The 55,600-nt window shown below is 63.4% G+C and carries 53 protein-coding genes (2 of these 53 only partly in view); 25 read left to right on the top strand and 28 right to left on the bottom strand.

Annotation, left to right across the window (positions count from 1 at the left end; genetic code table 11):
- On the top strand, positions 1-128 hold the end of the coding sequence (gene grxC / locus HS968_RS23920; RefSeq protein ID WP_119694124.1) for a glutaredoxin 3. It extends 133 nt beyond the left edge of the window; the window shows 128 of its 261 coding nt (coding positions 134-261); its start codon lies beyond the left edge, outside the window; the stop codon is at positions 126-128.
- A gap of 28 nt (positions 129-156) precedes the next feature.
- On the top strand, positions 157-648 hold the full coding sequence (gene secB / locus HS968_RS23915; protein WP_106738356.1) for a protein-export chaperone SecB: 492 nt from the start codon (positions 157-159) through the stop codon (positions 646-648).
- Between the two features lie 92 nt (positions 649-740).
- Here secB and trmL read toward each other — a convergent pair whose 3' ends face one another.
- Positions 741-1,208 carry a tRNA (uridine(34)/cytosine(34)/5-carboxymethylaminomethyluridine(34)-2'-O)-methyltransferase TrmL gene (gene trmL / locus HS968_RS23910; protein WP_182368965.1) on the bottom strand — a complete coding sequence of 156 codons (468 nt, stop codon included), beginning with the start codon at positions 1,206-1,208 and terminating at the stop codon, positions 741-743.
- On the opposite strand from trmL, the gene HS968_RS23905 reads away from it, so the two are divergent.
- Complete coding sequence (locus HS968_RS23905; protein WP_182368964.1) at positions 1,207-1,650, top strand: hypothetical protein; 444 nt, start codon at positions 1,207-1,209, stop codon at positions 1,648-1,650. The two genes, trmL and HS968_RS23905, sit on opposite strands and share 2 nt — an antisense overlap.
- Positions 1,651-2,121: 471 nt before the next feature.
- Here the strand turns inward: HS968_RS23905 and HS968_RS23900 are convergent, their stop codons facing one another.
- Positions 2,122-4,500 carry a penicillin acylase family protein gene (locus HS968_RS23900; protein ID WP_182368962.1) on the bottom strand — a complete coding sequence of 793 codons (2,379 nt, stop codon included), beginning with the start codon at positions 4,498-4,500 and terminating at the stop codon, positions 2,122-2,124.
- A 120-nt stretch (positions 4,501-4,620) separates the two neighbouring features.
- On the opposite strand from HS968_RS23900, the gene HS968_RS23895 reads away from it, so the two are divergent.
- Positions 4,621-5,625: an AraC family transcriptional regulator gene (locus tag HS968_RS23895; RefSeq protein WP_182368960.1), complete on the top strand. Its 1,005-nt coding sequence runs from the start codon at positions 4,621-4,623 to the stop codon at positions 5,623-5,625.
- 6 nt (positions 5,626-5,631) lie between these two features.
- On the opposite strand, the gene HS968_RS23890 is transcribed toward HS968_RS23895, so the two are convergent.
- On the bottom strand, positions 5,632-6,213 hold the full coding sequence (locus tag HS968_RS23890) for a DUF6436 domain-containing protein (RefSeq protein WP_182368959.1): 582 nt from the start codon (positions 6,211-6,213) through the stop codon (positions 5,632-5,634).
- A gap of 127 nt (positions 6,214-6,340) precedes the next feature.
- On the opposite strand from HS968_RS23890, the gene HS968_RS23885 reads away from it, so the two are divergent.
- Positions 6,341-7,282, top strand: a complete 942-nt coding sequence (locus tag HS968_RS23885) for a phospholipase BipL (RefSeq protein ID WP_182368958.1) — start codon at positions 6,341-6,343, stop codon at positions 7,280-7,282.
- Positions 7,283-7,574: 292 nt separating this feature from the next.
- Here HS968_RS23885 and HS968_RS23880 read toward each other — a convergent pair whose 3' ends face one another.
- Positions 7,575-8,342 carry a hypothetical protein gene (locus HS968_RS23880; protein WP_106738362.1) on the bottom strand — a complete coding sequence of 256 codons (768 nt, stop codon included), beginning with the start codon at positions 8,340-8,342 and terminating at the stop codon, positions 7,575-7,577.
- Between the two features lie 112 nt (positions 8,343-8,454).
- Between HS968_RS23880 and HS968_RS23875 the strand changes: the two genes are divergently transcribed.
- Positions 8,455-9,078: a 2OG-Fe(II) oxygenase gene (locus HS968_RS23875; protein ID WP_182368957.1), complete on the top strand. Its 624-nt coding sequence runs from the start codon at positions 8,455-8,457 to the stop codon at positions 9,076-9,078.
- A 54-nt stretch (positions 9,079-9,132) separates the two neighbouring features.
- On the opposite strand, the gene HS968_RS23870 is transcribed toward HS968_RS23875, so the two are convergent.
- Entirely contained in the window at positions 9,133-9,669 is a 537-nt protein-coding gene (locus HS968_RS23870; protein ID WP_119694132.1) for a DUF6160 family protein, read from the bottom strand.
- A gap of 201 nt (positions 9,670-9,870) precedes the next feature.
- Between HS968_RS23870 and HS968_RS23865 the strand changes: the two genes are divergently transcribed.
- A complete protein-coding gene (locus HS968_RS23865) occupies positions 9,871-10,362 on the top strand; it encodes a DUF523 domain-containing protein (protein WP_119694133.1) in 492 nt (163 codons plus the stop codon).
- Between the two features lie 198 nt (positions 10,363-10,560).
- On the opposite strand, the gene serA is transcribed toward HS968_RS23865, so the two are convergent.
- Positions 10,561-11,790, bottom strand: a complete 1,230-nt coding sequence (gene serA, locus HS968_RS23860) for a phosphoglycerate dehydrogenase (RefSeq protein WP_119694134.1) — start codon at positions 11,788-11,790, stop codon at positions 10,561-10,563.
- 181 nt (positions 11,791-11,971) lie between these two features.
- Here serA and HS968_RS23855 point away from each other — a divergent pair, with 181 nt between their 5' ends.
- The 5 genes from HS968_RS23855 (at position 11,972) to HS968_RS23835 (ending at position 16,618) form a co-directional block, all read left to right on the top strand.
- Entirely contained in the window at positions 11,972-13,363 is a 1,392-nt protein-coding gene (locus HS968_RS23855; protein ID WP_182368956.1) for an FAD-binding oxidoreductase, read from the top strand.
- A 125-nt stretch (positions 13,364-13,488) separates the two neighbouring features.
- On the top strand, positions 13,489-14,154 hold the full coding sequence (locus HS968_RS23850) for a fumarylacetoacetate hydrolase family protein (protein ID WP_179622895.1): 666 nt from the start codon (positions 13,489-13,491) through the stop codon (positions 14,152-14,154).
- 111 nt (positions 14,155-14,265) lie between these two features.
- A complete protein-coding gene (locus HS968_RS23845) occupies positions 14,266-15,183 on the top strand; it encodes an SdiA-regulated domain-containing protein (protein WP_182368955.1) in 918 nt (305 codons plus the stop codon).
- Positions 15,184-15,285: 102 nt separating this feature from the next.
- Positions 15,286-15,633 carry a NirD/YgiW/YdeI family stress tolerance protein gene (locus HS968_RS23840; RefSeq protein ID WP_021490467.1) on the top strand — a complete coding sequence of 116 codons (348 nt, stop codon included), beginning with the start codon at positions 15,286-15,288 and terminating at the stop codon, positions 15,631-15,633.
- Positions 15,634-15,703: 70 nt separating this feature from the next.
- Complete coding sequence (locus HS968_RS23835) at positions 15,704-16,618, top strand: SdiA-regulated domain-containing protein (RefSeq protein WP_182368954.1); 915 nt, start codon at positions 15,704-15,706, stop codon at positions 16,616-16,618.
- On the opposite strand, the gene HS968_RS23830 is transcribed toward HS968_RS23835, so the two are convergent.
- Both HS968_RS23830 and cadR read right to left on the bottom strand, forming a co-directional pair.
- A complete protein-coding gene (locus HS968_RS23830; RefSeq protein ID WP_182368953.1) occupies positions 16,615-16,950 on the bottom strand; it encodes a YegP family protein in 336 nt (111 codons plus the stop codon). The genes HS968_RS23835 and HS968_RS23830 overlap by 4 nt on opposite strands.
- 60 nt (positions 16,951-17,010) lie before the next feature.
- A complete protein-coding gene (gene cadR / locus HS968_RS23825; protein WP_182368952.1) occupies positions 17,011-17,463 on the bottom strand; it encodes a Cd(II)/Pb(II)-responsive transcriptional regulator in 453 nt (150 codons plus the stop codon).
- 80 nt (positions 17,464-17,543) lie between these two features.
- Here cadR and HS968_RS23820 point away from each other — a divergent pair, with 80 nt between their 5' ends.
- Together HS968_RS23820 and HS968_RS23815 are read left to right on the top strand one after the other, a co-directional pair.
- A complete protein-coding gene (locus HS968_RS23820) occupies positions 17,544-19,763 on the top strand; it encodes a heavy metal translocating P-type ATPase (protein WP_182368951.1) in 2,220 nt (739 codons plus the stop codon).
- Positions 19,764-19,774: 11 nt separating this feature from the next.
- On the top strand, positions 19,775-20,110 hold the full coding sequence (locus tag HS968_RS23815) for a DUF3703 domain-containing protein (RefSeq protein ID WP_182368949.1): 336 nt from the start codon (positions 19,775-19,777) through the stop codon (positions 20,108-20,110).
- A gap of 163 nt (positions 20,111-20,273) precedes the next feature.
- On the opposite strand, the gene rpiA is transcribed toward HS968_RS23815, so the two are convergent.
- Positions 20,274-20,945 (bottom strand): ribose-5-phosphate isomerase RpiA, encoded by a 672-nt coding sequence (gene rpiA, locus HS968_RS23810; RefSeq protein ID WP_179622889.1) that lies wholly within the window; start codon positions 20,943-20,945, stop codon positions 20,274-20,276.
- 170 nt (positions 20,946-21,115) lie between these two features.
- Between rpiA and ilvA the strand changes: the two genes are divergently transcribed.
- A complete protein-coding gene (gene ilvA / locus HS968_RS23805) occupies positions 21,116-22,630 on the top strand; it encodes a threonine ammonia-lyase, biosynthetic (RefSeq protein WP_182368948.1) in 1,515 nt (504 codons plus the stop codon).
- 74 nt (positions 22,631-22,704) lie between these two features.
- Positions 22,705-23,145, top strand: a complete 441-nt coding sequence (locus tag HS968_RS23800; protein ID WP_119694145.1) for a DUF2269 family protein — start codon at positions 22,705-22,707, stop codon at positions 23,143-23,145.
- 262 nt (positions 23,146-23,407) lie between these two features.
- On the opposite strand, the gene HS968_RS23795 is transcribed toward HS968_RS23800, so the two are convergent.
- Positions 23,408-24,061, bottom strand: coding sequence for a histidinol-phosphatase (locus HS968_RS23795; protein WP_119694146.1), 654 nt, complete (start codon positions 24,059-24,061; stop codon positions 23,408-23,410).
- Between the two features lie 145 nt (positions 24,062-24,206).
- Here HS968_RS23795 and HS968_RS23790 point away from each other — a divergent pair, with 145 nt between their 5' ends.
- Together HS968_RS23790 and ptsP are read left to right on the top strand one after the other, a co-directional pair.
- Positions 24,207-24,686: an RNA pyrophosphohydrolase gene (locus HS968_RS23790; RefSeq protein ID WP_106738377.1), complete on the top strand. Its 480-nt coding sequence runs from the start codon at positions 24,207-24,209 to the stop codon at positions 24,684-24,686.
- 19 nt (positions 24,687-24,705) lie between these two features.
- Complete coding sequence (gene ptsP, locus HS968_RS23785) at positions 24,706-26,985, top strand: phosphoenolpyruvate--protein phosphotransferase (RefSeq protein ID WP_182368947.1); 2,280 nt, start codon at positions 24,706-24,708, stop codon at positions 26,983-26,985.
- Between the two features lie 69 nt (positions 26,986-27,054).
- Here ptsP and HS968_RS23780 read toward each other — a convergent pair whose 3' ends face one another.
- The gene (locus HS968_RS23780) at positions 27,055-27,798 is read right to left on the bottom strand and encodes an NRDE family protein (RefSeq protein WP_179622884.1); all 744 of its coding nucleotides are present in this window, start codon (positions 27,796-27,798) and stop codon (positions 27,055-27,057) included.
- A 124-nt stretch (positions 27,799-27,922) separates the two neighbouring features.
- On the opposite strand from HS968_RS23780, the gene HS968_RS23775 reads away from it, so the two are divergent.
- From HS968_RS23775 to HS968_RS23765, 3 genes are read left to right on the top strand one after another with little or no spacing between them, the layout of a single operon-like run.
- Positions 27,923-28,705 (top strand): sulfite exporter TauE/SafE family protein, encoded by a 783-nt coding sequence (locus HS968_RS23775; RefSeq protein WP_179622883.1) that lies wholly within the window; start codon positions 27,923-27,925, stop codon positions 28,703-28,705.
- A gap of 10 nt (positions 28,706-28,715) precedes the next feature.
- Positions 28,716-29,519: a prolipoprotein diacylglyceryl transferase gene (lgt, locus tag HS968_RS23770; protein WP_119694150.1), complete on the top strand. Its 804-nt coding sequence runs from the start codon at positions 28,716-28,718 to the stop codon at positions 29,517-29,519.
- On the top strand, positions 29,516-30,310 hold the full coding sequence (locus HS968_RS23765; protein ID WP_119694151.1) for a thymidylate synthase: 795 nt from the start codon (positions 29,516-29,518) through the stop codon (positions 30,308-30,310). The genes lgt and HS968_RS23765 overlap by 4 nt, the downstream gene beginning before the upstream one ends.
- 49 nt (positions 30,311-30,359) lie before the next feature.
- Here the strand turns inward: HS968_RS23765 and HS968_RS23760 are convergent, their stop codons facing one another.
- Genes HS968_RS23760 through HS968_RS23745 form a run of 4 tightly spaced genes read right to left on the bottom strand, consistent with a single transcriptional unit; the run spans position 30,360 to position 34,698 of the window.
- Positions 30,360-30,692, bottom strand: a complete 333-nt coding sequence (locus tag HS968_RS23760) for a cupin domain-containing protein (protein WP_182368946.1) — start codon at positions 30,690-30,692, stop codon at positions 30,360-30,362.
- Positions 30,693-30,737: 45 nt separating this feature from the next.
- The gene (locus tag HS968_RS23755; RefSeq protein ID WP_179622880.1) at positions 30,738-32,111 is read right to left on the bottom strand and encodes a GTPase/DUF3482 domain-containing protein; all 1,374 of its coding nucleotides are present in this window, start codon (positions 32,109-32,111) and stop codon (positions 30,738-30,740) included.
- Positions 32,104-33,510: a DUF2868 domain-containing protein gene (locus HS968_RS23750; protein ID WP_179622879.1), complete on the bottom strand. Its 1,407-nt coding sequence runs from the start codon at positions 33,508-33,510 to the stop codon at positions 32,104-32,106. Before HS968_RS23750 ends, HS968_RS23755 begins: the two co-directional genes overlap by 8 nt.
- Before the next feature lie 45 nt (positions 33,511-33,555).
- Positions 33,556-34,698 (bottom strand): glycerophosphodiester phosphodiesterase, encoded by a 1,143-nt coding sequence (locus HS968_RS23745; protein WP_407681638.1) that lies wholly within the window; start codon positions 34,696-34,698, stop codon positions 33,556-33,558.
- Between the two features lie 130 nt (positions 34,699-34,828).
- Between HS968_RS23745 and HS968_RS23740 the strand changes: the two genes are divergently transcribed.
- Entirely contained in the window at positions 34,829-35,347 is a 519-nt protein-coding gene (locus HS968_RS23740) for a dihydrofolate reductase (RefSeq protein WP_238338876.1), read from the top strand.
- A gap of 113 nt (positions 35,348-35,460) precedes the next feature.
- Positions 35,461-36,108 carry a YitT family protein gene (locus tag HS968_RS23735; RefSeq protein ID WP_182368943.1) on the top strand — a complete coding sequence of 216 codons (648 nt, stop codon included), beginning with the start codon at positions 35,461-35,463 and terminating at the stop codon, positions 36,106-36,108.
- A gap of 3 nt (positions 36,109-36,111) precedes the next feature.
- Here the strand turns inward: HS968_RS23735 and HS968_RS23730 are convergent, their stop codons facing one another.
- The 7 genes from HS968_RS23730 to HS968_RS23700 form a co-directional block, all read right to left on the bottom strand.
- On the bottom strand, positions 36,112-37,482 hold the full coding sequence (locus HS968_RS23730) for a nucleobase:cation symporter-2 family protein (protein ID WP_182368942.1): 1,371 nt from the start codon (positions 37,480-37,482) through the stop codon (positions 36,112-36,114).
- A gap of 156 nt (positions 37,483-37,638) precedes the next feature.
- On the bottom strand, positions 37,639-38,166 hold the full coding sequence (gene gloA / locus HS968_RS23725) for a lactoylglutathione lyase (protein ID WP_182368941.1): 528 nt from the start codon (positions 38,164-38,166) through the stop codon (positions 37,639-37,641).
- 243 nt (positions 38,167-38,409) lie between these two features.
- The gene (locus tag HS968_RS23720) at positions 38,410-38,868 is read right to left on the bottom strand and encodes a metallophosphoesterase family protein (RefSeq protein WP_182368939.1); all 459 of its coding nucleotides are present in this window, start codon (positions 38,866-38,868) and stop codon (positions 38,410-38,412) included.
- A gap of 120 nt (positions 38,869-38,988) precedes the next feature.
- Positions 38,989-40,827 carry a dihydroxy-acid dehydratase gene (ilvD, locus tag HS968_RS23715; protein WP_182368938.1) on the bottom strand — a complete coding sequence of 613 codons (1,839 nt, stop codon included), beginning with the start codon at positions 40,825-40,827 and terminating at the stop codon, positions 38,989-38,991.
- 204 nt (positions 40,828-41,031) lie between these two features.
- Entirely contained in the window at positions 41,032-42,207 is a 1,176-nt protein-coding gene (locus HS968_RS23710) for a ShlB/FhaC/HecB family hemolysin secretion/activation protein (protein ID WP_182368937.1), read from the bottom strand.
- A 251-nt stretch (positions 42,208-42,458) separates the two neighbouring features.
- A complete protein-coding gene (locus HS968_RS23705) occupies positions 42,459-44,111 on the bottom strand; it encodes a ShlB/FhaC/HecB family hemolysin secretion/activation protein (RefSeq protein WP_182368936.1) in 1,653 nt (550 codons plus the stop codon).
- A 3-nt stretch (positions 44,112-44,114) separates the two neighbouring features.
- A complete protein-coding gene (locus HS968_RS23700; protein ID WP_182368935.1) occupies positions 44,115-47,462 on the bottom strand; it encodes a GLUG motif-containing protein in 3,348 nt (1,115 codons plus the stop codon).
- Positions 47,463-48,101: 639 nt separating this feature from the next.
- Here HS968_RS23700 and HS968_RS23695 point away from each other — a divergent pair.
- Positions 48,102-48,791: a response regulator gene (locus HS968_RS23695; protein WP_182368934.1), complete on the top strand. Its 690-nt coding sequence runs from the start codon at positions 48,102-48,104 to the stop codon at positions 48,789-48,791.
- 56 nt (positions 48,792-48,847) lie between these two features.
- Positions 48,848-50,611, top strand: a complete 1,764-nt coding sequence (locus HS968_RS23690) for a sensor histidine kinase (protein WP_182368933.1) — start codon at positions 48,848-48,850, stop codon at positions 50,609-50,611.
- A gap of 57 nt (positions 50,612-50,668) precedes the next feature.
- Here the strand turns inward: HS968_RS23690 and HS968_RS23685 are convergent, their stop codons facing one another.
- The 6 genes in view from HS968_RS23685 to HS968_RS23660 are tightly spaced (at most 16 nt apart) and all read right to left on the bottom strand, a layout consistent with a single transcriptional unit that may run on beyond the window.
- Positions 50,669-51,724 (bottom strand): protein-glutamate methylesterase/protein-glutamine glutaminase, encoded by a 1,056-nt coding sequence (locus tag HS968_RS23685; protein WP_182368932.1) that lies wholly within the window; start codon positions 51,722-51,724, stop codon positions 50,669-50,671.
- Positions 51,721-52,239 (bottom strand): chemotaxis protein CheD, encoded by a 519-nt coding sequence (locus HS968_RS23680; protein WP_119694173.1) that lies wholly within the window; start codon positions 52,237-52,239, stop codon positions 51,721-51,723. The genes HS968_RS23685 and HS968_RS23680 overlap by 4 nt, the downstream gene beginning before the upstream one ends.
- Complete coding sequence (locus HS968_RS23675; RefSeq protein ID WP_119694174.1) at positions 52,232-53,053, bottom strand: CheR family methyltransferase; 822 nt, start codon at positions 53,051-53,053, stop codon at positions 52,232-52,234. Before HS968_RS23675 ends, HS968_RS23680 begins: the two co-directional genes overlap by 8 nt.
- Positions 53,050-53,562 (bottom strand): chemotaxis protein CheW, encoded by a 513-nt coding sequence (locus HS968_RS23670; protein ID WP_119694175.1) that lies wholly within the window; start codon positions 53,560-53,562, stop codon positions 53,050-53,052. The genes HS968_RS23675 and HS968_RS23670 overlap by 4 nt, the downstream gene beginning before the upstream one ends.
- A gap of 3 nt (positions 53,563-53,565) precedes the next feature.
- Complete coding sequence (locus HS968_RS23665; protein ID WP_182368931.1) at positions 53,566-55,209, bottom strand: methyl-accepting chemotaxis protein; 1,644 nt, start codon at positions 55,207-55,209, stop codon at positions 53,566-53,568.
- A gap of 16 nt (positions 55,210-55,225) precedes the next feature.
- On the bottom strand, positions 55,226-55,600 hold the 3' portion of the coding sequence (locus HS968_RS23660) for a chemotaxis protein CheW (protein WP_182368930.1). 195 nt of this gene lie beyond the right edge of the window; the window shows 375 of its 570 coding nt (coding positions 196-570); its start codon lies off the right edge, out of view; it ends in the stop codon at positions 55,226-55,228.

Below are 55,600 nucleotides of genomic sequence, written 5' to 3'. Positions count from 1 at the left end.
CCCGCAAGGCAGGCCGCACCTCGGTGCCACAAATCTGGATCGGCAGCACCCATGTGGGCGGCTGTGACGACCTCTACGCCCTGGAGCGCGCCGGCAAGCTCGACGCACTGCTGCAGAGCCCCGCTTGAAACCGTAACGTTAAGGAAGGCAAACGCCATGACCGAGCAAGCCAACAGCGGTGCCGCCGCTGCCGATTCGCAGAACCCGCAATTCTCCCTGCAGCGCATCTACGTCAAGGATCTGTCCTTCGAAGCGCCGAAGAGCCCGGAAATCTTCCGTCAGGAGTGGACGCCGAGCGTCGGTCTGGATCTCAACACCCGCCAGCGCGGCCTGGAAGGTGACTTCCACGAAGTGGTGCTGACCCTGTCGGTGACCGTCAAGAACGGCGAAGAAGTTGCCTTCATCGCTGAAGTTCAGCAGGCTGGCATCTTCCTGATCAAGGGCCTGGACGCAGCGTCGATGAGCCACACCCTTGGCGCCTTCTGCCCGAACATCCTGTTCCCGTATGCCCGTGAGGCACTGGACAGCCTGGTGACCCGTGGTTCCTTCCCGGCACTGATGCTGTCGCCGGTGAACTTCGATGCTCTGTACGCCCAGGAGCTGCAGCGCATGCAGCAGGCTGGCCAGGCCGAAACCACCGCTCACTAAGCGTTGGTCGATCGAATGAAAAAGCGCCCCGTGGGGCGCTTTTTTGTTGTGCGTGATCATGCTGGGTGGGCAGTCGATACGCACAGCGCACCCTACTGATCAGCGTCGGTGAAGCCGTTCTGCCGCCAGGCCTCGTAGACGGTGACGGCCACGGTGTTGGACAGGTTCAGGCTACGGCAACCGGCGCGCATGGGCAGGCGTACGCGCTGCTCCGGCGGCAGGGCGTTGCGCACTTCCTCCGGCAGGCCACGGCTTTCCGGGCCGAACAGGAAGGCATCACCAGGCTGGTAGGCGATCTCGTGGAAGGGTTGCGAGCCCTTGGTGGTGAAGGCGAACAGGCGTGGCTGGTCGAGGCTTTCCAGGCATACTTCCAGGCTGGGGTGGCGTTTGAGCGTGGCGTACTCGTGATAATCCAGCCCGGCGCGGCGCAGGCGCTTGTCGTCCAGCTCGAAGCCCAGCGGCTCGATCAGGTGCAACTGGCAGCCGCTGTTGGCGCACAGCCTGATAATGTTGCCGGTATTGGGTGGGATTTCCGGTTGGAAGAGGATGACGTGGAACATGCAGGGCTCCGAGCACAGGGATGACGAGCATTCTACGCCGGTCGAGGATCCCCGGCCGCGACTTCGCTGGCGCTTCATCGCCTCGGTGCTGCTCATCGCCTTTCTGGTCGGGGTGATGCTGGGCCGTTTGTTCGATCCACCGCGCTTGCGTATCGAGGATGCCGAGCCCTGGGAGCAGGGCTTGCAGCTCTGGTTCAATCGCGAGCCCCAGGCATTGACCGAGCATGTCGACGGCGCACTGGTGTATCGCTTCGACGATGCCTATGGACGAGTGCGTGACGGGCAGCTGAGCCTGCCAATGGGGTTGGTGAACTGGCGCATCGAGCGCGACGGACGGGATCTGCTGCTGGTCTTGATCTCACCCCGCCCGCTGGACGGGGTGTGGCGCGGCGCGCCGGAGGATGGACGTTGGCGCGTGAGGCTGGCGCTGCGTCCTGAATAAAGAAGGGGATTCCCCGGCCTGCCTGTACCAAGGTCCCCGAAACGGGTGGCGCCGTGCTCATCGAGCGGGTTACGGCGCGCTGCTGTGACGCGTCTGTCGCGTCGAATAAAGAAGGGGATTCCCCGGCCTGCCTGTACCAAGGTCCCCGAAACTGGGTCTTGCCTTACCTTATGCAGGGCGTGTGCCAATTTTATTACCAAGGCTGAAAAGCCAGATTTCGCGGGGCGCAGGGCACCTTGAGGGGGGCACATCTGCATGGAGTGGCGGGGTGGTGCACCAGCGTGCAGCGTGATGCACCGTTGGCGCACCACGCTGTGCATGGATGGCTTAGAACCTGCTTCGGATCTTGCGAGCTAGAGATAAACAGTGGCGAAAATGGCTGAGGAAGCGGAGTTTACTTGAGTAAATGAGCATTCCGATTCCGTTTTCAACGCTGTTTAGCCGACGCGCAGCAGATCCGAGACAGGTTCTTTAGTGAGGAAGGAGCCTGAGCGTTCCCTGTCTATGCGCCACTACATCCGCCTCGCTCAGATGCTGCGGTTGGTACTGGCCGGTGACATGGGCCTGCGCCTGGTCGCCGTAATGGGCATCGAAGAGCACGCCGCTCTGACCCACCGGAATGCCGCCCAGCGCCTTGTCGGCATCGGCCAGGTCGATCAGACGTCGGGTCGATGGCCCGTAGATCACCGGCCACGGTGCCGGGCCGACCTTGTGCGACAGGTTGTTCGGCGTTTCATGGCCGCCGGGCGCGGCAAGCGGGCCGACGTTGAGCAGCCAGGCCAGCGGCTGCTGCTGGCCCAATGGATGGCTGTGGGTGAGGGTGTGCGCTCGCTCCCAGTGCCAGGTGCTGGCGTCATCGCCGAGTACGCTGCGCAGGTGTTCCAGGCTGGCGCGCCAGGCGTCTGCCACGATCTGCGCGCGGCTTTCGCGCTGTTCGCTGCCCTGGCGATTCCACCAGGGTGACTCGGCGTCGGCGGTCAGACGCGGCAACGCCGTGTCGAGTACGCGGGTCTGCAGCAGGCTGTCGAAGAACACGTCGCCCAACTCGTCGGCCATGGCTTCGTGAGCGAGCTGGTAGGTCAGCTGGTTGAATAGCGTGGCGGCGACGGAGTCGAGTGTGTGGTCGCCGTTCCAGTTGGCCAGTTGCTCCACCAGGGCGCGTTCCTCATCGTTCGCTGCTGCCTCACGCAGTTCGTCGAGAATCGGTGCCAGCAGGCGTGGGCCATAGCCGGTGCCGGGGTCGAGCTGCAGGGCCTGACTGTTGTGCGTGTCCCATTTCACCGAGGCATCGCTCAGGCGCTGGTTCAGGCGTTGACCGCGATCCGGCAGGTTGTAATAGCCGGGAATCTCGATGCCGCTGGCAGGCACTGGCTGGTAGTTGGCCGAGACGATATAGCCGCGCTGCGGGTTCTCTTCCTGTGGGTTGGCAGTGAAGGGATGGTAGCCGAGCTTGTCCGCCTCACCGCTGGCGCCGTCGAGAATGAAGGTCGGGTTGACCCCGGCCGGGCGCAGCGGCAGCTTGGCTGCAGCCCACCAGCCGATGTCACCAGCGGCATTGGCCCAGACCACGTTGAGACCCGGCGCTTCGATTTTCTCGGCTGCAGTGCGGGCCTTGTCCAGGGTCTCAGCGCGGCCCAGCTGGTAGAAGGCATCGAGCAACGGATTGTCGGTTTCGAGGAAGGCCCACCACATGGCGATCGGCGTGCTGCCGTTGGTCTGGCCCAGGGCATCGTTGACGATCGGCCCGTGCGGGGAGCGACGCAGGGTGATCTGCACCGGTTCGGCGCCCTTGACCTGGATGGTTTCCGTGCGCTGCTGGAGGTCGACCCACTGCCCCTGATACCAGACCTGATCGGTATTGTCCGGGTTGACCCGTTCGGCGATCAGGTCGAGATCGTCGTTCTGGAACATGGTCAGGCTCCAGGCGAAGTCACGGTTGTGGCCGAGCATGGCGCTGGGAATCAGGGCGTGGTGATAGCCGTACAGCTCATAGCCAGGTGCTTGCAGGTGCGCCTCGTACCAGACCGCGGGCAGCGAGAAGCGAATGTGTGGATCGCCGGCCAGCAGTGGTTTGCCGCTGGCGGTGCGGCTACCGGAGATTGCCCAGGCATTGCTGCCTTCGAACTGCGGCAGGCCGCTGCCTTCCAGGGCGCTGTCGGTGAGTTGGGCGAGAGCGGCGAGATCTTTCCAGTCACCGCTGGCCAAGGGCGAGCCGAGCACGCCCTGAGGGTGCCAGTCGAGATCGAACAGCTTGAGATAATCCGCGCCCAGCTCATCGCGGATATGGGTCATCACCGGTTCGGTACGGAACGCGGCGGCGAAACTGTAGGCCATGTAGCCCGCGACGCTAAGTGTATCGGCGACGGTGAAGGGACGCGGTTCGATGCCCAGCAGGTCGAACTCCAGTGGCCGCGGCCGGCTGGCCTGGTACTGATTGACGCCCTCGAGGTAGTGCTGCAGTGCTTGCGTGGAGGGGCTGTTGGCGTCCAGGCGGGCGGCATAGGCGTCGGCATGGCGGCCGATTTCCAGGGTGCGGAACAGGCGGTCGGTGGGCACCAGCTTCTCGCCGAGCACCTCGGCCAGCTCACCGCGCGCCAGGCGCCGCAACAGCTCCATCTGCAGCAGACGATCCTGGGCATGCACGTAGCCCAGGGCGCGATACATGTCGGCTTCGTTCTCGGCGCGAATGTGCGGCACGCCGCGTTCGTCGTAGTCGACCGTGACCGGAGCCTGCAGCGCGCCGAACATCTGTTCGCCATCGCGTATCGGCTGCTTGTCGTGCAGGTACCAGGTCAATCCGCCAGCTGCGGCGGCAACCACCAGGGCAAGGGCGGTCAGAGAGCGTTTCATCGAGCGATCCTTATTGTTATCAAGCAAGCGTCCGAGCATTTTGCTCAGGCGTGCACGTGCCGGCATTGACCATATGTCGCAAGGCTGAAAGTCTATGGTCAATATCTGCCCGGAGCCACCATGGCTGACAGTGCTTTCGTTGCCCTGACCCATTCCTCGACCCTGCGCCGCCTGCTCTATGAGGCCCTGGCCGCGCTGGGACTGGATCCGACCGACACCTATCGGCGCGCCTATGCCGGCGTGCCGCTGGCCGCGCCTTTATTGGAGTCGCGCGAGGATCATGACAACGCGCCGCGCTTCTGGCAGGCGCTGGAGGGCATCAGCGGTGACGTCGATATCGGCCTGCATCTGGGGGAGGTGATGCAGCCGCGGCCGATGGACGTGATCGGTTATCTGCTGCTGGCCGCGCGCGATCTGCGTCAGGGCTTGCAGGCCTTCGTGCGCTTTCAGCACATCCTTTCCGGTGGCTTCGCGGCGCGACTGGAGGAGCGGGACGACGAAGTGCGTCTGGTCATCGACCTCAACTACCGGGGTGTTGGCTCGCTGCGCCAGCAAATGGAATGTCTGGCCGTGCTGCTGAGCAAGATGCTGGCGGCGGCCGGTGGCGAGCTGCCGTTGCTGGGCGTCGACTTTCGCCATCGCGCACCGCGCAAGCTCGCCGAGCACCGCCGTCTGTTGGGCGTCGAGCCGCGCTTCTCGCAAGCCCACGATGCCCTGATCCTGCCGCGCGCTGCACTCGCCCGACCCTCGCGCAGCGCCAGTCCGCGATTGTTCGAGGTGCTGAGCGAAGAAGCTGAGAAGCAGTTGGCCGGACTGGTGGAGAACCAGCTGCTGGCACGGGTGCGCTACTGGCTGGAGCTCAACCTGGGCAGTACGACGTGCAGCCTGGAGGCCTGTGCGCTGGCCTTGAGCAGTCATCGTAGTGCGTTGCAGCGGGCGCTGAGCGAGCAGGGCAGCAGCTTTCGCGCACTGCATGACGAAGTCCGGCGCTTGCGTGCGCTGCGCTTGCTGGAGCAGGGGCTGGGCGTGCGCGAGGTGGCGAGAGCCTGTGGCTTCGCCGAGCTGTCGCCGTTCTACCGCGCGTTTCGTCGCTGGCAGGGCGGCACACCGCGTGGCCGCAGTTGAAGCCTGTCACTCGCTACTTGGCTTGGCCCATTCACAGAAGCAGCCTACTGCCAGGGTGTTGCTGGCATCGACCTTGCGGTCTGCGGCGAGGGCTTCGAGTATGGGTTCGATGAAGCTGTTGCTGGAGTTACACACCAGCCCTTCGCTGTAGGGACCGAAGTAAGCCAGCTGGCCCTGTTTGTCCCAGATCGCCACGGCCGGGCTGGCGGGCAGGTCGGCGCTACCAGGCATGGCGTCGATGGGGCGCAAGGCTGCCAGTTCGGCCGGCAGGCGGCCCTGGCTGCCCGGTTTCTGCACCACGTGGAATTGCACGCCCTGGGGGACGTAACGTTCGATCAGTTCGGCCAGGTGTTGCTGATTGCCGACGTTGCAGGGGCAGGCCGGATCCCAGAAATGCACCAGACGAATCGCGCCGGAACCGGCCAGTTCGTCCGGCAAACGCAATTGTGCGCCGGAAAACACCGCCGCGCGTTCGTCGAAGGTGCGCAGGTAACGCGTTTCGAACCAGCGATAAGCCAGCAGCATGCCGCCCAGCCAGACCAGGGCAAGCAGGGCGAGGAGCAGATTCTTGCGCGAAAGACGGGGCATGGAATGCGCTGGGCTGAAAAAGGGCGTGTAGCTTGCCACGATGCGCCCGGCAGCTGAATATCGCAGCTATCGAGAGCGCTACCCCTGAAGCGTCTCTCGAAGCCTCCCGCAGCCTATGGAAAGCCCCATGTCAGAGCCGTTTCAACCCGATCAATTGCGCCCTTTGCTGCGACCCTTGGCCGCAGCGCGCCTGGAGTTGCCGGCGCTGCAGGCTTATCGCAGTTTCTACGGGTTTGACCTGGGCGCACGTTTTGCCGGGTTGGATAACCGGCTTGGCAGCTTCAATGCTGCCGGTTATCAGATCGCCGTGCAGCTATGGGCGCCCGCCGAGCCGCGTGGCACGCTGCTGTTGCTGCACGGTTACTACGATCACATGGGGCTGTATCGGCATGTGGTCGACTGGGCGCTGAGCATGAACTTCGCGGTGCTGGCCTGTGACCTGCCTGGGCATGGGTTGTCCAGTGGCGCGCGTGCCAGCATTGGTGACTTCGCCGAGTACCAGCAGGTGCTGGGCGGTTTGTTCGCGCAGGCCGCCGAGCTGGGTTTGCCACAGCCCTGGCATCTCTGCGGGCAGAGCACCGGCGGCGCGATCGCGCTGGATTACCTGCTCACCGATGGCAAACGTCCGGAGCTGGGCCAGAGCATTCTTCTGGCCCCGTTGGTGCGGCCGCGTGCCTGGGGCTGGTCGAAACTCAGTTACCGCCTGCTCAGCCCGTTCGTGCGGGAAATTCCACGGCGTTTCAGCGACAACTCCAGCGACACGACCTTCCTTGAGTTCGTGCACAACCTCGATCCGTTGCAGCCGCGCAGCTTGCCCACGTCCTGGGTTGGTGCACTGACGCATTGGGTGCCGCGTATCGAAGCGGCGGGGCGTAGCGAACAAAGCCCGCTGATCATTCAGGGTGAGGCGGACATGACCGTGGACTGGCGCTACAACCTCGACGTGCTGCAGGACAAGTTTCATCAACCGCAGATCCTGCGGCTGGCAGATGCCCGCCACCACCTGGCGAACGAGAACGAGGCGTTGCGTAAGCGCTATTTCGATTTTCTGCGCGAGCGATTGGTGTAGGGCGTACTCGTCGTTCTGATTAGCGCAGCAGGGCGTACTCGCGAAGCAGTACGCCATAGGTTTTGGCTGCAGCAAGAGAGTGGCGGACTGTTCGCTGCGCTCCTGAGTCCGCCCTACCCACTGATTGGCACAGCGCAGTAGGGCGTACTCGGCTTTGGCCTCCTGCGTCGCTCTACCTCCTGCATCCATGCAGTCGTCGCGAAGCAGTACGCCATAGGTTTTGGCTGCCGCAAGAGAGTGGCGGACTGTTCGTTGCGCTCCTGGCGGTCGGCGTTCCGGTTCGCCCTACCCATTAGATTCCCTGAGGTGCTGGCTCCAGGTCGGCGCTGCTCATGCCCACCGCCAGGCCGGCACGAAGAGCGGCCAGGGCGGCCTGGTAATAAGCCTTGCCATCTGCCGACTGAGCGAACTCGACGAACTGCTCCAGCTCCGGATCGCTCAGTTCGCGGTAGACATGCAGCAGGGTGTTGTCCAGATCCTGCTCGATCTGCGCCATCAGTCGTTCACGCTGGCCATTGAGCAACCCCTGCGCCTGGCCACCGCCGAGCAGGCCGGGAATCATCTGGCTGAGGCTGTCGGCCGCCACCCCGGCCAGGGCCAGGCTGACTTCGGCGCCAGCCTCCTTGGCTGGCAGCGCCTGCGCCAGATGGCGAATCAGCAGGCGTCGGGTGGCGTCGGCCTCGGTGCGCGGCAGGCCATTCTCATACTTGGCCAACTGGTCGCGACGCGTGGCCAGCGTTTCAGCGGCGACGATCTTGCGCCCCAGTTCGGACTCGAAGAAGGCCAGCGCCGGTTGCGGGTCGGCCAGTTCCAGGCTTAGGCTGTGCCGGGCGCGCTGGTCGATAGCGGCGGCAGCGAAGCGGCGATTGCTGTTGTCCACCAGCGCCTGATACACCACGGGTGGCAGCGTACTGCGATAGCGCTGCTGGGCGGCATCAAGGGCCTGATTGAAGTGTTCGCGTTGCTGCGGCCAGCCGGCGGCCTGATACAGGCGCAGGTGATCGTCTGCCAGGGCCGGCAGGGTCAGGCCAAATAGCAACAGGGCAAACACAAAGCGCATCTAAAACTCCTTGGCAACTATCCTGGCCGGCCGCAGGGTGCTGCGGCCGGCTATTTTCGGCGGCTGGCCGAGGCTTGTCGAGTCGTGAGGCGCCGCTGATACAATCGCCGCCATGAATGAATCCGACCAGCAAGACCGCTTTTCCAGCCTTATCGACGACCTCGCCAGCCAGGGTTGGTCGCAGCGGGCGTTTTTCGCTCCAGAAGTTCTGACCCGCGAATTGGCCGTCGAGTGCCGTAAGCGTGCGCAGAGCGGCCAGCTGAGTGCTGCCAGTGTCGGTCGTGGCGGCGCGCAGCAAGTGCAGGAAGGGATTCGTGGTGATCGTATTCAATGGCTCGAGCCTGGGCAGAGCGACGCCTGTGACCAGTATCTGCAATTGATGGATGGCTTGCGCCAGGCGCTCAACCAGGCGTTCTACCTGGGGCTCGAGGACTATGAATGCCATTTCGCCTGCTATGCGCCAGGGGCCTTCTATCAGCGCCATCTCGACCGTTTTCGCGATGATGATCGGCGCACGGTCTCGGCGGTGTTCTATCTGAATGAGGACTGGCAGGTCGAGCAGGGTGGGGCGTTGCGCCTGTATCTGTCTGATGGGCGTGAGCATGACGTGCTACCGCAGGCCGGCACCCTGGCGCTTTTCATGTCCGACGAGGTGCCTCACGAAGTGTTGCCGGCCACGCGCGAGCGGCTGTCGTTGACCGGCTGGTTCAGGCGGCGAGGTGCTGGGGTGCTCTGAGCCCAGTCGGGCTCTGGCATGCTGCGCCCGCCCAGCGTGGTAGTGCGCAACGTGTCAGTGGCCCCAGACCTTGATGGTGCCATTGATGTCGCGGATATCACGCAAGGCGACGTTGCCGATGCTGGTATCGCCGATATACAGATCGCTCGCCAGTCGGGCGCGGATCACCAGCTTGCCCAGTGGGCCGAGCTGCTGGTTGATCGCGGTCAGGTTGGGCAGTTTCAGTTGTAGCTGGCTCTGACCATTGCTGCCCTTGACCACGTCCACCTCCAGGGTCGGCACTTCGAGGCCGAGAATCGGTACGCTGGCGCCCAGTTGCGCTGGCCCCAGGGCATAGCCGTCGCAATCGGTGGGTTGCAGGCAGCCGTTGTCGATCTTCACGTTGCGCAGCGACAGACTGCCGCCGTCGTCCTGCCAGCGGATCTCGTCGATACGCGCCATCAGATCGAGGCGTATGGTGATGCCGGCCTGGCCGCTGATCTGGCTGAGGCTTTCGTCTTCCAGTGCCTGCATGGCAGCCTGGGCGGACGAGGCGAGCAGCGCGGTGCTGCCCAGCAATGCGATGGCAAGGGTGCGAAGTGGTTGGGGCATGGACGTTGATCTCCCTGGTTGGCCGCGCAAGTCTGGTGGTGCCTTGCGCTGCGCGCCATGGGGCAGGGCCGCTTCCCGCCGAAGGATAGGCCGCAAGGGCCCTGAACACCTGGTGTACGGTCGTTTTGCTGGATGCCTGGCCAAGGGCTGACGGCGGTGTTACCGGCGGTTACCCTGGCGCCGATGCAAGGGAGAGACTCTATGCAGAAGATATTGGTCAGCCGTTGCCTGCTTGGTCATCGGGTGCGCTATGACGGTGGTGCTCATGGGCCTTTCGATCAGCTCCAGCAGTGGCTGAACGAGGGTCGCGTCGTCGCGCTGTGCCCGGAAGTGGCGGGTGGTTTGCCAACTCCGCGTCCGCCTGCGGAGATCCGCGGTGGCCAGGGTGGTGCGGTGTTGGATGGTCGGCTGCCAGTGCTGACGATCGAGGGTGAAGATGTCACGGCAGCCTTCGTCGACGGTGCCGAGCAGGCGGCTGCGCTGGTGCGTGAGCACGGTATCCAGATCGCCCTGCTCAAGGCGCGCAGCCCGTCGTGTGGCAATCTGGAGAACTACGACGGCAGTTTCAGCGGTGTGCGGGTGCCGGGCGAGGGTGTCACCGCTGCCTTGCTGAAACGAGCCGGAGTGAAGGTGTTCAACGAGATGCAACTGGAGGAGGCGGCAGCCGAGCTGGCGCTGCTGGAACGGGATTGAGATGGGGCATGGCGGCACACCCTACACAATGAAAAAGGGAGACCAAGGTCTCCCTTTTTCATTTCTACAGACATCCGGAGCTCGCGAGCTAGAGCGAGACAAGGCGGGAGCGACCGAGGAGGGCGGAGTTTACGTCAGTAAATGAGCATCTCCGAGGTCGTTCCCAACGCCGTATCGCCGACGCGCAGCAGCTAAGGCTTAGAACAGGACGCGGCTGCGGATGGTGCCATTGACGTGCTGCAGCTTCTCCAGCGCCAGATCCGAGTACTCGGCGTCGACGTCGATCACCACGTAGCCGACCTTGTCGTTGGTCTGCAGGAACTGACCGGAGATGTTGATGCCGTTGTCGGCGAACACCTTGTTGATCTCGCTCATCACACCCGGGATGTTCTCGTGGATGTGCAGCAGGCGGTGTTTGCCCGAGTGCGCCGGCAGGGCCACTTCGGGGAAGTTGACCGAGGATACCGAGGTGCCGTTGTCGCTGTACTTGACCAGCTTCTCGGCCACTTCCAGGCCGATGTTGGCCTGGGCTTCGGCGGTGGAGCCACCGATGTGCGGGGTCAGGATCACGCGATCCAGGCCGCGCAGCGGGCTTTCGAAGATGTCGTCGTTGGACTTGGGCTCGACCGGGAACACGTCGATGGCGGCGCCGATCAGGTGTTCGTCCTTGATCGCGTTGGCCAGGTGATCCAGCTCGACCACGGTGCCACGGGCTGCGTTGATCAGGATGGCGCCTTTCTTCATGGCGCGGATTTCCTTCTCGCCGATCATCCACTGGGTGGACGGCAGCTCCGGCACGTGCAGGGAAACAATATCGGCCAGGCCCAGCAGCTCATGCAGGTTGCCGATCTGCGTGGCGTTGCCCAGCGGCAGTTTGGTTACGGTGTCGTAGAAGAACACCTGCATGCCCAGCGCTTCAGCCAGTACCGACAGTTGGGTACCTATGGAGCCGTAGCCGACGATGCCCAGCTTCTTGCCGCGAATCTCGAAGGAGTTGGCCGCCGACTTGATCCAGCCACCGCGATGGCAGGAGGCATTCTTCTCCGGGATGCCGCGCAGCAGCAGGATAGCTTCGGCCAGCACCAGCTCGGCCACCGAGCGGGTGTTGGAGTAGGGTGCGTTGAACACGGCGATACCGCGCTCGCGAGCGGCATCCAGGTCGACCTGGTTGGTGCCGATGCAGAAGCAGCCGACGGCGACCAGCTTCTTCGCGCAATCGAAGACGTCTGCAGTCAGTTGGGTGCGCGAGCGAATGCCGATGAAGTGAGCGTCGGCGATCTTCTCTTTCAGCTCATCGCCGGACAGAGCGGTCTTGAGGTACTCGATGTTGGTGTAACCGGCGGCCTTCAGCGTGTCTACGGCGTTCTGGTGCACGCCTTCGAGAAGAAGGAACTTGATCTTGCTCTTTTCCAGAGAGGTCTTGCTCATCGGAGTACCTGTGTCCCACAGAAGAATGTCAGGGAAGGGCTGAGAAGCTCAGCCGGCGCCCGCAGATCGCTGCATGGCTCGATTCACGGGGTGCGTATGCTAGCATGTTCGCCTTTTTCAATGCTCGGTTGCGACCTGAATGGTTCTCAGGGCGACCATGAATCCTTTGAGAGTTCCGTAGATGACCACCCCCGCCCAGATCGAAGAGCTGAAGACCCTGGTTGAGCCCGGCAAGGTGCTGACCGATGCCGACTCCCTGGAAACCTACGGCAAGGATTGGACCAAGCAGTACGCCCCCGCGCCATCCGCCATCGTCTTCCCCAAGACCACCGAGCAGGTGCAGGCCATCGTGCGTTGGGCCAATCAGCACAAGATCGCGCTGGTACCGTCGGGCGGCCGCACTGGTCTGTCTGCCGCAGCGGTGGCAGCCAATGGCGAGGTGGTGGTGTCGTTCGACTATATGAACCGCATCGTCGAATTCAACGAATACGACCGTACCGTTGTCTGCCAGCCAGGGGTGGTCACCAAGCAGCTGCAACTGTTCGCCGAAGAGAAGGGCCTTTATTACCCGGTGGATTTCGCTTCGTCCGGTTCCAGCCAGATTGGCGGCAATATCGGCACCAATGCCGGTGGAATCAAGGTGATTCGCTACGGTATGACCCGTAACTGGGTCGCCGGTCTGAAAGTGGTCACCGGCACCGGCGAGCTGCTGGAACTGAACCGTGACCTGATCAAGAACGCCACCGGCTACGACCTGCGTCAGCTGTTCATCGGCGCCGAGGGCACGCTGGGCTTCGTCGTCGAAGCCACCATGCGCCTGGAGCGTGCACCGAAGAACCTCACTGCGATGGTGCTCGGCACGCCGGATTTCGATTCGATCATGCCGGTGCTGCACGCCTTCCAGGGCAAGCTCGACCTGACCGCCTTCGAGTTCTTCTCCGACCGCTGCCTGGAGAAAATCCTCGGTCGTGGCGACGTGCCGGCGCCCTTCGAAAGCCGTACGCCGTTCTACGCCCTGCTGGAATTCGAGGCGCTGAACGAGGATGTGGCCAACGAAGCGCTGGCCACCTTCGAGCACTGCGTCGAGCAGGGCTGGGTGCTCGATGGCGTGATGAGCCAGAGTCAGCAGCAACTGGAAAACCTGTGGAAGCTGCGCGAGTACATCTCCGAGACCATCAGCCACTGGACGCCTTACAAGAACGACATCTCGGTCACTGTCGGCCAGGTGCCGGCCTTCCTCAAGGACATCGACGACATCGTTTCGGCTAACTACCCGGACTTCGACGTGCTCTGGTACGGCCATATCGGTGACGGCAACCTGCACCTGAACATCCTCAAGCCCGAAGCGCTGGCCAAGGAAGACTTCTTCGCCAAGTGCGCGGTGGTCAACAAGTGGGTGTTCGAGATCGTCGAGAAGTACAACGGTTCGATCAGCGCCGAACATGGTGTCGGCATGACCAAGCGCGACTACCTGCAGTACAGCCGTTCGGCGGCGGAAATCGCTTACATGAAGGCGATCAAGGCGGTGTTCGACCCCAATGGGATCATGAACCCCGGCAAGATCTTCGCCTGACGAAAAACGCCCATCCGACCGATGGGCGTTTTTGTATGCGGTGCACGATGGCGCCGCCTCGTTTAAGGTAGGGCGTCAGGCCACAAGCCCAGATGTCCACAATACGAACAACACAGGAGTCGGTGATGAGCTATCAGCACCAGTACGTCGACGGTACCACCGTCCATTTCCCCATCGGCAAGGTGGTCTGCATCGGTCGCAACTACGCCGAGCACGCCAAGGAACTGAATAATCCGGTGCCCACCGAACCGTTGCTGTTCATCAAACCAGGTTCCTGCGTGGTGCCGCTCGACGGCGGCTTCGCCATCCCCGAGGATCGCGGTTCGGTGCATTACGAGGCGGAAATCGCCGTGCTGATCGGCAAGCCGTTGTCGAAAAAACCGGACGCCGAAGAAGTGCGTGACGCCATCAGCGGCTTCGCTCCGGCGCTCGACCTGACCTTGCGCGACGTGCAGGCCAGGCTCAAGGAGAAAGGCTACCCCTGGGAAATCGCCAAGAGCTTCGACGGTGCTTGCGTGCTGGCGCCCTTCGTGCCGGGCGATGCCATCGAGGATCTGGCCGATATCGGCATTCGCCTGGTGATTGGCGGGGAAACCCGTCAGGACGGCAACAGCCGCGACATGCTCAACCCCATCGTGCCGATGATCCAGCATATGGCCGGTCACTTTGCCCTGCAGCCGGGGGATGTGATCCTCACGGGTACGCCGGTAGGCGTCGGTGTGCTGAACAAGGGCGACGAGCTGGTGCTGGAGCTGGTCGGTCACAGTCGCTTCACCAGTCGCGTGCTATAAGACGCGCTCAGCGCCTGAGCGCTGAAGCCGGCCGCCGTCCACCCCTCCGGACGGCGGAACTCCTCTCGACAGTGGATGTCGGATTGCCATCATGCAGCCGAGCTATAGCCGATGTCCGCTCTCTTTCGCAAGATTCGCCGCCCCCGCTACTGGCTTTCAGGCCTGGCAGTCGTCGCTCTGGGTGTACTGGCGCAGACCCAGCACTGGGATGATCGCGCCCAGTTATGGCTGCAGGAACGCTCGACGCCGTTGGTCGAACGCCTGGCCAGTGTCTGGTTGCCGGGTTACCGTGCGGTGATCCAGGCCAAGGTGCTGGCTGGCCTGGAAAAGGACGAGGCCTCGGGGCTGACCTACAACCCGCAGACCGGCACGCTGTTCACCGTCACCGGCAAGAATCCCCTCCTGGTGGAGCTGTCGCGAGAGGGTGAAGTCCTGCGGCGCATCGAGCTCAAGGGCTTTGCCGATCCGGAAGGCGTGGAGATGATGGACAACGGCCGTATGGCCATCGTCGACGAGCGACGCCGCCAGCTCACCACGTTCACTCTGGGTGACGACGATCTTGAATTGAATGCGGCCGATTTCCCCGGATTCGACCTGGGCTTCGCCGAGTCGGGCAACAAGGGCTTCGAAGGGCTGGGCTGGGATTCACGTAGCCATAGCCTGCTGCTCGGCAAGGAGCGCAGTCCGTTGGGGTTGTTCAGCATGCCGTTCCCGGGCGGCGACGGTGATGTGGGGGGCTTGCACCCATTGGCATCCGGTAACCTCGGCTTGCGCGACATTTCTTCGTTGAGCGTCGATGAGCGTACGGGCCATGTCCTGGTGCTCTCCGATGAGTCGCGCATGCTGCTGGAGATCGATCGCAACGGCCAGCCGGTCAGCTTCCTCAGCCTCAATGCGGGCCTCAATGGTCTGGAGCAAGGCATCAAGCAGGCCGAAGGGGTGACCATGGACGAGGAGGGCAACATCTATATCGTCGCCGAGCCCAACCTCTTCTATGTCTTCAGCAAGCCGGCACCGGATGCCGGTTGAGCGCCCGTGACGGATTCAGTTTCGCTTAAGCGTCGATTCAGTCTGGCTTCAGCTAGCGGCACTAATCTGGCCCCGTCACTTACGAACAACGAGGTTCACACCATGAAACGTACCGCTCTCGCTCTGATGGTTCTGCCGCTGCTCAGCACCGCTGCTTTCGCCACCGGTTACACCGGCCCTGGCGCCACCCCGCAGGTCACCACCGTGGCTGCTGCACTGGAAGCTGCTGACGACACCCATGTTGTTCTGGAAGGTCAGATCGTCAAGCGCCTGCAAGATGAGCTCTACGAGTTCAAGGACGCCACCGGCACCATCCAGGTCGAAATCGACGACGAAGACTGGCCGGGCCAGAAAGTCTCGGAAACCGCCAAGGTGCGCCTGACCGGTGAAGTCGACAAGGACTTCAACAGCCGCGAGATCGATGTCGATCGCGTTGAGCTGATCAACTGATCGAAATGATCTGCACGCCCGCCGCACTCTCCGTGCGGCGGTTTTTTACGTGGTAGTCAGAGAAACCATCATGCGCCGTCTGCTGACCTTCAACCCCTGGCTCTATCTGTTGTTCTTCCTGCTTCTGGTCGGCGCCGTTCTGGCTCAACAGTATCGCCTGTTCGAACGAGCCTGGTTCGTCGTCGAGGAATGGCAGCACAGTGGGCAGTGGCGCGAGCACTCGTTGTGGCTGGGCGACTACCGCGTGGTGATCGACGCCAAGCCGATCGAAGGCATCCGTGATGTCTCGGCACTGACTTACGATCCGGATCGACGCAGCCTGTTCAGCGTCACCAACAAGCCGGCCAAGGTGATCGAGCTGAGCCTGCAGGGTGAGCTCAAACGCACCATCGATCTGGAAGGCTTCGGCGACCCCGAAGCCATCGAATACATCTCCCCCGGCATCTACGTGATCGCCGATGAGCGCGAGCAGCGCCTGGTCAAGGTGCGCATCGACGATGACAGTCGCGTGCTCAACGCCGCCGACTTCCAGCAGCTATCCCTGGGTATCGGCCTCAATGGCAACAAGGGTTTCGAGGGGCTGGCCTACGACGCGCGGAAGCAGCGCCTGCTGGTGGCCAAGGAGCGCGATCCGGTACGGATCTTCGAGGTGCTTGGTTTCCCCCATGTCGACGAGAGCAAGCCGCTGGCGCTGCAGGTCAATACCGACCCGAAGCGTGATGCCCGCTTGTTCGTGCGCGATCTTTCCAGCCTGGATTTCGATGCGGCGACGGGCCACATGCTGGCGCTGTCGGACGAATCGCGCCTGGTGATCGAACTGAACGCCGAGGGCAAGCCGGTCAGCACCCTGTCGCTGCTGCGCGGGCAACATGGCCTGCAGCGCAGCGTGCCGCAGGCCGAGGGCGTGGCCACAGATGACGATGGCAATCTGTATCTGATTAGCGAGCCGAACCTGTTCTACGTGTTCAGGAAGCAGAACGACTAGCTGGTCTGGTCATCCAGGGCGGCTGTCGGCGCATTCTTCTGCACCGATTCGATGCCGCTCTTGCAACTGGCGGCACTGGCGTACATCTGGCTTTGCCCGACTACTTGGCCATTGGTGGCCATGAGCAGGAAGTAGTGCTTGTCGTTGCTCGAGGTCTTGGTCTCGAAGGCGCCTTCGCGTTGTGAGTTCTTCTTCACCGAGGCGATGCCGTTAAGCGCCGAGTCCTTGGCCTTGTACATCTCGCTGCTGAGGATGACCTGACCATTGGTTGCCAGCAGGTTGAAATGGAACTGGCCGTCTTTGGCCTTCTTCAGTTCGAACTTTCCAGGCATTTTCGTTTCTCCCTGAGCGTCCGGTGAGATACCGGAACGGTGCTCAGCAAGCGTAGTTCATCAATGCGAGTGGCTCTTGCCGACATGGGTATGGCCATCGTCCGGTAGCGGTTGCACACCGCCGCTGACGTTGAGCTGGCGCAGGATGCCGCAGTCTTCTGCTTCCTGCGGGCCGTTGCAGCGGTCGCGCAGTTCGGTGAGTTGGTCGCGTAACGCCAGCAGGCTGTTGATGCGTGCCTCGACGTGCTCGATGTGTTCGTCCACCAGGCTGTTGATCCCGGCGCAGCTTTCCTGGGGCAGGTCGCGCAGGGCCAGCAGACGCTGAATCTCTTCCAGGGTCATGTCCAGCGTCCGGCAATTGCGGATGAACACCAGGCGCTCCAGATGCAGGCTGCCATACAAGCGATAGTTGCCTTCGCTGCGAGCGGGCGCCGGAAGCAACCCTTCGCGCTCGTAATAACGCACGGTTTCCACCTGGCAGCCGGCCTTTTTCGCCAATTCTCCGATTTTCATGGGATCTCCTTCATGAGTGCTTGACCCTATAGTGACTACAGGGTGTGTACTCGGCAACAGATACCTGACGGAGACATGCCATGAGCCGTTGCTGCGACCACTCGCACGAACAGCCATCTGCCCACCACGACCACGCCCATGATCACGCCGGGCATGATCACGATACTCATCAGCCCTCCGTGGACGAGCCGCTCAGCGGCCCGTGCAATACCCGAATCCGCATCGAGCAGATGGACTGTCCCACGGAAGAGCGCCTGATCCGTGATGCACTGGGCCGTCTGCCGGGCGTGGCGGGCCTGCAGTTCAACCTGTTGCAGCGCGTGCTTACCGTCAGTCACGACGAGGGGAGGCTGGCCCAGGTGCTGCCTGCCATCCAGGCCCTGGGGTTCACGCCGCAGGTGGAGGATGAAAACACGGCTCAGCAGCCGGTCGCCGCTCCCGTGCAGAAGCCCTGGTGGCCGCTGGTGTTGGCGGGTGTGGTGGCAACCGCTTCCGAAGTCGTGCACTTCGCCGCTCTTGATCCGGACTGGCTGGTAGCACTGCTGGCGGTGACCGCCATCCTGATGTGCGGGCTGAACACCTACAAGAAGGGCTGGATCGCCCTGAAGAATCGCAACCTCAACATCAATGCGCTGATGAGCATCGCCGTCACCGGCGCCGTGCTGATTGGCCAGTGGCCGGAAGCGGCGATGGTGATGGTGCTGTTCACGCTGGCCGAATTGATCGAGGCGCGCTCGCTGGATCGGGCGCGCAATGCGATTCGCGGGCTGATGGATCTGGCGCCACCTCGTGCGACGGTGAAGCAGGCTGATGGCGTTTGGCAGGAAGTGGACGTGCAGAGCATCGACCTCGGTGCGGTGGTGCGTGTGCGCCCTGGTGAGCGCATCAGCCTCGATGGTGAGGTGGTCGGCGGCTCGTCGACGGTCAACCAGGCGCCGATCACCGGGGAAAGCCTGCCGGTAGAGAAGGGTGTGGGCGATCCGGTGTTCGCGGGCACCATCAACGAGGCTGGCTCGCTGGAGTTCCGCGTCACGGCGGCGGCACGCGACACCACCCTGGCGCGCATCATCCATGCGGTCGAGGAGGCGCAGAGTTCGCGTGCACCGACCCAGCGCTTCGTCGATCAGTTCTCGCGCATCTATACCCCGGCGGTATTCGCATTCGCCCTGGCGGTCGCCGTGTTGCCGCCGCTGCTGATGGGCGGCGCCTGGCTCGACTGGGTCTACCGCGCCCTGGTGTTGCTGGTGGTGGCGTGCCCCTGTGCGCTGGTGATCTCCACGCCGGTGACCATCGTCAGTGGCCTGGCGGCGGCTGCGCGCAAGGGCATCCTGATCAAGGGCGGCGTCTATCTGGAGAATGGTCGGCATCTGGCGCTGCTGGCGCTGGACAAGACCGGCACTCTGACCCATGGCAAACCGGTGCAGACCGACAGCCTCAATCTGCTGGATACCGATGAGGCGCCCCCTGCCATCTGGGCTGCAAGCCTGGCCGCGCGCTCCGACCATCCGGTTTCCAGAGCCTTGGCCCTGCATGCCGAGGAGCAGGGCCTGGCATTGTACGATGTGGCGGACTTCGAGGCGCTGCCTGGGCGCGGCACCAAGGGCAAGGTCGATGGCAAGCTGCTCTATATAGGCAACCATCGCCTGGTCGAAGACCTCGGACTCTGCTCCGCGCAGTTGGAGGAGCGCCTGGAGGCGCTGGAGCGTCAGGGCAAGAGTGTGGTGGTGCTGTGCGACGAGCAGCGCGCGTTGATGCTCTTCGCCGTCGCTGACACGGTGCGCCAGACCAGCCGCGAGGCAGTCGCCGAACTGCACGAACTGGGTGTGCGCACCTGCATGCTCACCGGCGATAACGCCCATACCGCGGCAGCCATCGCCGAGCAGGTCGGCGTTGACGAGGCGCGCGGCGACCTGCTGCCTGCGGACAAGCTGGCCTGGGTCGAGGCGCGCCAGGCGCAAGGCAAGGTGGTGGGCATGGTTGGCGATGGCATCAACGATGCCCCGGCGCTGGCCAAGGCCGAGATCGGCTTTGCCATGGGCGCCGCCGGCACCGACACGGCCATCGAGACCGCAGATGTCGCGCTGATGGATGACGACCTGCGCAAGATCCCGACCTTCGTGCGTCTGTCGCGGCAGACCCACGCCATCCTGGTGCAGAACATCGTCCTGGCGCTGGGCATCAAGGCGATCTTCCTGGCCATGACCCTGACGGGCGAGGCGACCATGTGGATGGCCGTGTTCGCCGATATGGGCGTGAGCCTGATGGTGGTATTCAACGGCCTGCGCTTGTTGCGCAAATAAAGGAAGGCGATATGAACATGGAACTGCAAGTGGCCATCGCCGAGGCCTTCGCTCAGGCGCAACACGAACTTCGGGCTCGCCGCAGTGCTGCGGCGCTGGTCTGGCTTGAACGTGCGCACATCCTCACGCAGCGTCGCCCGTGGCTGCACGCGCGTTCGCATTGGCTGATGCTGCAGGCAGGCTGGCAGCTGGGTGATCTACGCGAGGTGCTGGGACAGATTCCGCGAATCCTGGCGGCGCTGTTGTTCTCGCGCATCTGGGTGCCCATCGGCAACACCGGGCGAGCGCGAATCAGCGCGTTTCAACCCATGCCGATGAGCGAGGAGCTGCGCCGCCTGTTGGAGTAGGGGTATCTGTCGTTTCCGGTGCGTATGACGAATCGCAGCAGGCTCGGATTGCATTCGGGCTGCCGACTGCGCAAACCAGAGTGGGTGGAACAAAGAACTCTGTGGGAGGGGCTTCAGCCGCGATAATCGCCGCTGAAGCCCCTCCCACAATTGCCGGTCAGATTCAGCGCTTGAGCGTTTTCACGCCTTCGGCGGTGCCGAGCAGCAGCAGGTCGGCCGGGCGGGCGGCGAACAGGCCGTTGGTGACCACGCCGACGATGGCGTTGATGTCCGCTTCCAGCTTCACCGGGTCGGTGATCGACATGTTGTGCACATCGAGGATGATGTTGCCGTTGTCGGTCAGCACGCCTTCGCGGTACACCGGGTCGCCGCCCAGTTTCACCAGTTCGCGGGCTACGTGGCTGCGTGCCATGGGGATGACTTCCACCGGCAGCGGGAATTCACCGAGTACCGGCACCAGTTTGCTGGCGTCGGCGATGCAGATGAAGGTGCGTGCCACGGCCGCGACGATCTTCTCGCGGGTCAGGGCCGCGCCACCGCCCTTGATCAGGTGCAGGTGCTCGTCGCTCTCGTCGGCGCCGTCGACGTAGAACTCCAGTTCGCTGACGGCGTTGAGGTCGTACACCGGAATGCCATGGCCTTTCAGGCGCGCGGCGGTCGCTTCGGAACTGGCCACGGCGCCGTCGAATTCCATCTTGTGCTTGGCCAACGCGTCGATGAAGAAGTTGGCGGTGGAGCCGGTACCGACGCCGACGACGCTCTTGCTGTCGAGGCGGGGAAGAATGTGGTCGACGGCGGCCTGGGCCACGGCCTGTTTCAACTGATCCTGGTTCATCGCGGGTGTGCGCCTGCAGGGTGTAGGGAAAAGAGACGCGAATTATAGCCGCAAGTGACGCGCGGACGAGCCATTCGTCCGGGAAAACCCCGCGTTTCGTATGGTCGCCCGGCGCAGCGCTGGGGTAGACTCGGCAGTCCCCTCCAAGCCCGAAAACCTGCGAAATCGCCATGCTCGAACAGTACGTGAAGAAGATCCTCACCTCGCGCGTCTACGACGTCGCGGTGGAAACCCCGCTGCAACCCGCCCGTCAGCTCAGCGAGCGCCTGGGCAACCAGATTCTGCTCAAGCGCGAAGATCTGCAGCCGGTGTACTCGTTCAAGATTCGTGGCGCTTACAACAAGCTGGCGCAACTCTCGGCAGAAGACCTGGCGCGTGGCGTGGTCACCGCCTCGGCTGGCAACCATGCCCAGGGCTTGGCGCTGGCTGCCAAGCACATGGGCGTGAAGGCGACCATCGTCATGCCGCGCACCACGCCTGAGCTGAAGGTGCAGGGCGTGCGCTCGCGTGGTGGCAAGGTGGTGCTGCACGGTGATGCCTTCCCCGAGGCACTGGCGCATTCGCTGAAGCTGGTCGAGGAGAAGGGCTACACCTATATCCATCCCTACGACGATCCGCTGGTGATCGCTGGGCAGGGCACGGTGGCGATGGAGATCCTCCGTCAGCACCAGGGCCGCCTCGATGCGGTGTTCGTGCCGGTTGGCGGCGGCGGCCTGATCGCCGGCATCGCGGCCTACATCAAATACCTGCGCCCCGAGGTGAAGGTGATCGGCGTCGAGCCGGACGACTCCAACTGCCTGCAGGCGGCCATGGCCGCTGGCGAACGCGTGGTGTTGCCGACCGTCGGGCTGTTCGCCGATGGCGTGGCGGTGGCGCAGATCGGCCAGCACACCTTCGACATCTGCAAGCAGTACGTCGATGAGGTGATCACCGTCAGCACCGATGAAATCTGCGCGGCGATCAAGGATATCTACGACGATACCCGCTCGATCACCGAACCGGCCGGCGCCCTGGCCGTGGCCGGGATCAAGAAGTACGTCGAGCGCGAGGGCATCAGCGAGCAGGTGCTGGTGGGCATCGACTCCGGCGCCAACGTCAACTTCGACCGTCTGCGCCATGTTGCCGAGCGCGCCGAGCTGGGCGAGCGCCGCGAAGCGATCATCGCCGTGACCATCCCTGAGCAGCCGGGCAGCTTCAAGGCCTTCTGCGAGGCCCTCGGCAAGCGCCAGATCACCGAGTTCAACTACCGCTACAACACCGGTCGCGAGGCGCATATCTTCGTCGGCGTGCAGACTCACCCGGACAACGATCCGCGTGCAGCGCTGGTCGAGAGCCTGCGTGCGCAGGGCTTCCCGGTACTCGACCTGACCGACAACGAGCTGGCCAAGCTGCACATCCGCCATATGGTCGGTGGTCATGCTGCCGGTGTCAGCGACGAGATGGTGTTCCGCTTCGAGTTCCCCGAGCGGCCGGGCGCACTGTTCAATTTCCTGCAGAAGCTCGGTGGGCGCTGGAACATCAGCATGTTCCATTATCGCAACCACGGTGCGGCCGACGGTCGCGTGGTTGCCGGGCTGCAGGTGCCGGACACTGACCGTCACCTGGTCGCCGAGGCGCTGGATGCCATCGGTTATCCCTACTGGGACGAAAGCGACAACCCTGCATACAGCCTGTTTCTTGGCTGATTGAGCCTTGCTTGGCCTCGGCAACTGCCGAGGCCAAGTCGCAATGCACGCATAAAATTAATGAGGAAACCGTGATGGAACACTACCTGCTGGTACGCATTCTCCACAGCGCACCGGGCATCCTGCTGCTGCTCGGGCTGCTCGCTCATGCCTTCATGCTGTGGAAGGCGCAGCGCGCTGGCGACGCCGCCGTACTGGCGCGCAAGCTGCGCGTGACGCTGCGCTATAGCCTGCCGGCATTCACCGTGCTGGCGCTGAGCCTGCCGCTGAGCGGCTTCTGGCTGGTAGGTACGGCTGGCTGGCCGCTGGGGCAAACCTGGCTGTTGCTGGGTAACATTCTTTATGGGGTGATGATGCTGATCGGCCTGCTGTTGGCCGGCCGTCTTTCTGCCTGGCGCGCCCTGGCGGATACACCCGCTCCTGTAGCGCTCAAGCGCCTGTGCCTGATCTATGCCGGGCTGATTCTGATCCTGCTGATCGTCATCATGGCGCTGATGGGCGCCAAGCCGGCCTGAATACGGCTTCGGACGTGTAGGGTGTGCTGTGCACACCGGCTACTGACGATGTAGTCCGCGGTGCGCGCGGCGCACCCTACGTCACCGTGACGGTCAGCGCGTAGGGCGTACTCGGCTTTGGCTTCCTGCGTCGCTCTACCTCCTGCATCCATGCAGTCGTCGCGAAGCAGTATGCCGTTAGGTATATGCAACGCCACAGATCGGCGGGCTGCTCGCTTCGCTCGCGAGGCCGCCCTACATATGCCGAACGGCCGTGACGGTCTCAGCGCAGCGAGATGACCGGCCAGCCGCGTTCGATGGCGGTGGCACGTAGTACATCGTCCGGGTCTACTGCTACCGGGTTGGCCACGGCTTCGAGCAGCGGCAGGTCATTGCGCGAGTCGCTGTAGAAGTAGGCGCCGTCCAGGCTGTAATCGGTTTGTGCCAGCCATTCGTGCAGTCGGGTGATCTTGCCCGTCTGATAGCACGGCGTTCCGCTGATTAGCCCGGTATAGCGGCCATCGCGCATGCCGCACTCGGTGGCGATCAGGGTTTCCACGCCTAGGCGCTTGGCAATGGGGCCGGTAACGAAGCGGTTGGTGGCGGTGATGATCACCAGCTTGTCGCCAGCAGCGCGGTGTTCGGCGAGCAGCGCCTCACCCTTGGCCAGGATGATCGGCTCGATCACTTCGGCCATGAACTCGCGATGCCATTGATCCAGCTGCGCCATATCGCTGCGCCCGAGAATCGCCTGGCTGAAGTTCTGGTAGGCGATCACATCCAGCTTGCCGGCGCAGTAGTCGGCATAGAAGGCATCGTTGCGCGCCAGGTATTCGGCTGCGTCGACCAGGCCACGCTGGCAAACGAATTCGCCCCAGCTGTGATCGCTGTCGCCGGCGAGCAGGGTGTTGTCGAGGTCGAATAAGGCCAAGCGCACGGTTCTGTACCTGTTCTGCTGATGATTGGAGGCGCGCCAGAATAGCGGCTTTGGCCGGGCTTTCCCACCGCGTCGAAACCCGCATTGCTGCTGTCATCGGCTTTGTGGAACAATGCCGGAACTTGCGTCTACGAGGTTGTGTGCCGTGATCGATTCTGATGGTTTCCGCCCGAATGTCGGCATCATCCTGACCAATGATGTCGGTCAGGTGCTGTGGGCCAGGCGCATCAATCAGGATGCCTGGCAGTTTCCTCAAGGCGGGATCAATGATCATGAGTCGCCGGAGGAGGCGCTGTACCGCGAGCTCAATGAAGAAGTCGGGCTCGAAGAGAAGGACGTTAAAATCCTTGCCTGCACCCGCGGCTGGTTGCGTTATCGTCTGCCTCAGCGCCTGGTGCGTACCCACAGTCAGCCGCTGTGCATCGGGCAGAAACAGAAGTGGTTCCTGCTGCGCCTGACCGGCTCCGAAGACCGGGTGCGCATGGATCTCACCGGAAAACCTGAGTTCGATGGCTGGCGTTGGGTCAGTTACTGGTACCCGCTGGGACAGGTGGTCACATTCAAGCGCGAGGTCTATCGCCGCGCCCTCAAGGAACTCGCCCCGCGTCTGTTAGCACGCGACTGATTACGGATCCCACTCGAGCATGCTCAATACGCTGCGCAAGATCGTCCAGGAAGTGAACGCCGCCAAGGATCTCAAGGCGGCGCTGACGATCATCGTGCAGCGAGTGAAGGAGGCCATGGGCAGTCAGGTCTGCTCGGTCTACCTGCTCGACCCGGAAACCAACCGTTTCGTGCTGATGGCCACCGATGGCCTCAACAAGCGCTCCATCGGCAAGGTCAGCATGGCGCCGAGTGAAGGCCTGGTCGGCCTGGTCGGTAGCCGTGAAGAGCCGCTCAACCTCGAAGACGCCGCCAGCCACCCACGTTATCGCTACTTCGCCGAGACCGGTGAGGAGCGCTACGCCTCCTTCCTCGGGGCGCCGATCATCCACCACCGTCGGGTGATGGGCGTGCTGGTGGTGCAGCAGAAGGAGCGCCGTCAGTTCGACGAAGGTGAAGAAGCCTTCCTCGTCACCATGAGCGCGCAGCTCGCCGGCGTTATCGCCCATGCCGAGGCCACTGGCACCATCCGTGGTCTGGGCCGTCAGGGCAAGGGTGTGCAGGAGGCCAAGTTCGTCGGCGTGCCGGGTGCGCCCGGCGCTGCCGTGGGCACCGCCGTAGTGGTGCTGCCACCGGCTGACCTCAACGTCGTGCCGGATCGCGGTGTCGACGATATCGAGGCCGAGCTGGCGCTGTTCGACAAGGCGCTGGGCTGGGTGCGCGAGGACATGCAGGAGCTGTCCGAAAAGCTCGCCACGCAGCTGCGCAAGGAAGAACTGGCGCTGTTCGACGTCTATCTGATGATGCTCGACGATGCCGCCCTGGGTAACGAGGTGCGCAAGATCATCCGCACCGGGCAGTGGGCTCAGGGGGCGCTGCGCCAGGTGGTGCTCGACCATGTCGGGCGCTTCGAGTTGATGGACGATGCCTACCTGCGCGAACGTGCCTCCGACGTGCGTGACCTCGGCCGGCGTCTGCTCGCCTACCTGCAGGAAGAGCGCAAGACCTCCCTGGTCTACCCGGACAACACCATCCTGGTCAGCGAGGAATTGTCGCCCGCGATGCTCGGTGAGGTGCCTGAAGGCAAGCTCGCAGGCCTGATCTCGGTCACGGGGTCAGGCAACTCCCATGTAGCGATCTTCGCTCGGGCCATGGGTATTCCCACGGTGATGGGCGTAGTCGATCTGCCTTACTCGAAGATCGACGGCATCAAGCTGATCGTCGATGGCTACCACGGTGAAGTCTTCACCAACCCCAGCGATCTGCTGAGCAAGCAGTACGCCGACGTGGTCGAGGAGGAGCGCCAGCTCACCGAAGGCCTCGATGCCTTACGCGAGCTGCCCTGCGAGACGCTCGATGGCCAGCGCATGCCGTTGTGGGTCAACACCGGTCTGCTCGCCGATGTGGCGCGCGCGCAGCAGCGTGGCGCCGAGGGCGTCGGTCTGTACCGTACCGAAGTGCCGTTCATGATCAACGAGCGCTTCCCTAGCGAGAAGGAACAACTGGCCACCTACCGTGAGCAGTTGCAGGCCTTCCATCCGCTGCCGGTGACCATGCGTACGCTGGATATTGGTGGCGACAAGGCACTCTCCTATTTCCCGATCAAGGAAGAGAACCCCTTCCTCGGTTGGCGCGGTATCCGCGTGACGCTCGACCACCCGGAAATCTTCCTGGTGCAGGTGCGGGCGATGCTCAAGGCCAGCGAAGGGCTGAACAACCTGCGCATCCTGATGCCGATGATTTCCGGTATCCAGGAGCTGGAAGAAGCGCTGCACCTGATTCACCGCGCCTGGGGCGAAGTGCGCGACGAGGGCACTGACGTACCGTTGCCGCCAATCGGCGTGATGATCGAGATTCCTGCCGCGGTCTATCAGACTCGCGAGCTGGCGCGTCAGGTCGACTTCCTCTCGGTCGGCTCCAACGACCTGACGCAGTACCTGCTGGCAGTGGATCGCAACAACCCGCGGGTGGCCGACCTCTACGACTTCCTCCACCCGGCTGTACTGCAGGCACTGCAGAAGGTGGTCAACGACGCTCACGCCGAAGGCAAGCCGGTGAGCATCTGCGGCGAGATGGCCGGCGATCCGGCGGCCGCCGTGCTGCTGCTGGCCATGGGCTTCGACTCCCTGTCGATGAACGCCACCAACCTGCCCAAGGTGAAATGGCTGCTGCGCCAGATCACCCAGAGCAAGGCCAGCGACCTGCTCAGTCAGGTGATGACCATGGACAACCCGCACCTGATTTACAGCACCCTGCACCTGGCGCTGCGCAATCTCGGCCTGGGTCGGGTGATCAACCCCGCCTCGAATATTCAGGCCTGACCGCTACGGGTAGGATGCGCCGTGCGCACCACTTGACGAGCGGGCCGGTCTCCGGTGCGCATGGCGCACCTACCGTTCCAGACTGACCTCGCCCAGCAAGGCGCCATGCGGGCCGAAGCTTCGTTCGCTGATTCGCCAACTGCCGTCTTGCCGTAACGCCAGAGCGGTGCTGGCGCGTGTGCCGTATGCCGCGCTGGTGATGAATATGCTCGACAGCAGGCGCTCCGTTGCCAGGCCGACGCCGGTGTCTGGCAGCAGATGATCGGCGGCTTGCCGGTTATCGGCCATGATTGCCATCAGGGTTTCGTCATCGGCTTCGGTACTGGTCTGCAACGCTCTTCTGGCCTGTACCAGCTTCGGCCAGGGCGTATCGAGGCTGGCGTTGGACAGGCCGTAGACGCCGCTTTCAAGGCGTCTCGCTTCACCTTCGTGTGAGTTGAAATGCCAGAGTTGCGTGGTATCGCCGAGTAGCAGGTTGAAACCGGCGTACTGCTCGGCGCTACGCATGACTTGCTGCAGGTAGGCTTGCGGCGACATGTCGCTGCGCAGGAAGTCTGCGCTCAGCTCACCACGCGAGCGGGTACGGTTTGGCTGGCGCGGGTCGCGGATATTGGTCAGGGCGGCGAAACGGCCACTGGCCGTGATGCCCAGCCAGGTGCCTCCGGCCTCCAGATCGCGCCCGGCGAACAGACCCGGCGCCTCCCTCCATTCGCCCAGTGCTGCGCTGGGGCGGGCGTAGAACTCATCGCGATTGGCCGCCAGGCGCAGGGCTAGCGGGTTTTCCGGGCGCCAGGCAAAAACGATCAGGCACATGGGGCTTACCGAGCAAGGGTGTGCTTGCAGGCTAACGGGGTAGCGCCGCCTGGGCAACCGTCGGCTCCGGCTGCCGCTGGTGAGGCTTTTCCGCTACCATGCCGCTTTGTTTTCGGGGGTGTCGATGGAACTGCTGCTGTACCTGCTGCTGGGGGCGGCGGCTGGCGTGCTGGCCGGCCTGTTCGGCGTAGGTGGCGGGATCATCATCGTTCCGGTGCTGGTGCTGAGCTTCACCTCGCACGGCCTCGCGCCCGAGATCCTGACCCATCTGGCAGTAGGCACGTCCTTGGCCACCATCGTCTTCACCTCGATCAACTCCACGCTCGAGCACCATCGCCGCGGCGCCGTGCGCTGGCCGCTGTTTCGTTGGTTGACGCTGGGTATCGTGCTCGGCACCGTGCTGGGGGCGCTGACGGCAGCGGCGATCAAGGGCGAATGGCTGCAGAAGATCATCGGCACTTTTGCCGTGATCATCGCCATCCAACTAGCGCTGGATCTGAAACCTCGTGCCAGCCGCGATGTCCCAGGCAAGCCCGGACTGACCGCTGCCGGTGGTGTGATTGGCTGGGCTTCGGCGATCTTCGGTATCGGTGGTGGTTCGCTGACCGTGCCGTTTCTGGTCTGGCGTAGCGTGCCGATGCAGCAGGCGGTAGCCACCTCGGCTGCCTGTGGCTTGCCCATTGCCATCGCCGGTGCCCTGAGTTTCATCTGGACGGGCTGGGGCAACCCGCAGTTGCCGGCATGGAGCCTGGGTTTCGTTTATCTGCCGGGGTTGCTGGGTATCGCGCTGACCAGCATGTTCTTCGCCCGTATCGGTGCGCGCCTGGCTCATCGCCTGTCGCCGCGCCTGCTCAAGCGTCTGTTTGCCCTGCTGTTGTTCAGCGTGGGTTTGAGTTTCCTCGTTTAAGGAGTTTCGGATGCTGCCTTATCCGCAGATCGACCCGGTGGCCCTCGCTCTCGGGCCTTTGAAAATTCACTGGTACGGCCTGATGTACCTGGTCGGTATCGGCGGTGCCTGGTGGCTGGCTTCGCGGCGGCTGAACCGTTTCGATGCAACCTGGAACAAGGAGAAACTCTCCGACCTGGTGTTCTGGGTGGCCATGGGGGTGATCCTCGGCGGACGCCTGGGTTATGTCCTTTTTTACGATCTTGCAGCTTACATCGCCGAACCGGCGAAGATCCTGCGTATCTGGGAGGGCGGCATGTCCTTCCATGGCGGGCTGATCGGCGTGATGCTGGCCACCTGGTGGTTCGGCAAGCGCAACGGCAAGAGCTTCTTCGAGCTGATGGATTTCATCGCGCCGCTGGTGCCGATTGGCCTGGGTGCCGGGCGCATCGGCAACTTCATCAATGCCGAGCTGTGGGGCAAGGCCACCGACGTGCCGTGGGCGATGGTTTTTCCCACCGACCCGCAGCAACTGGCGCGCCACCCGTCGCAGCTGTACCAGTTCGCTCTGGAGGGCGTGGCGCTGTTCACCATCCTCTGGTTCTACTCGCGCAAGCCGCGCCCGACCATGGCGGTCTCCGGCATGTTCGCCGTGTGCTACGGCATCTTCCGTTTCATCGTCGAATTCGTCCGCGTGCCTGACGCCCAGCTCGGCTACCTGGCCTTCGGCTGGGTGACCATGGGCCAGATTCTCTGCATACCGATGATCCTCGCCGGCCTGAGCCTGATCGCCTATGCCTACAAGCGCCAGGCCGCCCAGGGAGTCGCGCCATGAAACAGTACCTCGACCTGATGCGCCATGTGCGCGAGCACGGCACCTTCAAGGAAGACCGTACCGGTACCGGCACCTACAGCGTGTTCGGCCACCAGATGCGCTTCGACCTGGCCGATGGTTTCCCCATCGTCACCACCAAGAAATGCCACCTGCGTTCGATCATCATCGAACTGCTGTGGTTCCTGCAGGGCGATACCAACATCAAGTACCTGAAGGACAATGGCGTCAGCATCTGGGACGAGTGGGCCGACGAGAACGGTAATCTTGGTCCGGTATATGGCTACCAGTGGCGCAGCTGGCCGGCGCCCAATGGCGAGTCGATCGACCAGATCAGCAAGCTGATCGAGATGATCAAGAAGAACCCGGACTCGCGCCGCCTGATCGTCTCGGCCTGGAACCCGGCGCTGGTCGAGCAGATGGCGCTGCCGCCCTGCCACGCACTGTTCCAGTTCTACGTGGCGGACGGCAAGCTGAGCTGCCAGCTCTATCAGCGTTCGGCGGATATCTTCCTCGGCGTGCCCTTCAACATCGCCAGCTACGCGCTGCTGACCCTGATGGTGGCGCAGGTCTGCGGCCTGCAGCCGGGCGAGTTCATCTGGACGGGCGGCGACTGCCACCTGTATGCCAACCATATCGAGCAGACCGACCTGCAATTGACCCGTCAGCCGCTGCCGCTGCCGACCATGAAGCTCAACCCGGAAGTGAAGGATCTGTTCGCCTTCAAATTCGAGGACTTCGAGTTGGTAGGCTACGAAGCGCACCCGCATATCAAGGCGCCGGTGGCGGTGTGAGATGGAAGTGAGTGGGCTCTATCTGGTGGGCTGAAGCCCACCCTACGCGTTATACCGGCAGCACCTGCGGATGCAGGTGAACGGCCAGCCATAGCGCGCCCTCCGAGGTGGACTCGACGCGGTGGGTCACCCTGGCGGGGATGAACAGGTAGTCGCCGGCAATCAGGTCGATTACCTCGCCAGCCAGGTTCAGGCGTGCCTCGCCACGCACCAGCATTACCCACTCGTCCTGCTCCTGCACGTAGTCCACCGCCTCCTGGCGGCCAGAGCTGAGGATGCGCTCGACCACCAGGTTGCGCTGCTTGAGCAACGTCTCGAAGCGCTCGCCTGTGGCGGGTGGTTCGCTGTCGGCGAAGAGGTTGCCGATGGAGGGATTGATCATCTGCAGATGCCTCTTATGGCGTAATTCACAGTCTTCTATATAGGTTCAGCTGGCGGAGATTTCGCTGCGCAGGCGTTCGACCTGTTCGCCGCGCTCGGCGTCTTCCAGGCGGGCACCGGGGTTCAGAGATGACCACTCCGGGTGAGCGCGGGCCACGTTCAGTGGCGCCGGCAACTTGCCCTGGCGCCACAGCGCTTCCTGCGGGGCATTGAGCGCGATGGCGTCCATGGCGGCGTGGCCGCGTACGTCCAGTGCTGCCAGCAACTGCTGTTGGCGCAGGGCAAGCAGACGCAGCACGGCATCGTCGACGGTCAGCTCGCGCTGGCCCTTCAATTTTCCCTTCAGTCTTTCCCCGTAGTTGCGCAGGGTCTGTGCGCTGCCGCCGATCACCGCGCCCAGTGCTGCTGCCGCGCCGAGGGTGAGGCCGCCGACCAACAGGTCGACGCCGACACCGGTGGCGGCGCCAGCGGCCATGCCGCCGCCGACCTTGATACCGAGCTGTTTGAGGGTCTCCGGGTTGAACAGGTCGTCGCCCCAGCGGCCGTCGAGCAGTGGCAGGTCGGTGGCCATGGCATCGCCGCGGCGAAAGGCATAAAGGCGTAGTAGGGCTTCGACGCAGCGTTGCTCGCGTTGGCGGATGGCAGCACGCAATTCGGTGATGGCGCCTTGCTCCAGCACGGGCTGGGCGGCGACGCTACGACGGCAGGCCGCGCAGTCGATCAGCAGCTCGGCGATCAGCCGGTTACCGGCCTGGCGCCTGGTCTGGCGTTGCGCTTCGTGATCTTCGATCAGCCGTTGCAGCTGCGGGCGGGATTTCTCCAGCAGCAGGGCCAGACTCTCATACAGGCGTCGTTCGCCATCTTCGGGTGGCGCAACGCTGTCGAACGCCACCAGCGCATGCAGGCCGAGGCGGGCCAGGGCCTCGCGCCACTCGCTTTCACGATGGCTGCCGCTGGCGACGAAGTTGAGCACCGGCAGCAGCGGCCGGCCGCACATGTTGAGTACCGCCAGTTCGTCGCGGTATTTGGCCAGCACCGGTTCGCGCACGTCGATCACGTACAGCCCGGCATCGGAGGCCAGCAACTGGCGCAGTACCTTGGCTTCCTGCTCGTAACGCTGGCGCGCCTCGCTGCCCTCGAGAAAACGCGCCAGGCGTGCCGGGCCATCCAGGCGCTCGCCGGGGCGGTCGAGGCGTTCCAGGTAGTCGAGCAGGGCGATGGCGTCTTCCAGGCCCGGGGTGTCGTACAGCTCCAGCAGCGCCTGGCCATCCACCGACAGGCGTGCGCCTTCGACATGGCGGGTGGTGCTGGCGCGCGGCGAGACCTCGCCGAAATCGATGTCGCGGGTCAGGGTACGCAGCAGCGAGGTCTTGCCGACATTGGTGTGGCCGACCAGGGCGAGTTTCAATGGCTCAGTCATGGCCGGTCTCCAGCCAGGTAAGCGGCGAGCTGTCGCGATGCGTGAGCTGTAGCTGATCCAGCGCCTGGTGCCAGTCGGCCAGGCGTGCGCTGTCCAGGATTTCGCCGGGCATTGGCGGCAGCAGCCAGATGCGTGTGGCCGAGGCCGAGCGCGCCAGTTCGCCGAGCAGTGCGAGGGTGCCGCGATCGGGCGAGCGACGTGGATCGCAGGCGATGGCCAGACGCTCGGGCGGGAAGCGTGTCAGTTGTTCGAGCAACTGGCGGCGCTGTTCACGGCTGTCGATGACGCCGGCGTCAGCCACGCCTCGGGGTAAGGAGGCTGGTGGCCATGAGCGGCGGTCGTCCAGCTCCAGGCCAAGCAGCAGGGCGCCGCTGCCCTCTTGGGCGCTGGTGCCCGCTTGTGGCTGATGCAGCGCGGCGGGTGCCAGGTCGCAGATGCCGAGGCGTTCGCTGTCCGGTTGCAGGCGCTGGCGCAACAAGCCGTAACCAGGCAGGTCGAGATCCAGGCGCAGCGCGCGTTTGCCGGACTGCCAGCGCCACAGACAAAACAGCGCCAGCAGCAGGCGTGGCAGCAGGCCATAGACCAGCAGCACGCCGACCAGCCAGCCGGCCCAGCTCTGCCGGGCGGCTTCGCTGGCAATGGCGGCATCACCGCTGGCGCGGATCAGTTCGATGTCCGGCAGGCTGAAACCAAACATGGCCGGCAGGGCGCCGATGGTTTGGGTCAGCGCGATGAAGGTATCGCCGCCGAGGATGGTGGTTTCCCAGACGAAGCCGTAGCGGCGCGTGGCGAGCAGCAACAACAGCGTGATTAGCGCTGCGAGCATCGCCAGCGTCCACAAGCCGTTGACCATCAGGCCCAGGCCCCAGCGAGTCAGGCGTTGGCGTTGCAGCATCAGCAGCAGGGCCGGGGCCAGTTGCGCGGCGCTGGCGTCGCGCGCCAGTTTCTCGCTGAGCCAGAGCCACAGGCGTCCAAGTGCGCCGGGGTTGTCGCGAGTCAGCAGCAGGCCGAGCAACCAGCCGATCAGCAGCAGGCCGTTGAGGCCCAGCAGGCTACCCAGTGCCCAGAACACGTTGACCGGCTGGCGCCCATCACCCAGTGCGGCCAAGGCCAGGCCGGCACCGCTGAGCAGGGCCAGCACGATCAGTAGCAGGCCGGCCAGACGTGCGCCCTGCAGCCAGTGCAGCAGGGCTTGCCACTGGCCATCGCGACGCGCCAGCAGCAGGGCGCGGTGCTGAATGCGTTCTGCCAGGTCGCCGCCTTCGGCGCGCGCCAGGCGATTGGCCTCGGTATCTTCGAGGGGGCCGGCGTGTTCTTCGCGCAGGCGAATCGTCTCGCTGAGCCAGAGGCGTTGGAAAAGGGTGGGGGAGGAGGCGTCAGTCACGCGGCGTCTCGTCATGCGGATCAGAGGTTGAGGATAACCCCTGATCCGCCCAGGTGCGAATCAGCGCTTGTCGCGCAGGCGTACGGCGATGTCCGGCTGGTCGATGAACAGGCCGTCGATGCCGCTGGCGAGAAAGGCGCGCAGCTCCGCGTCGATATCGCCGCGCTCAGCCGGGTCGTTGCCGTTGCGCAGGTCGTCCGGCAGAAAGTTGTTTTCGGCGCGGAAGGTGTAGGGATGCACCTTGAGGCCGGCGGCATGAGCGTCGCGCACCAGAGTGGTCGGTGTACTCAGCTTGCCGGTGGCGTCACGCGGGATGAGCATGCCTTTCTCCGGGCCGATGCCGCTGGCATAGCGGGCGATGCTCTTGAGGCCTTCAGGCGTGATCATCCGTGGGTAGCTCAAATCACTGCCGAGCGCCTGTTGATCGAAGGGCTGGCCCTCCATCCAGAGCAGCTGGATCAGGCGGATGGAGGTCAGGCCGCTGAGGGTCTTGAGGTTCTCCACCTCGAAGGACTGGATATACACCGGGGCCTCGGCGCTGTCGTAACCGTTGCGTTCGAGCACAGCCAGCAGCGGCCGTTCCATCGCCAGGCCGAGCTGCTGGAAGTGAGTGGGGTGTTTGGTCTCCGGATACAGGCCGATGACACGTTGCTGGCTGGCTTCCAGCCTTCTGACCAGGTCGATGATTTCCTGCAGGGTAGGAATCTCGAACTGGCCGTCGAAGCGCGTGTTGGCCGGGCGCACCTGTGGGATGCGCTCAATGGCGCGCAGGGTCTTCAGTTCGGCGAGGCTGAAGTCTTCGCTGAACCAGCCTTCCAGGCTGCGGCCGTCCACCGTCTGGGTGCGCTTGCGCGCGGCGAATTCCGGGTGCTGCGCGACGTCGGTGGTCAGCCCCAGTTCGTTGTCGTGACGCGCCACCAGTTGGCCGTCGCGCGTCATCACCAGATCCGGCTCGATATAGTCGGCCCCCTGCATCACGGCCAGGGCATAGGCGGCCAGGGTGTGCTCGGGGACGTAACCACTGGCGCCGCGGTGGGCGATGATCAGCGCTGTCTGCTCGCCTTGCGGGCGATATGGCTGCACGCCGGGTTGGCTCTGGGCCCAGTCGATGGCAGCTTGTACGCTGTCGGCCTGTGCTGGCGCTGCGCCAATCAGCAGGCCAGCGCAGAGCAGCATCCAGGGGCGAAAGAAAGTCGCGGTCATCAGGTCGTTTCCTCGTTCATCGTGAGCGGCAAGCCTGCCTCATCAGGTGTGACGATTCTGCGACCATCTCCGAATCGGCCATGCCAAAGGTGGCTGCTCGCGCATCCGGCGCTCTGTTATGCTCGCCGCCATGAACAAGACTCTACCCCTTTCCCTGATCGCCGCGCTCGCGCACAACCGCGTGATCGGCCGCGATAACCAACTGCCCTGGCACCTGCCGGCGGATCTCAAGCATTTCAAGGCGATGACCCTGGGCAAGCCGATCATCATGGGTCGCAAGACCTGGGATTCGCTGGGGCGCCCGTTGCCCGGCCGACTCAATCTGGTGGTGAGCCGCCAGGTTGGACTGACGCTGGAGGGCGCCGAGGTGTTCACCACGTTGCAGGCCGCCATCGAGCGGGCCGATGTCTGGGCGCGTGAAGAAGATGCTGAAGAGTTGATGCTGATCGGCGGCGCCCAGCTTTATGCGCAGGGGCTAGAGCTGGCGCAGCGTCTGTACCTGACCCGTGTCGGCCTCGATCCCGAGGGCGATGCGTTCTTCCCCGAAGTGAACGAAGCCGATTGGCGCATGACTTCCAGCGTCGAGCATCCGGCTTCCGCTGAAACACCGTTCTACGCCTTCGAGGTGTGGGAACGCCGCGACACATAATCCTAACGATCTTTCCGGCCGTCTCGGCCAGCGCCTTTTCCGGGTGCTGCGCGGCGGCCAGCGTCTTGCCTCTGCCTTGCCGTGCTTTCGTACACTTTGCTGCGGGTTCTTCCATGACTGAACAATCGACCGCCGACGAGCGGCCGAATGCCGTTGCTGCACTCTTCATTCGCCATCCTCTTTGGGAGGATGCCCTGGCGATGCTGTTCGGCACTGCGCTGGTGGCGCTGGGAATCGCGTTCTATACCCATGCCGGATTGCTCACGGGCGGTACTGTCGGCATCGCCTTTCTCGCCAACTATCAGGCGGGCTGGTCGTTTGGCCTGGTGTTCTGCCTGGTCAATCTGCCGTTCTACCTACTGGGTATCTGGCGCCTGGGCTGGGGGTTCATCGTGCGCACGGGCTGCGCCGTGCTGCTGGTGTCGTTGCTGGCCGAGCTGACGCCGCAGTGGGTCGCGTTCTCCCATCTCAGCAGTGTCTACGCTGCCGTGTTCGGTGGCGCGGCCATGGGCCTGGGGCTGCTGATGCTGTTTCGTCACCGCGCCAGCCTCGGCGGAGTGAACATCCTCGCGCTGTATCTGCAGGAGCGCTTCGGTCTGCGCGCGGGCGCGGTGCAGATGGGCATCGATGCGGCCATCGTGCTGGCGGCGGCGTTCGTGGTGACACCGGACAAGGTGTTGCTGTCGGTGCTCGGCGCGGTGGTGCTGAACCTGGTGTTGGCCATCAACCACCGCGCCGATCGTTATGTCGGCGTGAGCTGAGTTTCAGTCAGACTGCTTTGGCGTTTCCGGCAGGAACCAGTTCATCAGCAGTGCGCAGATGCCACCGGTGGCGACACCCGATTCCAGCACGCTGCGCAGCCCGGCCGGCAGGTGCGCGAGGAACTCCGGCACCTGGGAGAAGCCCAGGCCGAGGGCCAGCGATACCGAAATGATCAGCAGCGCGCGGCGATCCAGCTGGATGCCGGCGAGGATGTTGATGCCAGCAGCAGCGACTGCGCCGAACATCACCAGCGCCGCGCCACCGAGCACCGGCTCCGGTACCGCCTGCAGCACACCGGCCACTGCCGGGAACAGGCCGAGCACCACCAGCATTACGGCGATCCACATGCCAACGTGACGGCTGGCGATACCGGTCAGCTGGATGATGCCGTTATTCTGCGCGAACACCGAGCTGGGGAAGGTATTGAACAGGCCGGCCAGCAGCGAGTTGGCGCCGTTGACCAGTACGCCGCCTTTGATCCGTTGCATCCACAGCGGGCCTTCGACCGGCTGGCGCGACAGCTTGCTGGTGGCGGTGACGTCGCCGATGGCTTCCAGAGACGTCACCAGATAGATCACCACCATGGGAATGAACAGGCTCCAAGAGAAGGCCAGGCCGAAGTGCAGCGGCATCGGCACCTGGAACAGGGCTGCTTCGCGCATGCCGGTGAAATCCAGGCGGCCCAGGTAGGCGGCCAGGGCGTAGCCGATGGCCAGGGCGATGATGATCGCGCAACTGCGCAGCCACACCAGCGGCAGGCGGTTGAGCACGATGATGGCGCCCAGTACCACGCCCGACAGCAGCAGGTTCTCGCCGTTGGCGAAGGTGCCATTGCCCATCGCCGCGTAGCCACCGCCCATGCTGATCAGGCCGACCTTGATCAGGGTCAGGCCGATCATCAGCACCACGATACCGGTGACCACCGGGCTGATCAGGCGCTTGATGAACGGCAGGATGCGCGACACGCCCATCTCGATGAACGAGCCGGCGATGACCACGCCGAAAATGGTCGCCATCACCGTTTCCACCGGCATGCCCTGATTGACCAGCAGTACACCGCCAGCGATCAGCGGGCCGACGAAGTTGAAGCTGGTGCCCTGCACGATCAGCAGGCCGGCGCCGAACGGGCCGAAGCGGCGGCACTGCACGTAGGTGGCGATGCCGGAGATGACCAGGCTCATCGACACGATGATGTTGGTATCGCGCGCCGACACGCCGATGGCCTGGCAGATCAGCAGGCCGGGAGTGACGATGGGCACGATGATCGCGAGCAGGTGCTGCAGCGCGGCAAGCAATGCGGCCAGCGGGCGTGGCTTGTCGTCCAGGCCGTAGAGCAGCTCGTTGCGTGCTTCGGGGATTTGAGGGTTGTTCATGGCAGTCGACCGGAAAAAGCGGCGATTCTACCTGAGTTGCGTGTCAGGTCGTGCCGGTCGGCAATGCCAGTGGCTTTGCGATAGAGCGCCTCCCACGCAATGCCAGGCCGTTATTCGGCTCGTGGGAGGGGCTTTAGCCGTGAAGATCGTGGGCGGTCAGTCGACCTCGGTGAACTGGATGATCTCCACCCAGTAGCCGTCCGGATCCTTGATGAAGGCGATGTCGCGCATACGGCCGTCGGTGAGGCGCTTCTGGAAGGTCACGCCGAGGTCTTCGAAACGCTGGCAGGCGGCCTTGATGTCCGGCACTGCTACGCACAGGTGACCAAAGCCGCGCGGGTCGCTGTTGCCGCTGTGGTAGGAAAACTCCGGGTCTTTCTCGGTGCCGTAGTTGTAGGTCAGCTCCAGCACGCCGGGGATGGATTTGCGCCATTGGTGGCGAGCGGCCGGGTCGGTCGGGATCTGCGACTTGTCATTGATCAGCGCGAGGAAGTACAGGCTGAACTCGGCCTCGGGGAATTCCTTCTTCTCCAGCAGGGTGAAGCCCAGCACGCGGGTGTAGAAATCCAGCGACTTCTGCAGATCCTTCACGCGGATCATGGTGTGGTTGTAAACGAAGTCGGCGGTGGCGACGTCGGGCTTGGCGGTCACGCCGGGAATGGCGTTGAGCTCGTCGAGGGTCATGGGGTTCTCCATCAGGCGTGAATGGGGTCGGCGCGAAAAGGCCGTATTTACCTAGATGGCTTCGTCCATAGCGTTTTTCAAGGTCGCATGTCACAGCAGGGTGGATGAGACTCTTTCATCTGTCTTGCTGGCGTGGCGTCTTGATTGGTGGGCTGAAGCCCACCCTACTCGATCGGGCATGGCTGTAGGGGGGGGCCGGGCGGCGATCCGCTTCAGCCCACCAATTCAATTCCAGCTCCCGCATCAGACCTGCAGCGTGATCAGTTCGGCCCGCACCTGCCGAGCTTCGATATGCAGGAGGCCCACGCCGATGGGCAGCTTGAAGCGCCGTGGCCCTGCGCTACCAGGGTTGAGGTAGAGCACGCCGTTACGTTCCTCGTGCAGCGGCTTGTGCGAGTGGCCGGCGATCACCACATCGATGCCCTGTGCAGCCGGGTCGATCTCCAGTTGCTTGAGGTCATGCAGCACATGCAGCGTGATGGCGCCGAAGCTCAGGGTCAGGTGCTCGGGAATGTCATCGGCCCATGGCTCCTGATCGTTGTTGCCGCGTACCACCGACAGCGGCGCGATTCGTGCGAGCTGTTCGAGAATATTCGGCCCGCCGATATCACCGGCATGGATCAGGTGATCGACACCCTGCAGCGCGGCCAGCGCCTCGGGGCGCAGCAGGTTGTGGGTGTCGGCGATCAGACCGATGCGCATGTGCTTCTCCCGTGTATGACCGAGTTGCCAGCTTGCGGGCGATCACCGTCAGATGCAAAACCAGCAGACAGAAAAAAGCCCGGCACAGAGCCGGGCTTCTTCATGCTGCTGGGCTGAAAATCAGCCGTCCAGCAGCGCCTTGTTGCGTACCGCACCCTTGTCGGCGCTGGTGGCGAGCAGAGCGTAGGCCTTGAGTGCCGTGGTCACCTTGCGGGTGCGCGGTGCGGCCGGCTTCCAGCCTTTCTTGTCCTGCTCGGTGCGGCGGGCGGCCAGTTCTTCATCGCTGACCAGCAGGTTGATGCTGCGGTTGGGGATGTCGATCAGTACCTTGTCGCCGTCCTTGACCAGACCGATGGCGCCGCCCGAAGCGGCTTCCGGCGAGGCGTGGCCGATGGACAGGCCGCTGGTGCCGCCGGAGAAGCGACCGTCGGTGAGCAGGGCGCAGGCCTTGCCCAGGCCCTTGGACTTCAGGTAGCTGGTCGGATAGAGCATTTCCTGCATGCCCGGGCCGCCTTTCGGGCCTTCGTAACGGATGATGACGATGTCACCTTCCTTCACTTCGTCGGCGAGGATGCCTTTGACCGCGCTGTCCTGGCTCTCGAAGACCTTGGCGCTGCCTTCGAACACATGGATGGACTCGTCCACGCCGGCGGTCTTCACCACGCAGCCGTCCAGAGCGATGTTGCCGTACAGCACGGCCAGGCCGCCCTCCTGCGAGTAGGCGTGCTCGACGCTACGGATGCAGCCTTCGGCACGATCGATGTCTAGGCTCGGCCAGCGGGTGCTCTGGCTGAACGCGGTCTGGCTGGGGATGCCAGCAGGGCCTGCCTTGAAGAAGTGGTGAACGGCCTCGTCCTGGGTCTGGGTGATGTCCCATTGGGCGATGGCTTCGGCCATGTTCGGCGTGTGCACGGTGTGTACGTCGGTGTGCAGCAGGCCGCCACGGGCCAGTTCGCCGAGGATGGAGAAGATGCCGCCGGCGCGGTGCACGTCTTCCATGTGGTACTTCTGGATGTTCGGCGCCACCTTGCACAGCTGCGGCACCTTGCGCGACAGGCGATCGATGTCGCGCAGATCGAAGTCGATCTCGGCTTCCTGGGCGGCGGCCAGCAGGTGCAGGATGGTGTTGGTCGAACCGCCCATGGCGATGTCGAGCATCATGGCGTTCTCGAACGCCTTGAAGTTGGCGATGTTGCGCGGCAGTACCGACTCGTCGCCTTCGCCGTAGTAGCGCTGGCACAGCTCGACGGCCAGACGGCCGGCGCGCAGGAACAGCTGCTCGCGGTCGCTGTGGGTGGCCAGGGTCGAACCGTTGCCCGGCAGGGACAGGCCCAGGGCTTCGGTCAGGCAGTTCATCGAGTTGGCGGTGAACATCCCGGAGCAACTGCCGCAGGTCGGGCAGGCGCTGCGTTCGTACTCGGCGACCTTCTCATCGGAGGCGCTGGAGTCGGCGGCGATGACCATGGCGTCGACCAGATCCAGACCATGACTGGCCAGCTTGGTCTTGCCGGCTTCCATCGGGCCACCGGATACGAACACCACCGGGATGTTCAGGCGCAGGGCGGCCATCAGCATGCCGGGGGTGATCTTGTCGCAATTGGAGATGCAGACGATGGCGTCGGCGCAGTGGGCGTTGACCATGTATTCGACGGAGTCGGCGATGATCTCGCGGCTCGGCAGCGAATAGAGCATGCCGTCGTGGCCCATGGCGATGCCGTCGTCGACGGCGATGGTGTTGAATTCTTTCGCTACACCGCCGTGCTTCTCGATCTCGCGGGCGACCAGTTGGCCCAGATCCTTCAGGTGCACGTGACCGGGCACGAACTGGGTGAAGGAGTTGGCAATGGCGATGATCGGTTTCTTGAAGTCTTCGTCCTTCATCCCGGTGGCGCGCCACAGGGCGCGGGCGCCGGCCATGTTGCGGCCGTGGGTGGAGGTTTTCGAGCGGTAATCAGGCATGACGGTTTCCTGCGGCTAATTCGGTTGTGTGTGCGGTGAGCGGATCAGGGCGGCTGATTGCCGCGCGGGGAAAGGCTGCATGACGAGACGGGATCACCACTCGTGCGGCCAGGGCTCACAGGCCCGCCGGGGATGCCTGGCGAGGAATCGCCTGATTCTACGCCGCTGCAGTCGTTGGGGGAAAGGTCGGCGGTCTGCCGCCCCTCAGAAGCGGTAGGCCAGCTGTGCCCAGATGCGTGGCTGGCGTTCGCTGTCGCGTTGTGCCGGGTGATCGCCGACCTTCCAGCCGGCCAGTGCGCTGATGCTCCAGGCGTGAGTCGCCCATTTCGCACCAAGGCCCTTGCTGGAGAGGCGACGCGGTACTGTGTCATAGATCAGGCTAGGAGTATTGAGCCGGGCCTGACCATGATCGGCGAAGGCCACCAGTTGCCAGCTGTCGCTCAGGGCGTAACGCAGCTCGGCGCTGGCCTGCCAGCCGCGGTCACCGAATGCGTCGGTCTGCTCGGCTGAGCGCGTGCCGAACACGCCACCGATATAGAGCTTTTCCGAATCATCGAGATTGTCACGGCTCCACTGGCCCAGAACGTGCACATACAGGCTCAAGCGTTCGCTTAGCGGTTGCAGGCGGGCCAGCTTGGCGCGCAGCACGCTGAAATGACCAGGGTCGGCCTTACCGACCAGGGTATAGGGCGAACCCTCGATGTTCAGGTGACCTTCACGCCAGTTCAGCGCCAGGGTAGTGGTCGCGTTGTTCAGCCAAGGCTCGTGGGCGGTGGTGCCTAGTTCGTAGTCGAGCACGCGGGAGCGTTTCTCGCTGTTCATGTGCAGCACGCCGATCTCGTCCTGCAGGCGCTTGTCATCGAACTGCAACCGGGCCTCGAGGCTCAATGCTTCACTGGCAAGCAGTGGCTGGAGGATGAAGGCACTGGCCGTGCGGGTCTTGCCCTTGGCGGCGAGTATCTCCAGTTCGCCGCCCAGTTCGTAGGACAGATCCGAGAAGATGAAGCCCAGCCGGCTGGACCAGGGGCCGATCTCCAGGTGGTAAGCGCCCCAGTGGTAATGGCCTTCCTCGGCTGAACCCATGCTGCGCAGGCTTAGCAGGTCGCTCGGGGTGAGCAGGCCACGCAGGTTGAGACCCGTGGCGAGCCGGCCCTTGTCGTCATGGCCACCGAAGTTGTCAAGTGCGATAGCACCGCTGATAAATGGCATCGCGCTCAGGTCTTGTGGCGGTTGGTAGTGGGTGTCGCCCAGGGTCAGGCTGCTGCGTGACGGCAGGTCGGCGATTTCCTGAAAGGACAGCAGATCTGCTGCAGAGGCATTGGCGAGGCAGGCAAACGGCAGCATGGAGAATGCGGACAACAGGCGGGAGGCCAGGCGCATACAGAAATACCGAGATGATCGTTGGGGGCGAAGCTCAGGACGGTATTCGTGAGCACGCAGTAGCGAGGCAAGATATGGCCTTATGCCATCTCTGTGCAAGTTCTGCCGAGGTGATTTCGAGCCGCCCCCTGCGCAGGCAGCCCGGATTCACTAGATTTTCAGAAAAGCTCGCGGCTGAAGCCGCTCCTACGGGGATCTGCTTTGCAGTGTGGGAAGGCGCTTTAGCCGCGGTGATTATGGTACCGAGGCTCTTAGAAAAACCGCACCACCTGTACCCATACTCGCGGGCTGCGGTCGACATCGCTCTGCGGGTCGTCGTTGCCCAGCTTCCAGGCCGCCACCGCGTTGACCTGCCAGTCATGTGCCGCCCAGCGCGCGCCTACACCGGCTGCCGACAGCCTGCGGTGGTTTTCGCCGTCGCTCCAGGTGTCCTTGTTCAGGCGCACTTCGCCATGGTCGACGAAGGTGTTGAGTTGCCAGGCTTCGGTCAGTGCGTAACGCAGTTCCAGGTTGGCCAGCCAGCCCTGATCACCGGACGCTTCGCCCTGCGGGTAGGCGCGTACGCCATAGGCGCCGCCGAGGCTGAGCTTCTCCGAGCTGTCCAGGTTGCCGTCGGCCCACTGGCCTTGCAGCTGGCCGTACAGGCTGAAACGATCAGTCAGGCGTTGCAGGCGCACCAGGCTCGGATTGAGCTTGTGGAACTGGCCGCGTGTGCCGGCGCTCAGGTCGTCGACACGCTGATTGGCCGCGCCGTCGATATTCAGGCTGCCCTGGCTCCAGGCCAGGGCGAAGCTGTTGACGCCACCGCCGAACAACTGGTCGCGGCTGTTGCCGTTGAGGCTGGTGGTGACCACCCGCGAGCGCTTGTCGCTCTTGCTGTCGAACTGGTCGATATCGTCCTTCAGGCGCTTGTCGTCGTACTGCAGCTGGGCGTACAGGGAAAAGTCGCGGCTACGCACCAGCGGCTGGATCGCGTAGGCACTGGTGATGCGCGCATTACCGTGGGCATCGAGATCCTCGAAGTCCTTGGCCAGTTGGTAGTCCATGTCCGAGTAGGCCACGCCCACCTGCGTGGCCCAGGGGCCAATCGGCAACTGGTAGGCGATGCGCCCGTATTGTTGGTCTTCATCCGAGCCCATGGCGCGCAGCGACAGGCGATCGCCCAGGCCCAGTGGGCTGTTGACGTTCAGCGTGCCGCCCAGGCGGTACTCGCCGGTGAAGCGGTTGCCGTAGTTGTCGGCATCCACCGAGCCGGATAGCAGCGGGCCGGACTGCACGTCCACCAGCAGGTCGGTGGCGCCGACCGAAGCGCCCGGCTTGAGGGTGGATTTCACCTCCACCCCGGGCGTATCAGCGAGCAGCAGCAGGCTGCGCTCCAGAGGGGCAGAGCGCACTGCATCGCCCGACTTGAGCTGGGTTATCGGCGCCAGGGCGGCGTCGGAGACCCGCGAAGTGTTGTTCAGCCCGACCTCGCCATAGCGGCCTTCCATCACCGCGATCTGCACCACACCGCCGTCGATTTCCTGCGCCGGAATATAAGCCCGCGCCAGCGGATAACCGCGCTCGCGGTACAGCCGGGTAATGCGATTGGCGCCGGCCTGCAACTCGCCAAGCGACACCGTGCGGCCTTGCAGATCGGCGAGCAGCGCCAGCAGCTCCTCGCTGGCGACGGCGCTGTTGCCCTGCAGAGTGAAACCCTTGACCTGCAGGCTCGGCCCGCTGGTCGTTGCCTCGGCTGAAGGGGTATCGGGCAGGTTCAGTTCCAGACGCTGCTTGCCAGGCAATTGCAGTGGGCGCTGGTCGATATTCTGCTGCGACTGGCCGGCATCCGGCAGGGTGGCGGCCATCAGCGACAGCGACAGCAGGGACAGAGCCCCGCCGATAAAGGGATAAACGAAACGCATGAATCAGATTCCTTCTGGCAGGCGGATGCCGGTGTTGATGACCTGCAGGTTCAGGCGCTCATCGAGTGGGTTGGTGACCAGCATGTCCGGGGCCAATGCGCTGGATTCCTGAGCCTGCTGCTGGCCCTCAGTCGGAACGGTCTGCTTGTTGTAGGTCAGTGCGGCGAGGTAGGACGGGTTGTTGGTGATTTGATCAATAGCGCTCGTGCTCGACGGGCTCGCTGGCGTAAGGCGGCGAACGATATCGCCTTTACGGGTCACCGCCGTGAGGAAAGGCAAAGCAAAGCTGTAGCCGGGTTTGCTGACGTCGACACCCGGTAGTGTCCAGATGCTGGAATCCCAGCCTGCGTAAGTCGTTGGATCACTCAGTGCAGTCAGGGTTTTGGCGCTGCCATTGCTATTGCCGGTGAATACGTCACTCGTGCCACCTCCGTTGTTAATGGCGTTGCCGTCTGCATCGGTGGTGGCGTAGAAGCTTTTGCTGATGGTGCCGGAGCTGTATGCGACCAGCCCGCCGACACTGTTGCTGCCCGACACAGTGCCAGTGGCATAGGTGTTGCTGATGGTGCCGGAATCGTTGTATGCGACCAGCCCACCGACGCCGCCGTTGCCTGTCACAGAGCCAGTGGCATAGGCGTTGCTAATGGTGCCATAGACGGAGTCGTTGTATGCGACCAGCCCGCCGACGTAGTTGTAGCCCGACACAGTGCCGGTGGCATAGGCGTTGATAATGGTGCCGGAGTTGATTCCGATCAGACCGCCGACGTATTCGGAGGTGCTAGTCACATTGCCGGTAGCATAGGCGTTGCTGATGGTGCCGCCGTCGCTTAATCCAACCAGCCCGCCGACGTAGAGGTTGCTGCCTGTGACATTGCCGGTGGCATAGGCGTTGCTGATGTTGCCGTAGTTGTATCCGAGCAGCCCGCCGACGTAGTAGTTGCCCGACACAGTGCCGGCGGCATAGGTGTTGCTGATGGTGCCGGAGCTGTTTTGTCCGAACAGCCCGCCGACATAGTAGTTGCCCGACACAGTGCCGGTGGCATAGGTGTTGCTGATGGTGCCGGAGTAGTTTTGTCCGAGCAGCCCGCCGACCAGGTCGTTGCCTGTCACAGCACCAGTGGCATAGGCGTTGCTAATGGTGCCGGAGTTGAATCCGAGCAGCCCACCGACGTAGTCGGAGGTGCTAGTCACATTGCCGGTGGCATAGGCGTTGCTGATGGTGCCGTAGTCGTTTACTCCAACCAGCCCGCCGACGTAGAGGTTGCTGCCTGTGACAGTGCCGGTGGCATAGGCGCTGCTGATGTTGCCGGAACTGTTGTATCCGATCAGCCCGCCGACGTAGAAGTTGCTGCCTGTGACAGTGCCGGTGGCATAGGCGTTGCTGATGGTGCCGGAGTTGTTTTGTCCGACCAGCCCGCCGACCATGTCGTTGCCTGTCACAGCGCCAGTGGCATAGGCGTTGCTGATGGTGCCGCTGTTGTATCCGATCAGCCCGCCGACAATGTTGCTGCCCGACACCGTGCCGGTGGCATAGGCGTTGCTGATGGTGCCGTAGTTGGTTCCGATTAGCCCGCCGACGTTGTTGCTGCCTGTCACATTGCCGGTGGCATAGGCGTTGCTGATGGTGCCGGAGTTGTATCCGGCCAGCCCACCAGCAAAGATTCGGCCCGTCACGCTGCCCCCGACCAGGCCAATATCGCGGATCACACTGCTGCTGCCGGTATAGCCGAACAAACCGACATAGTTGGTACTGTTGCGGGTGATGGTGAGGTTACTGAGGGTATGGCCCAGGCCGGCCAACTGGCCGGTGAATCGACTGGCGTTACTACCCACAGGCTCCCAGTTGGCGATGCTGCTGAGGTCAATATCACTGCCCAGGGCATAGTTGCCGATCGGGTTGTCCTTCATGGCCTGCAGTGCAGCGGCATCATTGACTACGTTGTAGGTGATCACGCTGCCGCTCGAGCCTTTCAGGGTGCTGAAGTTGTCACCGCTTTGCAGGTTGATCGGCGCCTTGATGTGGTAGTCCGCCGTGCCGCCATCGGTACTGCTCTGGCCGTACTTCAGGGCGACCTTGCCTCCAGCGTCGCTGGCGGTGATAGCGGCGTTGATATTGATGTTGCGTTCTGCGTTGAGCGTCAGGGTGTTGGCGCTACTCCAGGTGATGACGTCATTGACGTGGATATCGCCATTACCGCCTGGGGTGCCCTGGTTGGCGGTCTGGATTTCGAAGTTGTTGCTCTGTACCGCTGCTGACACTGCAGCACCGGTCATATCGCCACCGCTGGCGGCGACGGTAAAGTCGTTGGGGTCGATCAACCAGGTACCGGTCTTGCCACTCTGCGCCTTGGTGGTGACCTTGGCGCTGTCAGCCACTTTTACATGGGCGCCGGAGGTTTCGATAAAGCCGCCGTTGCCACCCTTGGGCGCGCTGGCGTCCAGGGTGCCGGCCACTTGCACGGTGCCGCCGTCGAAATCGCCGAGCAGAACGATCTTGCCGTCCTTCTCGCCGAGGGTTTGAGCTTCGATCACGCCGGTGTTGTTGACCACTGTCTTGAGCAGCGCTTCACCGGCATTGGCGGTGAGCAGCACCTGGCCGCCATCGGCTTTGATCAGTTGGTGGTTTTCCACCAGGGCATCGACCACGGCTTCATCGACCTGCACGTTGAGCAGGCCATCACCGGCAAAATCCAGGGTCACCGCATTGCCAGCGGCCATGGCCACGCTGCCCTGGTTTGCGACGATCACGCCGTTGTTGCTCACCGTGCCGCCGAGCAGGGCGATGCTGCCGCCGTCGGCTGCGGTTATTTGACCGTTGTTGATCACGCTGGCGTTACTGCCATCGCCCTTGAACCTGTAGTTGCCCGCCGCGAAATCGCTGTTGCTGATATCCAGCGTGGAGGCCACCAGCCCACTGACATTCACCTGCGCACCGGCACCGAACAGCACGCCGTTGGGGTTGATCAGGAACACCCGGCCATTGGCATCGAGCTGGCCCATGATCTTCGAGCCGTCGGCGCCGAGCACGCGGTTGAGCGCAATCGAGTCGCTGCCAGGCTGGTTGAAGGTCACCTTGTTGCCGGCGGCGATATCGAAGCTCTGCCAGTCGATGGCCAGTTTGTTGCTGGCCTGGTCGATGACCATCTGGTTGGCGCTGGGCGTGCCGATCTGCCCTTGCCCGGCGACCACCTGGCCACCGGTGGGCAGGTCGGCGGCAAATGCCGTGAGCGGTAGCGAGAGTGCCGCGGCAAGTACCGCACCTGCGCCCTTGCCGCGACGGCGGGCGTGTTCGTGGGCGACGCTCCAGGCGCGCAGGGCGTGATTCCAGACGAGGGCATAGGTGCGGTTCATGTGCAATCCCTTTAACGATCAAAACCGGCCGGTTCGCCTAGGCGCAAACCGGAAATATGACGTGCAGGCGGCGGCTGACCCACAGGCCTACAAGAAGGGGATATTGGACGGGAGGTGTTGGCGACTGGCTATCACTGAAACTAGGTAATTTCGGTGATTTTTTTGGTGATGCGAGCGCGGGTTGTGGTGATGCAGGGCCCGCGTATGGCCCGTTAAATTCGCCGCTAAAGCGGATCGCCGCCCGGCGCCTCCCACAGGGTCAGTAGCGTGCTCGTGGGAGGGGCTTTAGCCGCGATTGTTTGTGATTGTGCCCATGCACCAGCATGGGAGCGAGGCCAGGCCGCGCTGCGCCCGTTTGGGCTAGGCGGCGTGCAACATCCGACGCAGAGCGTCCGTGGCTGCATTCGTACGCGGAGCGTGGGGAAGGATCTGAATGATCCACCACAAGCGTTGCCGCTAAAACGGATCGCCGCTAAAGCGCCTCTCACGCAGGCTCGGGGGCATGGCAGGAAGAACTGGTGCGATTCCCGGCGTCGCATGCAAGGCCTGGCTATACCTGATTTCGGTGATAGGCGAGCGCCACGATGGCGTGCCACACTCGCCGCTGTTCACTGACTCGCTCTGAGTACCCCTGCACTGATGTCGACTGCCAGCCCTGCTCCCGATGATGTTCTGCTACCCGCGCCGGTGCTGGTGGTCGAGGACGACCCGCTGATGCGTCAGCGGTTGGCGCGGGTGCTTGGGGAAATTGGTTATGCCGATGAGGTGGTGAGCTTTGCGGTGAATCTGGGCGAGGCGCGTGCGCATGTCAGCCAGCAGCCGGTGGCGATGGTGTTGGTGGATCTGGGCCTGCCCGATGGCAATGGCATCGAGCTGATCCAGGAGTTGCGCGCGGAGGATCCTGCGTTGTGGATTTTGGTGATTTCGGCCTGGAGCACCGAGGAGGCGATCCTGGGTGCATTACGGGCTGGTGCAACGGGGTATTTGCTCAAGGAGCGTGATGATCTGGAGGTGAGCCTGTCGATTCGCAGCGTGCTGCGTGGCGGCGCGCCCATCGACCCGTTCATCGCCCGGCGCATCCTCACCCTGTTGCCGGCAGCGCCATCGCACAAGCCCAGCGACCTGAGCGAAGCAGAAGCACTGAGCGCCCGCGAGAGCGAGATTCTCGAATGGGTTTCCCGCGGTCTGAGCAACCGGGAAATCGCCGACCAGTTGACCATTTCCCGCTATACCGTCGAATGCCATATCAAACGGATTTACCGCAAGCTGGCCGTTTCGTCGCGTACCCGCGCGGTGAGCGAGGCTCGGCAACGCGGCTTGTTGTTCTGACGCTGTTGCTCGCCCTGTTGCCTTGGCTTTCGAGCCTGGCGCAGGCGAGCTGTCAGGTGAACATCACCCGCATCATGGCTGCCCCCGAGCGGGGCGAGGCGGGCGTGCGCCCGATGGACGGCTGGCAGGCTGTAACGCTGCCGGATCTGTGGCAGCGCCACTGGCCGGGCTTTCTGGGGCCTGTGTGGTATCGGCTGGACTGGCAGGCCGACTGCGCCGGCGAGCCGCTGGCGCTGAATATCTCCCGCATGGTGATGGCCGGTGAGGTGTGGCTCAACGACGATCTGCTCTGGCGTGACGAACGCCTGGTCGAGCCGCTGTCGCGTAGCTGGAACCTTCCGCGCTACTGGTTGTTGCCGGCCTCCAGTCAGCAAGAAGCCAATACCCTATGGATTCGCCTGGTCGGCTCGGAGCATGCGGCGCCGGGGCTGGGTACGGTGCGGTTGGGAGTAGCCGAGCAGGTCTGGGCAGAGTACCGCACGCAGTTGCTACAGCAACGTGAGCTCGTCTACATCAACCTGCTGGTTTCTCTGGTGATGGGCGTGCCGTTTTTCACCTTCTGGCTGTTCCGGCGCCAGGAGCGTGCCTTTGGCTGGTTCGCGCTGGCTTCGCTGCTGTGGTCATTGGGCATCGTCAATCTGCTGCTGACCTCGTCCTGGCCGTTCGCCAATGGCGAGGTCTGGGATCGCCTGAGTTTGATGGCGCTGGCGTTGTATTGCCCGGCGTTTTGCCTGTTCATCTGGACGTTCGCTGGCATACGTTTTCCACGCTGTGGGCGCGTGCTCTGGGGTTTGGCCCTGGTGCTGTGCGTGGCCGCTCTGTTGCTGCCGAAGGCGCAGATTGCGATGCTGCAGATGCTCTCTGCCGTTGTCCTCCGGGTGCCCTTGCCCGTGGTCTGCCTGCAACTGCTGTGGCATGCCTGTCGCGCGCGTGAGATTCACCTGATCGTGCTGGGGGTGTGCATTTTTTCGGGGACGGTCTTCGAGGTGCTGACCTTTGCTGGCATTCTGGGTGGTCAAGGCGTCTATGCGCTTCTGGTCGCGCCGTTGATTTCGGTGGTGATGTTCCTGACCCTGGCCATGCGCTTCGCCAGCAGCCTGAAACGTATCGAGCGTTTCAATGACGATCTGCTGGCCAGGGTGGAGAGTACGCGCGCGGAACTGACCCAGACACTGCAGCGCGAGCATCAGCTGGAAGCCGACAACATCCGCCTCAACGAACGGCTGCGCCTGACTCATGACCTGCATGATGGTCTGGGCAGCTCGCTGATGCGCTCGATCACTCGCATGGAACATGGTGACGGGCTCAAGGACGGCCAGTTCCTGTCGGTGCTGAAGACACTGCGCAGCGATCTGCGCGACGTCATCGACGGCTCGTCCTCGGTGCCAGTCTGGCCGTCGCCGCAGGAGTGGCTGGCGCCGTTACGGCGGCGCTTCATTGACCTGTTCGACGACTTGGGCATTGAATCGCACTGGCGTCTGCCGGAGCACTGGCCGGGGGCGTTCACGGCGCCGCAGCTGCTGGCCCTGACGCGCTTTCTCGAAGAGGCCCTGACCAATGTGCTCAAGCACGCCGGCGCCACGCGTCTTGAGGTCGGCGTGCGTGCCGAGTCGGAACACGGCCTGAGCTTGTGGATCCGTGACAACGGCCGCGGCTTCGACGTGGATGAGGTGTTGGCCGCCGGTACCGGGGTCGGTATGAGCAGCATGCGCATGCGCATCGAGCGCATGGGAGGGCAACTGCGGATCGAGTCTCGCTCCGGTGAAACGATACTGATTGCAATCATTCATGGCGAGCCTGTGGTCGCCTCACACGAATGATTTGAGGGTTTTCCGCTGGCAGTCGTAAAGGCGTAGGTGCGACTGCCAGCGATCAGGCTAACTGCGCAGGATGGCAGCGGGAATCTGCTCCAGCGGAATCTCGCGGCTGACCGCGCCGAGTTTCTTCGCTTCCTTGGGCATGCCATAGACCACGCAGCTGGCTTCGTCCTGGCCGAAGGTCTGGGCGCCGGCCTCGAACATTTCACGCAGGCCGCGGGCGCCATCGTCGCCCATCCCGGTCATGATGATGCCGGTGGCATTGGCGCCGGCGGCGCGGGCGGTGGAGCGAAACAGCACGTCCACCGAGGGTTTGTGGCGACTGACTGGCGGGCCGTCGACCACCTCGACCATATACTGCGCACCGCTGCGTTTGAGCAGCATATGGCGGCCGCCGGGGGCGATCAGGGCTCGACCGGGCATGACGCGGTCGCCATGGCGCGCCTCCAGCACCTCGATCTGACAGAGGCCGTTGAGGCGCTCGGCGAAGGCAGCGGTGAAGCGCTCCGGCATGTGCTGGACGATGACGATGCCGGGGCAGACCCGCGGCAGGGCGGTGAGGATATATTCCAGCGCCTGAGTGCCGCCGGTGGAGGTGCCGATGGCCACCACACGCTCGGTGGTGCGGGCCATGGCCGGCTGGCCTGCCGGGATCACGGCATCGGCGCCCAGTTTGGGTTGCACCGGAGCTTTGCTCTTGGCCAGTTGGCGCATGTTGGCGCGCGCGGCAGCTTTCACCGCGCCGAGCAGATCATCGCTGGCATTGACCAGAAACTTGCTCAGGTTGACCTGCGGCTTGGTGACGATGCTCACCGCGCCTGCAGCGAGGGCCTGCATGGTGGTGCTGGCGCCTTTCTCGGTCAGTGTCGAGCAGATCACGACCGGTGTCGGGCGTTCAGCCATGAGTTTCTTGAGGAAGGTGATGCCGTCCATGCGCGGCATTTCCACGTCGAGGACGATCACGTCCGGCCACTCACGCTCCATCTTGCTCAGGGCGAACAGCGGATCGGCAGCGGTGCCCAGAACCTCGATCGCCGGGTCGGCTGCCAGCACCGAGGCCAATACCTGGCGGACGACGGCAGAGTCGTCGACGATCATGACTTTGATGGGTTTCATGCAGGTTGTACTCCAGTGGGACATCCACTGTCAGCTACTAGGGGGGATTGCTTCAGGGCCAACTGGCCGCTCCAGATATCGAAGATCAGGTGTCGGTGCCCAGTGCCACCGACGTGTTCGCCATGGCTCACCAGGCCGTGTCTGGCAATCAGTTGATGTGCCATGTCGATGTTTTGCTGGCCGACGTGACGCGTGGCTCGCGCGCCGACGTTGGGGAACATGTTGCCGCCTCCGAAAATACGCAGGTGATACTCACTGGCCCGGGTGCCGCGCGCGCTGATGGCCTCCAGGAGCAGGAGCATGGCTTCATCGCCATAGCGGCCATCGAGCTTTGGGCCAGGCATGCCCCGGGTTGGCAGCATGTAGTGGCACATGCCGCCCAATCGATGGCGCGGATGCCAGAACACCAGCGAGACGCAAGAGCCGAGCAGGGTACGGATGCGCGTGCCGACGCCTGCGAAGTGCAGATCGCCGGGTTGCAGGTAGACGTCACGTGGTGCAGCAGGCCTAGGCATCGGGTTTGCGGTAGATCGACGGTTTCACGACCTTGAGCGTCTCATCGATGCCGTTGAGGCTTTCCGAATGGCTGATCAGAAAGTAACCACCTGGGCGCAGGCGACTCAGCAGGCGCTTCACGACCTGACGCTTGGTTTCACCATCGAAGTAGATCATGACGTTACGCAGGAAGATCACATCGAATTGACCGACTTCCGGCAATGAGTTGTTCAGGTTGATCTGCTCGAAGCGCACCCGGCGACGCAGTGCCGGGTCGATAAGCAGATTGCCCTCGTTGGCGCCAACGCCGCGAAAACAGTGGCTGACCAGCATCCGGCGCGGGATATCTTCGCTGTCCTGCACACGATAGACCCCGGCACGGGCGCGATCCAGCACCCGCTGGCTGATATCCGACGCAAGGATCTCCCAAGGTTTGTCGCCGAGTACGTCAGCCAGCAGCAGTGCAATGCTGTACGGCTCCTCACCGCTGGAGCAGGCACCACTCCAGATGCGCAGGGGCCGCCCGCTGGGAATCAGCCCTGGCTGGATAAGGCGCTCACGCAGGAAGTCGAAATGCTTGGGTTCGCGAAAGAAGTAGGTTTCGTTGGTGGTCAGCAGATCGACGCACGTCTGCAGCTCTGCCGGACTCTGGCTCAGGCGACGGAAGTATTCGCCGTAGCTGTCGAGCTCGAACTCGCGCAGGCGCTTGCTCAGCCGCCCGGCTACCAGCGGTTTCTTTGCATCGGAAAGGCTGATGCCGGCGATCTCGTAGATCAGCTGGCGAAACTTGGCAAACTCCAGGTCACTCAGGGCGATGGCGGTGTTGCTGCTCATGGATTGTCCTGCATCGTCCCGCGGTGTGCGCTGGCTTGCTCCAGCAGCGCTATTTCATCATCCGATAGCACCCGACCAACATCGAGCAGCACGACCAGCCGATCATCCAGCTTGCCCATGCCGCGAATGAAGTCTGCGCGGATATGATTACCGAAGCTTGGGGCGGGCTCGATCTGCCCGCTACCCAGCTCCAGCACTTCGTTGACCGCTTCGACCACCATGCCGATGACGCGTAGCCCCTCAGTCGAGGCGATTTCCAGTATGACGATGCAGGTACGTGGGCCGATCGCCGTGGCACTGCCGCCGAAGCGCAGGCCAAGATCGATGACCGGCACGACAGCCCCACGTAGGTTGATGACGCCAAGTATGCTCGGCGGCATCATCGGTACGCTGGTCAGCCGGCCGTACTCGATGATCTCGCGTACGGCATGGATATCGACGGCGAACAGCTCCTGAGCCAGGGTAAACGTCAGGTACTGGCCGGCGGCATTGCTGATTGCGGCAGCCATCGGCTACTCCTGGAAGCGCACGTAACCGGCCGGAAGACCGCCTGCCATTGGCATCGCGGCGTCATCGTCGATGGTTTGTGCCCGCGATGAGTGGCTCGGGCGTGGCTGTTGAACGTGGCGTTGCTGGCTGCGCCCAGTGGCCATGCTGTTGAGCTTGAAGAAGTCCATCAGCTGTTGCAGTTGCTCTGCCTGGCCGCTCATTTCCTCTGCAGTGGCCGCAAGCTCCTCGGAGGAAGAGGCGTTCTGCTGGGTGATTTCATTGAGTTGGTTCATCGCCGTGCTGATCTGGCCGACGCCGGAGCTCTGCTCCTCGGAGGCCGCAGAGATTTCCTGCACCAGATCGGAGGTCTTGGCGATGGACGGCACGATCTCGTCAAGCAGGGTGCCGGCGCGTTCGGCCAGTTGTACGCTGGACTTGGCCACCTCGCCGATTTCCTGGGCGGCCACCTGGCTGCGCTCGGCCAGCTTGCGAACTTCGGCAGCTACCACGGCGAAGCCTTTGCCGTGCTCGCCGGCACGCGCAGCTTCGATGGCGGCGTTGAGTGCGAGCAGGTTGGTCTGGTAGGCGATGTCGTCGACGATACCGATCTTGTCAGCGATGGTTTTCATGGCGCGTACGGTTTCCTTGACCGCCTGGCCACCTTCGCCGGCTTCGCCGCTGGCCTTGCTGGCCATGCCGTCGGTGATGCGCGCATTCTCGGTATTCTGCGCGATGGACGCCGACATCTGCTCCATCGAAGCGCTGGTTTCCTCGACCGAGGCCGCCTGTTCGGAAGCGGCCTGACTCATGCTCTGAGCCGTGGCGGAAATCTCCTCGGAGGCGCTGGTCAGCGAGTCGGCAGAACTACGCACTTCGGTGATGATCTGGGCCAGGCGCTGCGACATGCTCTTGATGGCGGCGAGCATGCTGGTGGTATCGCCGTTGCGGGTAGCGACCTCCACCCGGAGGTCGCCCTCGGCGATGCGGGTTACCACTTCAGCCGCGTAGCCCGGCTCACCACCGAGTTGGCGCAGCAGGCTGTGGGTAATCAGCCAGGCGAGCAGAATGGAGATCAGCACGGCAGCGCCACCGATGATCATCAGTTGCATGCGCGACTCTTCATAGAGCGCCGTTGCTTCCTCTGCGCTCTTGTCCATCAGACCACTCTGGAAGTCCACCATGGCCTGGGCAGACGCCAGCAACTCGTTGTTGGCAGGAACCACCTGATCGTAGAGATAGGCCAGAGCACGTTCGGAGTCGTCAACGAAGGTGAACAGCTCTTCATAGCGCTGGCCTACCAGCATGCGAGCAGCATTGATGCGTGCCAGCAGATCGCGCCCTTGCGGCGTATTCACGGTTTTCTGCAGCTCTTCGAAAGCGCTGGCCCGACGCTCACGGCTGACGGTGATGCCTTCCATGTTCTTTGCATCGGCTGCCGGATCATCACGAATGATCAGATCTCGCACCAGTCGGGCCTGGTTGAGGGTCTCCTCCTTGATGGTGTTGGACTGAACGATCTTGGGATAGCGATCAGATACGATGAAGTCGTTGGCCGCATTGATCGCGCTCATGCGCATGACCCCGAGCACCGTCGCCAGCACCAGCAGGGCCACGACCGAGCCAAAGCCCAGGCCAAGCTTGGTCGCCACTCTCATATTCTTGAACATGGTTACTCTCTCCGTATTACCTAGCCGGGCGCTCAAGCGCTTGTCGTGCGTGCGTGGTGCTGCCGGAAGCCGCGATTTCGGCAACCGCCAGGGTGTTTTCGATGGTCAGCAAAACGATGAATTCGTCACCCTGGCGAACCATGCCGTGGATGAAGTCGGCGCGAACGGGGTTGCCGAAGGTCGGGGCTGGCCGCACTTGGCTGGCGGCCACTTCGAGGACTTCGCTGACGGCGTCGACGATGATGCCCAGTACGTGGGCGTCCTCGTCGTCCGTGACCTCGACGATGATGATGCAGGTGCGTTTGTCTATACGGCTCGCGCCCTGGCCGAAGCGCAGGCTCAGGTCGATCACTGGTACCACGGCCCCGCGCAGGTTGATGACGCCATGGAT

Origin of the sequence: Pseudomonas berkeleyensis (assembly GCF_014109765.1) — a bacterium.
Classification (GTDB): Bacteria; Pseudomonadota; Gammaproteobacteria; order Pseudomonadales; family Pseudomonadaceae; genus Aquipseudomonas; species Aquipseudomonas berkeleyensis.
The sequence above is the reverse complement of the archived record's forward strand: the minus strand, read 5'-3'. Positions and strand labels throughout refer to the sequence as shown.

Coding starts and splice junctions, on each gene's coding strand:
- HS968_RS23835 (WP_182368954.1), top strand. CDS start 15,704: ATGCGCCGTCTGCTGACCTTCAACCCCTGGCTCTATCTGTTGTTCTTC.
- HS968_RS23855 (WP_182368956.1), top strand. CDS start 11,972: ATGACCACCCCCGCCCAGATCGAAGAGCTGAAGACCCTGGTTGAGCCC.
- HS968_RS23710 (WP_182368937.1), bottom strand. CDS start 42,207: ATGCGCCTGGCCTCCCGCCTGTTGTCCGCATTCTCCATGCTGCCGTTT.
- HS968_RS23760 (WP_182368946.1), bottom strand. CDS start 30,692: ATGATCAATCCCTCCATCGGCAACCTCTTCGCCGACAGCGAACCACCC.
- HS968_RS23900 (WP_182368962.1), bottom strand. CDS start 4,500: ATGAAACGCTCTCTGACCGCCCTTGCCCTGGTGGTTGCCGCCGCAGCT.
- HS968_RS23735 (WP_182368943.1), top strand. CDS start 35,461: ATGACTGAACAATCGACCGCCGACGAGCGGCCGAATGCCGTTGCTGCA.
- HS968_RS23740 (WP_238338876.1), top strand. CDS start 34,829: ATGAACAAGACTCTACCCCTTTCCCTGATCGCCGCGCTCGCGCACAAC.
- trmL (WP_182368965.1), bottom strand. CDS start 1,208: ATGTTCCACGTCATCCTCTTCCAACCGGAAATCCCACCCAATACCGGC.
- HS968_RS23755 (WP_179622880.1), bottom strand. CDS start 32,111: ATGACTGAGCCATTGAAACTCGCCCTGGTCGGCCACACCAATGTCGGC.
- HS968_RS23745 (WP_407681638.1), bottom strand. CDS start 34,698: ATGACCGCGACTTTCTTTCGCCCCTGGATGCTGCTCTGCGCTGGCCTG.
- HS968_RS23885 (WP_182368958.1), top strand. CDS start 6,341: ATGTCAGAGCCGTTTCAACCCGATCAATTGCGCCCTTTGCTGCGACCC.
- ptsP (WP_182368947.1), top strand. CDS start 24,706: ATGCTCAATACGCTGCGCAAGATCGTCCAGGAAGTGAACGCCGCCAAG.
- HS968_RS23890 (WP_182368959.1), bottom strand. CDS start 6,213: ATGCCCCGTCTTTCGCGCAAGAATCTGCTCCTCGCCCTGCTTGCCCTG.
- HS968_RS23800 (WP_119694145.1), top strand. CDS start 22,705: ATGGAACACTACCTGCTGGTACGCATTCTCCACAGCGCACCGGGCATC.
- serA (WP_119694134.1), bottom strand. CDS start 11,790: ATGAGCAAGACCTCTCTGGAAAAGAGCAAGATCAAGTTCCTTCTTCTC.
- HS968_RS23895 (WP_182368960.1), top strand. CDS start 4,621: ATGGCTGACAGTGCTTTCGTTGCCCTGACCCATTCCTCGACCCTGCGC.
- HS968_RS23685 (WP_182368932.1), bottom strand. CDS start 51,724: ATGAAACCCATCAAAGTCATGATCGTCGACGACTCTGCCGTCGTCCGC.
- HS968_RS23730 (WP_182368942.1), bottom strand. CDS start 37,482: ATGAACAACCCTCAAATCCCCGAAGCACGCAACGAGCTGCTCTACGGC.
- HS968_RS23875 (WP_182368957.1), top strand. CDS start 8,455: ATGAATGAATCCGACCAGCAAGACCGCTTTTCCAGCCTTATCGACGAC.
- HS968_RS23750 (WP_179622879.1), bottom strand. CDS start 33,510: ATGACGAGACGCCGCGTGACTGACGCCTCCTCCCCCACCCTTTTCCAA.
- HS968_RS23905 (WP_182368964.1), top strand. CDS start 1,207: ATGCAGGGCTCCGAGCACAGGGATGACGAGCATTCTACGCCGGTCGAG.
- HS968_RS23870 (WP_119694132.1), bottom strand. CDS start 9,669: ATGCCCCAACCACTTCGCACCCTTGCCATCGCATTGCTGGGCAGCACC.
- HS968_RS23850 (WP_179622895.1), top strand. CDS start 13,489: ATGAGCTATCAGCACCAGTACGTCGACGGTACCACCGTCCATTTCCCC.
- lgt (WP_119694150.1), top strand. CDS start 28,716: ATGCTGCCTTATCCGCAGATCGACCCGGTGGCCCTCGCTCTCGGGCCT.
- HS968_RS23700 (WP_182368935.1), bottom strand. CDS start 47,462: ATGAACCGCACCTATGCCCTCGTCTGGAATCACGCCCTGCGCGCCTGG.
- HS968_RS23845 (WP_182368955.1), top strand. CDS start 14,266: ATGTCCGCTCTCTTTCGCAAGATTCGCCGCCCCCGCTACTGGCTTTCA.
- ilvD (WP_182368938.1), bottom strand. CDS start 40,827: ATGCCTGATTACCGCTCGAAAACCTCCACCCACGGCCGCAACATGGCC.
- HS968_RS23675 (WP_119694174.1), bottom strand. CDS start 53,053: ATGAGCAGCAACACCGCCATCGCCCTGAGTGACCTGGAGTTTGCCAAG.
- HS968_RS23765 (WP_119694151.1), top strand. CDS start 29,516: ATGAAACAGTACCTCGACCTGATGCGCCATGTGCGCGAGCACGGCACC.
- HS968_RS23695 (WP_182368934.1), top strand. CDS start 48,102: ATGTCGACTGCCAGCCCTGCTCCCGATGATGTTCTGCTACCCGCGCCG.
- HS968_RS23680 (WP_119694173.1), bottom strand. CDS start 52,239: ATGCCTAGGCCTGCTGCACCACGTGACGTCTACCTGCAACCCGGCGAT.
- HS968_RS23780 (WP_179622884.1), bottom strand. CDS start 27,798: ATGTGCCTGATCGTTTTTGCCTGGCGCCCGGAAAACCCGCTAGCCCTG.
- HS968_RS23815 (WP_182368949.1), top strand. CDS start 19,775: ATGAACATGGAACTGCAAGTGGCCATCGCCGAGGCCTTCGCTCAGGCG.
- HS968_RS23880 (WP_106738362.1), bottom strand. CDS start 8,342: ATGCGCTTTGTGTTTGCCCTGTTGCTATTTGGCCTGACCCTGCCGGCC.
- secB (WP_106738356.1), top strand. CDS start 157: ATGACCGAGCAAGCCAACAGCGGTGCCGCCGCTGCCGATTCGCAGAAC.
- HS968_RS23775 (WP_179622883.1), top strand. CDS start 27,923: ATGGAACTGCTGCTGTACCTGCTGCTGGGGGCGGCGGCTGGCGTGCTG.
- HS968_RS23670 (WP_119694175.1), bottom strand. CDS start 53,562: ATGGCTGCCGCAATCAGCAATGCCGCCGGCCAGTACCTGACGTTTACC.
- HS968_RS23865 (WP_119694133.1), top strand. CDS start 9,871: ATGCAGAAGATATTGGTCAGCCGTTGCCTGCTTGGTCATCGGGTGCGC.
- HS968_RS23840 (WP_021490467.1), top strand. CDS start 15,286: ATGAAACGTACCGCTCTCGCTCTGATGGTTCTGCCGCTGCTCAGCACC.
- HS968_RS23820 (WP_182368951.1), top strand. CDS start 17,544: ATGAGCCGTTGCTGCGACCACTCGCACGAACAGCCATCTGCCCACCAC.
- HS968_RS23720 (WP_182368939.1), bottom strand. CDS start 38,868: ATGCGCATCGGTCTGATCGCCGACACCCACAACCTGCTGCGCCCCGAG.
- HS968_RS23705 (WP_182368936.1), bottom strand. CDS start 44,111: ATGCGTTTCGTTTATCCCTTTATCGGCGGGGCTCTGTCCCTGCTGTCG.
- HS968_RS23830 (WP_182368953.1), bottom strand. CDS start 16,950: ATGCCTGGAAAGTTCGAACTGAAGAAGGCCAAAGACGGCCAGTTCCAT.
- HS968_RS23665 (WP_182368931.1), bottom strand. CDS start 55,209: ATGTTCAAGAATATGAGAGTGGCGACCAAGCTTGGCCTGGGCTTTGGC.
- cadR (WP_182368952.1), bottom strand. CDS start 17,463: ATGAAAATCGGAGAATTGGCGAAAAAGGCCGGCTGCCAGGTGGAAACC.
- rpiA (WP_179622889.1), bottom strand. CDS start 20,945: ATGAACCAGGATCAGTTGAAACAGGCCGTGGCCCAGGCCGCCGTCGAC.
- ilvA (WP_182368948.1), top strand. CDS start 21,116: ATGCTCGAACAGTACGTGAAGAAGATCCTCACCTCGCGCGTCTACGAC.
- gloA (WP_182368941.1), bottom strand. CDS start 38,166: ATGACCCTCGACGAGCTCAACGCCATTCCCGGCGTGACCGCCAAGCCC.